The 55,819-nt window shown below is 71.0% G+C and carries 57 protein-coding genes (2 of these 57 cut by a window edge); 36 read left to right on the top strand and 21 right to left on the bottom strand.

Annotated features, from left to right (window positions below; translation table 11 throughout):
* The 4 genes in view from F4562_RS09390 to F4562_RS09375 are tightly spaced (at most 45 nt apart) and all read right to left on the bottom strand, a layout consistent with a single transcriptional unit that may run on beyond the window.
* A protein-coding gene (locus F4562_RS09390) for an FAD-dependent oxidoreductase (RefSeq protein WP_184542653.1) crosses the window boundary here: on the bottom strand, window positions 1–22 show its 5' end (the start). Its footprint begins 1,331 nt before the window's first position; the window shows 22 of its 1,353 coding nt (coding positions 1–22); its start codon is at window positions 20–22; its stop codon lies beyond the left edge, outside the window.
* Window positions 23–67: 45 nt separating this feature from the next.
* Window positions 68–1,669: an AMP-binding protein gene (locus F4562_RS09385; RefSeq protein ID WP_184542652.1), complete on the bottom strand. Its 1,602-nt coding sequence runs from the start codon at window positions 1,667–1,669 to the stop codon at window positions 68–70.
* A 20-nt stretch (window positions 1,670–1,689) separates the two neighbouring features.
* Window positions 1,690–2,799 (bottom strand): hypothetical protein, encoded by a 1,110-nt coding sequence (locus tag F4562_RS09380; RefSeq protein WP_246473393.1) that lies wholly within the window; start codon window positions 2,797–2,799, stop codon window positions 1,690–1,692.
* Complete coding sequence (locus F4562_RS09375) at window positions 2,796–3,863, bottom strand: LLM class flavin-dependent oxidoreductase (RefSeq protein ID WP_184542650.1); 1,068 nt, start codon at window positions 3,861–3,863, stop codon at window positions 2,796–2,798. The genes F4562_RS09380 and F4562_RS09375 overlap by 4 nt, the downstream gene beginning before the upstream one ends.
* Window positions 3,864–4,096: 233 nt before the next feature.
* On the opposite strand from F4562_RS09375, the gene F4562_RS09370 reads away from it, so the two are divergent.
* From F4562_RS09370 to F4562_RS09360, 3 genes are all read left to right on the top strand, one after another.
* Entirely contained in the window at window positions 4,097–4,555 is a 459-nt protein-coding gene (locus tag F4562_RS09370) for a hypothetical protein (protein ID WP_246473392.1), read from the top strand.
* Between the two features lie 346 nt (window positions 4,556–4,901).
* Window positions 4,902–5,468, top strand: coding sequence for a hypothetical protein (locus F4562_RS09365; RefSeq protein WP_184542648.1), 567 nt, complete (start codon window positions 4,902–4,904; stop codon window positions 5,466–5,468).
* 76 nt (window positions 5,469–5,544) lie between these two features.
* A complete protein-coding gene (locus F4562_RS09360) occupies window positions 5,545–7,287 on the top strand; it encodes a proline--tRNA ligase (protein WP_184542646.1) in 1,743 nt (580 codons plus the stop codon).
* Between the two features lie 161 nt (window positions 7,288–7,448).
* Here the strand turns inward: F4562_RS09360 and F4562_RS09355 are convergent, their stop codons facing one another.
* The 3 genes from F4562_RS09355 to F4562_RS09345 all read right to left on the bottom strand — a co-directional run bounded on the left by F4562_RS09355 (window position 7,449) and on the right by F4562_RS09345 (window position 8,794).
* Window positions 7,449–7,655 (bottom strand): DUF4236 domain-containing protein, encoded by a 207-nt coding sequence (locus F4562_RS09355; protein ID WP_184542644.1) that lies wholly within the window; start codon window positions 7,653–7,655, stop codon window positions 7,449–7,451.
* Window positions 7,656–7,838: 183 nt separating this feature from the next.
* The gene (locus F4562_RS09350; protein ID WP_184542642.1) at window positions 7,839–8,303 is read right to left on the bottom strand and encodes a ferritin-like domain-containing protein; all 465 of its coding nucleotides are present in this window, start codon (window positions 8,301–8,303) and stop codon (window positions 7,839–7,841) included.
* Window positions 8,300–8,794: a hypothetical protein gene (locus tag F4562_RS09345; RefSeq protein ID WP_184542640.1), complete on the bottom strand. Its 495-nt coding sequence runs from the start codon at window positions 8,792–8,794 to the stop codon at window positions 8,300–8,302. The genes F4562_RS09350 and F4562_RS09345 overlap by 4 nt, the downstream gene beginning before the upstream one ends.
* Before the next feature lie 193 nt (window positions 8,795–8,987).
* On the opposite strand from F4562_RS09345, the gene rimP reads away from it, so the two are divergent.
* The 14 genes from rimP (at window position 8,988) to F4562_RS09275 (ending at window position 23,863) form a co-directional block, all read left to right on the top strand.
* Entirely contained in the window at window positions 8,988–9,488 is a 501-nt protein-coding gene (gene rimP / locus F4562_RS09340) for a ribosome maturation factor RimP (RefSeq protein ID WP_184542638.1), read from the top strand.
* Between the two features lie 23 nt (window positions 9,489–9,511).
* On the top strand, window positions 9,512–10,507 hold the full coding sequence (gene nusA / locus F4562_RS09335) for a transcription termination factor NusA (protein WP_221207107.1): 996 nt from the start codon (window positions 9,512–9,514) through the stop codon (window positions 10,505–10,507).
* Window positions 10,491–10,793 carry a YlxR family protein gene (locus tag F4562_RS09330; protein WP_184542634.1) on the top strand — a complete coding sequence of 101 codons (303 nt, stop codon included), beginning with the start codon at window positions 10,491–10,493 and terminating at the stop codon, window positions 10,791–10,793. The genes nusA and F4562_RS09330 overlap by 17 nt, the downstream gene beginning before the upstream one ends.
* Before the next feature lie 143 nt (window positions 10,794–10,936).
* Window positions 10,937–14,059, top strand: a complete 3,123-nt coding sequence (infB, locus tag F4562_RS09325) for a translation initiation factor IF-2 (RefSeq protein WP_184542632.1) — start codon at window positions 10,937–10,939, stop codon at window positions 14,057–14,059.
* 124 nt (window positions 14,060–14,183) lie between these two features.
* Window positions 14,184–14,480, top strand: a complete 297-nt coding sequence (locus F4562_RS09320; RefSeq protein ID WP_184542630.1) for a DUF503 domain-containing protein — start codon at window positions 14,184–14,186, stop codon at window positions 14,478–14,480.
* 70 nt (window positions 14,481–14,550) lie between these two features.
* Window positions 14,551–15,030: a 30S ribosome-binding factor RbfA gene (gene rbfA, locus F4562_RS09315; RefSeq protein ID WP_184542628.1), complete on the top strand. Its 480-nt coding sequence runs from the start codon at window positions 14,551–14,553 to the stop codon at window positions 15,028–15,030.
* Window positions 15,027–16,025: a DHH family phosphoesterase gene (locus F4562_RS36260; RefSeq protein ID WP_184542626.1), complete on the top strand. Its 999-nt coding sequence runs from the start codon at window positions 15,027–15,029 to the stop codon at window positions 16,023–16,025. The genes rbfA and F4562_RS36260 overlap by 4 nt, the downstream gene beginning before the upstream one ends.
* 32 nt (window positions 16,026–16,057) lie before the next feature.
* Entirely contained in the window at window positions 16,058–16,957 is a 900-nt protein-coding gene (gene truB / locus F4562_RS09305; protein WP_184542624.1) for a tRNA pseudouridine(55) synthase TruB, read from the top strand.
* Between the two features lie 129 nt (window positions 16,958–17,086).
* A complete protein-coding gene (locus F4562_RS09300; RefSeq protein ID WP_184542622.1) occupies window positions 17,087–18,040 on the top strand; it encodes a bifunctional riboflavin kinase/FAD synthetase in 954 nt (317 codons plus the stop codon).
* Between the two features lie 211 nt (window positions 18,041–18,251).
* The gene (rpsO, locus tag F4562_RS09295) at window positions 18,252–18,521 is read left to right on the top strand and encodes a 30S ribosomal protein S15 (RefSeq protein ID WP_184542620.1); all 270 of its coding nucleotides are present in this window, start codon (window positions 18,252–18,254) and stop codon (window positions 18,519–18,521) included.
* 318 nt (window positions 18,522–18,839) lie between these two features.
* Window positions 18,840–21,140, top strand: a complete 2,301-nt coding sequence (locus tag F4562_RS09290; RefSeq protein ID WP_184542618.1) for a polyribonucleotide nucleotidyltransferase — start codon at window positions 18,840–18,842, stop codon at window positions 21,138–21,140.
* Complete coding sequence (locus tag F4562_RS09285; protein ID WP_184542820.1) at window positions 21,140–22,447, top strand: M16 family metallopeptidase; 1,308 nt, start codon at window positions 21,140–21,142, stop codon at window positions 22,445–22,447. Before F4562_RS09290 ends, F4562_RS09285 begins: the two co-directional genes overlap by 1 nt.
* A 121-nt stretch (window positions 22,448–22,568) precedes the next feature.
* On the top strand, window positions 22,569–23,306 hold the full coding sequence (dapB, locus tag F4562_RS09280) for a 4-hydroxy-tetrahydrodipicolinate reductase (RefSeq protein ID WP_184542616.1): 738 nt from the start codon (window positions 22,569–22,571) through the stop codon (window positions 23,304–23,306).
* Between the two features lie 65 nt (window positions 23,307–23,371).
* The gene (locus F4562_RS09275) at window positions 23,372–23,863 is read left to right on the top strand and encodes a GNAT family N-acetyltransferase (protein WP_184542614.1); all 492 of its coding nucleotides are present in this window, start codon (window positions 23,372–23,374) and stop codon (window positions 23,861–23,863) included.
* A 154-nt stretch (window positions 23,864–24,017) separates the two neighbouring features.
* On the opposite strand, the gene F4562_RS09270 is transcribed toward F4562_RS09275, so the two are convergent.
* Window positions 24,018–24,608, bottom strand: a complete 591-nt coding sequence (locus F4562_RS09270) for a TetR/AcrR family transcriptional regulator (RefSeq protein ID WP_184542612.1) — start codon at window positions 24,606–24,608, stop codon at window positions 24,018–24,020.
* A gap of 232 nt (window positions 24,609–24,840) precedes the next feature.
* On the opposite strand from F4562_RS09270, the gene F4562_RS09265 reads away from it, so the two are divergent.
* Together F4562_RS09265 and F4562_RS09260 are read left to right on the top strand one after the other, a co-directional pair.
* A complete protein-coding gene (locus F4562_RS09265; RefSeq protein ID WP_184542610.1) occupies window positions 24,841–24,990 on the top strand; it encodes a hypothetical protein in 150 nt (49 codons plus the stop codon).
* Window positions 24,987–27,278 carry a transglycosylase domain-containing protein gene (locus F4562_RS09260; protein WP_311734036.1) on the top strand — a complete coding sequence of 764 codons (2,292 nt, stop codon included), beginning with the start codon at window positions 24,987–24,989 and terminating at the stop codon, window positions 27,276–27,278. Before F4562_RS09265 ends, F4562_RS09260 begins: the two co-directional genes overlap by 4 nt.
* Before the next feature lie 576 nt (window positions 27,279–27,854).
* On the opposite strand, the gene F4562_RS09255 is transcribed toward F4562_RS09260, so the two are convergent.
* Window positions 27,855–28,820, bottom strand: a complete 966-nt coding sequence (locus tag F4562_RS09255; RefSeq protein WP_184542608.1) for an NAD(P)-dependent alcohol dehydrogenase — start codon at window positions 28,818–28,820, stop codon at window positions 27,855–27,857.
* A 59-nt stretch (window positions 28,821–28,879) separates the two neighbouring features.
* Here F4562_RS09255 and F4562_RS09250 point away from each other — a divergent pair, with 59 nt between their 5' ends.
* A complete protein-coding gene (locus F4562_RS09250; protein ID WP_311734035.1) occupies window positions 28,880–29,602 on the top strand; it encodes a TetR/AcrR family transcriptional regulator in 723 nt (240 codons plus the stop codon).
* 152 nt (window positions 29,603–29,754) lie between these two features.
* Window positions 29,755–29,889, top strand: a complete 135-nt coding sequence (locus tag F4562_RS35735) for a hypothetical protein (RefSeq protein WP_260315990.1) — start codon at window positions 29,755–29,757, stop codon at window positions 29,887–29,889.
* A gap of 300 nt (window positions 29,890–30,189) precedes the next feature.
* On the opposite strand, the gene F4562_RS09240 is transcribed toward F4562_RS35735, so the two are convergent.
* The 4 genes from F4562_RS09240 to F4562_RS09225 all read right to left on the bottom strand — a co-directional run bounded on the left by F4562_RS09240 (window position 30,190) and on the right by F4562_RS09225 (window position 34,080).
* A complete protein-coding gene (locus tag F4562_RS09240) occupies window positions 30,190–31,059 on the bottom strand; it encodes a 1,4-dihydroxy-2-naphthoate polyprenyltransferase (RefSeq protein WP_184542606.1) in 870 nt (289 codons plus the stop codon).
* 26 nt (window positions 31,060–31,085) lie between these two features.
* The gene (locus F4562_RS09235) at window positions 31,086–31,697 is read right to left on the bottom strand and encodes a GNAT family N-acetyltransferase (protein WP_184542604.1); all 612 of its coding nucleotides are present in this window, start codon (window positions 31,695–31,697) and stop codon (window positions 31,086–31,088) included.
* 132 nt (window positions 31,698–31,829) lie between these two features.
* Window positions 31,830–32,471, bottom strand: a complete 642-nt coding sequence (locus F4562_RS09230) for a CGNR zinc finger domain-containing protein (RefSeq protein ID WP_184542814.1) — start codon at window positions 32,469–32,471, stop codon at window positions 31,830–31,832.
* 211 nt (window positions 32,472–32,682) lie between these two features.
* Entirely contained in the window at window positions 32,683–34,080 is a 1,398-nt protein-coding gene (locus F4562_RS09225; RefSeq protein WP_184542602.1) for an aminotransferase-like domain-containing protein, read from the bottom strand.
* A gap of 79 nt (window positions 34,081–34,159) precedes the next feature.
* Here F4562_RS09225 and F4562_RS09220 point away from each other — a divergent pair, with 79 nt between their 5' ends.
* Window positions 34,160–35,128 carry a DMT family transporter gene (locus F4562_RS09220; protein WP_311734034.1) on the top strand — a complete coding sequence of 323 codons (969 nt, stop codon included), beginning with the start codon at window positions 34,160–34,162 and terminating at the stop codon, window positions 35,126–35,128.
* A 230-nt stretch (window positions 35,129–35,358) separates the two neighbouring features.
* A complete protein-coding gene (locus F4562_RS09215; protein WP_311734033.1) occupies window positions 35,359–35,835 on the top strand; it encodes a peroxiredoxin in 477 nt (158 codons plus the stop codon).
* 82 nt (window positions 35,836–35,917) lie between these two features.
* On the opposite strand, the gene F4562_RS09210 is transcribed toward F4562_RS09215, so the two are convergent.
* Entirely contained in the window at window positions 35,918–36,403 is a 486-nt protein-coding gene (locus tag F4562_RS09210) for a GntR family transcriptional regulator (protein ID WP_184542598.1), read from the bottom strand.
* Between the two features lie 57 nt (window positions 36,404–36,460).
* Window positions 36,461–36,943 carry a GntR family transcriptional regulator gene (locus F4562_RS09205; RefSeq protein WP_184542596.1) on the bottom strand — a complete coding sequence of 161 codons (483 nt, stop codon included), beginning with the start codon at window positions 36,941–36,943 and terminating at the stop codon, window positions 36,461–36,463.
* A gap of 148 nt (window positions 36,944–37,091) precedes the next feature.
* Between F4562_RS09205 and F4562_RS09200 the strand changes: the two genes are divergently transcribed.
* Window positions 37,092–37,379 carry a hypothetical protein gene (locus F4562_RS09200; protein ID WP_221207105.1) on the top strand — a complete coding sequence of 96 codons (288 nt, stop codon included), beginning with the start codon at window positions 37,092–37,094 and terminating at the stop codon, window positions 37,377–37,379.
* A gap of 288 nt (window positions 37,380–37,667) precedes the next feature.
* Here the strand turns inward: F4562_RS09200 and F4562_RS09195 are convergent, their stop codons facing one another.
* Window positions 37,668–38,354: a JAB domain-containing protein gene (locus tag F4562_RS09195; RefSeq protein ID WP_184542591.1), complete on the bottom strand. Its 687-nt coding sequence runs from the start codon at window positions 38,352–38,354 to the stop codon at window positions 37,668–37,670.
* A 111-nt stretch (window positions 38,355–38,465) separates the two neighbouring features.
* The gene (locus tag F4562_RS09190) at window positions 38,466–39,179 is read right to left on the bottom strand and encodes a GntR family transcriptional regulator (protein WP_184542589.1); all 714 of its coding nucleotides are present in this window, start codon (window positions 39,177–39,179) and stop codon (window positions 38,466–38,468) included.
* 441 nt (window positions 39,180–39,620) lie between these two features.
* Between F4562_RS09190 and dapA the strand changes: the two genes are divergently transcribed.
* Both dapA and F4562_RS09180 read left to right on the top strand, forming a co-directional pair.
* Complete coding sequence (dapA, locus tag F4562_RS09185) at window positions 39,621–40,547, top strand: 4-hydroxy-tetrahydrodipicolinate synthase (protein WP_184542588.1); 927 nt, start codon at window positions 39,621–39,623, stop codon at window positions 40,545–40,547.
* Between the two features lie 164 nt (window positions 40,548–40,711).
* Complete coding sequence (locus F4562_RS09180; RefSeq protein WP_184542586.1) at window positions 40,712–42,397, top strand: ribonuclease J; 1,686 nt, start codon at window positions 40,712–40,714, stop codon at window positions 42,395–42,397.
* 127 nt (window positions 42,398–42,524) lie between these two features.
* Here the strand turns inward: F4562_RS09180 and F4562_RS09175 are convergent, their stop codons facing one another.
* Window positions 42,525–43,187 carry a hypothetical protein gene (locus F4562_RS09175; protein WP_184542584.1) on the bottom strand — a complete coding sequence of 221 codons (663 nt, stop codon included), beginning with the start codon at window positions 43,185–43,187 and terminating at the stop codon, window positions 42,525–42,527.
* 133 nt (window positions 43,188–43,320) lie between these two features.
* Window positions 43,321–43,980: a hypothetical protein gene (locus tag F4562_RS09170; RefSeq protein ID WP_184542582.1), complete on the bottom strand. Its 660-nt coding sequence runs from the start codon at window positions 43,978–43,980 to the stop codon at window positions 43,321–43,323.
* A gap of 171 nt (window positions 43,981–44,151) precedes the next feature.
* Here F4562_RS09170 and kduI point away from each other — a divergent pair, with 171 nt between their 5' ends.
* The 4 genes from kduI (at window position 44,152) to F4562_RS09150 (ending at window position 46,809) form a co-directional block, all read left to right on the top strand.
* Complete coding sequence (kduI, locus tag F4562_RS09165) at window positions 44,152–44,964, top strand: 5-dehydro-4-deoxy-D-glucuronate isomerase (RefSeq protein WP_184542580.1); 813 nt, start codon at window positions 44,152–44,154, stop codon at window positions 44,962–44,964.
* Window positions 44,964–45,701, top strand: a complete 738-nt coding sequence (locus F4562_RS09160) for an SDR family oxidoreductase (RefSeq protein ID WP_184542578.1) — start codon at window positions 44,964–44,966, stop codon at window positions 45,699–45,701. Before kduI ends, F4562_RS09160 begins: the two co-directional genes overlap by 1 nt.
* 17 nt (window positions 45,702–45,718) lie before the next feature.
* Window positions 45,719–46,483, top strand: coding sequence for an IclR family transcriptional regulator (locus tag F4562_RS09155; RefSeq protein ID WP_184542576.1), 765 nt, complete (start codon window positions 45,719–45,721; stop codon window positions 46,481–46,483).
* A 113-nt stretch (window positions 46,484–46,596) separates the two neighbouring features.
* Window positions 46,597–46,809: a tautomerase family protein gene (locus F4562_RS09150; RefSeq protein ID WP_221207104.1), complete on the top strand. Its 213-nt coding sequence runs from the start codon at window positions 46,597–46,599 to the stop codon at window positions 46,807–46,809.
* A gap of 98 nt (window positions 46,810–46,907) precedes the next feature.
* Here the strand turns inward: F4562_RS09150 and F4562_RS09145 are convergent, their stop codons facing one another.
* Window positions 46,908–48,410, bottom strand: coding sequence for a sodium:solute symporter family protein (locus F4562_RS09145; protein ID WP_184542571.1), 1,503 nt, complete (start codon window positions 48,408–48,410; stop codon window positions 46,908–46,910).
* A gap of 229 nt (window positions 48,411–48,639) precedes the next feature.
* Between F4562_RS09145 and F4562_RS09140 the strand changes: the two genes are divergently transcribed.
* The 6 genes from F4562_RS09140 (at window position 48,640) to F4562_RS09115 (ending at window position 55,174) form a co-directional block, all read left to right on the top strand.
* Window positions 48,640–51,171 (top strand): DNA translocase FtsK, encoded by a 2,532-nt coding sequence (locus tag F4562_RS09140; protein ID WP_184542569.1) that lies wholly within the window; start codon window positions 48,640–48,642, stop codon window positions 51,169–51,171.
* Between the two features lie 81 nt (window positions 51,172–51,252).
* Window positions 51,253–52,011 (top strand): helix-turn-helix domain-containing protein, encoded by a 759-nt coding sequence (locus F4562_RS09135; RefSeq protein ID WP_184542567.1) that lies wholly within the window; start codon window positions 51,253–51,255, stop codon window positions 52,009–52,011.
* 64 nt (window positions 52,012–52,075) lie between these two features.
* Entirely contained in the window at window positions 52,076–53,488 is a 1,413-nt protein-coding gene (gene rimO / locus F4562_RS09130) for a 30S ribosomal protein S12 methylthiotransferase RimO (protein ID WP_184542565.1), read from the top strand.
* Window positions 53,489–53,513: 25 nt separating this feature from the next.
* Window positions 53,514–54,119, top strand: a complete 606-nt coding sequence (gene pgsA / locus F4562_RS09125) for a CDP-diacylglycerol--glycerol-3-phosphate 3-phosphatidyltransferase (RefSeq protein WP_184542563.1) — start codon at window positions 53,514–53,516, stop codon at window positions 54,117–54,119.
* Entirely contained in the window at window positions 54,116–54,619 is a 504-nt protein-coding gene (locus tag F4562_RS09120; protein ID WP_184542561.1) for a CinA family protein, read from the top strand. Before pgsA ends, F4562_RS09120 begins: the two co-directional genes overlap by 4 nt.
* A 207-nt stretch (window positions 54,620–54,826) precedes the next feature.
* Window positions 54,827–55,174: a helix-turn-helix domain-containing protein gene (locus F4562_RS09115; protein WP_184542559.1), complete on the top strand. Its 348-nt coding sequence runs from the start codon at window positions 54,827–54,829 to the stop codon at window positions 55,172–55,174.
* Here the strand turns inward: F4562_RS09115 and F4562_RS09110 are convergent.
* Window positions 55,171–55,819, bottom strand: the 3' portion of a protein-coding gene (locus F4562_RS09110) for an Fpg/Nei family DNA glycosylase (RefSeq protein WP_184542557.1). Its footprint extends 143 nt past the window's final position; 649 of the gene's 792 nt are visible here — the last part of the coding sequence; its start codon lies beyond the right edge, outside the window — the gene reads right to left on this strand; the stop codon is at window positions 55,171–55,173. The two genes, F4562_RS09115 and F4562_RS09110, sit on opposite strands and share 4 nt — an antisense overlap.

Here is a 55,819-nt window from a genome sequence, read left to right as displayed (position 1 = left end):
TGTCAAGAAGGTGATTCTTCATCACGGCGCCCCACCCGGCCAGCCCCTATCCCCGCCCGGCCGACCCCTACCCGGCAGGCGTCCGGGCACGCAGGGCACGTTTGTCGATCTTCCCGTTGGCGTTGACGGGCAGCGCGTCCACCACGATCACCCGCCGGGGCACCTTGTAGTTCGACATGGTGGCGCGGGCCCAGGCGATGATCGCGTCCGGGTCGGCGGCGGTGCCCCGCCGCGGCACCACGAACGCCCAGCCGACCTCGCCCAGCCTCGGGTCCGGCACCCCGACCACCGCGACCTGGGCCAGCGAGCCCTCGCGCAGCAGCAGCCCCTCCACCTCGGCGGGGGAGACGTTGAACCCGCCGGTGATGAACAGCTCCTTCTTGCGGTCCACGATCGACAGGTCACCGCGCGGCCCGAGGGTGCCGATGTCGCCGGTGTGCAGCCAGCCGTCCCTGATCACCTCGGCCGTCCTGCCGGGCTCGCCCCAGTAGCCGCGCATGACGCCGTACCCGCGGACCAGGATCTCCCCGCGCTCTCCGGCGGGCAGGTCGCGGCCGTCCTCGCCGACGATCCTGACCTCCATTCCGGGCACCGGGCGGCCGGCGCTGGAGGCGATCACCTCGACGGGGTCGCCGGCCCTGGTCATGGAGACGACCGTGCCCTCCATCAGCCCGTACGCGTTGATCACCCGCTCCAGTCCGAGCCGATCCGTCAGCCTGCGGACCAGCTCCGGAGGCACGGAGGCGGCGCCGCAGATCGCCACGCGCAGCGCGTGCCCGTCGAGCTCCGCCTCCTCCAGCAGCCGGTGGAACAGCGTCGGGGGGCCGGCCAGGACCGTGACCCCCCGGTCGCGGATCAGGCCGGCCAGGGACTCGGCATCGAAGACCCGGACCGGCGTCATCGTGGCCCGGCGCATCACCGAGGCCAGCAGGCCGGCGTTGAGGCCGAAGCCGTGCGCGAACGGCGCGATCACCGGGTAGCGGTCGCCGGGGCCGAGCGTGACGATCTCCGCCCAGTCCCAGTACGCGCGCAGGACGGGCGAGTGCTCCAGCATCACGCCCTTGGGCGTCCCGGTCGTGCCCGAGGTCGAGATGATCTCGCACAGGTCGTCCGGCCGCACGGCCAGCGCGCGCTCCTCGGCCTCGGCGCGACCGACCCGCGAGGAGGCCGCCAGCAGCTGTGCGGGCCGCGACGCGCCGGGGTGGTCCACCCCCTGCGGCACGATCACGTGCCGCAGGTCCGGCAGGCCGGCGAAGGGCCGCCCCGGGGCCGGTCCGCCCGCCGCCCCGCCCAGCAGCCCGGCCAGGACCACGCCGTCGTGGCCGTGACCGGTGATCAGCACGCTCGTCCCGGTCGAGCGGAGCACCTCGGCGGCCTCGACGCCCTTGAACCGGGACGACAGCGGTACGAGCACCGCCCCGGCGTCCCAGACGCCGAACGCGCCGACCACCCAGTCGACGTCGTTCGGCCCCCAGACCGCCACCCGGTCGCCTGGCCGCACGCCCAGCGCGATCAGGCCCCGGGCGACGTCACCGGCCCGGGAGCGCAGGCCGGCGAGGCTCAGCCGTACCGGACCCTCGGTGCCCTCGGTCACCACGATGTCGCAGGGATGCCCGTCGGCCAGGTCCCGCAGCATCCGGGGAACGGTCCGCCAGTCCGGTACTTCCATGCCGTCGCGCCTTTCGGGGGTCAGCGGGCGGTAGCGGTGCGGTCCCTGCCCAGGTGGTGGCCGCGCGCGTCGTTCACCACGCCTGGGAAGCCGGTCTCCGAGACCTGCTCGGAGATCTCCACGGTGATCGTCACCGGGGTGACGGCCCTGAGCGACTGCTCGATGCGCGACCTCCACATGGGGTTGCCGACGAGGCTCCTCCGGTTGAACGTCACCGTCAGGGTCGCCGCGTCGAGAGTGCCCCGCCGGGAGAGGCCCAGCTCCCATCCGGAGACGCCGTCCACCCGCTCCAGCGCTCGCTGGATCCGCGCCAGCGACAGCCACACCCCGCGCACCAGCACGTGGTCGCCGACGGTGTGCCCGGGGGCCGGGATCGCGTCGCCGCCCGGGGTCCGGACCACCTGCCCGGTCCGCACCGCCGTCCCCGGCTCCGCGCCGGCCACGACGATCTCGGCCGGGCCCGCGGCGTACGGCGGGAGGAGCAGCTCGTCCTTCCCGAGCGGGGCCAGCCGCACCGAGCCGGGGGCGAGAAGGGTGAGCGGCGCCGACTCGGCGGACCGCCAGCCCAGCGGGACCCCGGTGAACGGTGAGGAGTACACCTCGGTCACCTTCGCCGCGAACTCCGCCGCCAGGTGCGGCATCGTCCGCCGCGAGGCGATCTCACCGGTCAGGACGATGTGCCGCAGGCCCAGGTCCAGCGGGTCGAGCAGGAACTCCAGGTGCAGGCGGGCCAGCAGGTCCATGGCGCCGGTCGGCGTGATCACCAGTGTGGTCGCCCCCAGCGTCTCCAGCGCGTGGTGGAGCCTGAGCCGGCCCCGCGGGCCGAGCGAGGCGCCCGCCTGGGCCACCTCGGCCGCGGCCCGTGCCCACCGGGGCCCGGCCAGCTCGCCGTCGCCGGACAGGGCCGCCACCACCCGGTCGCGCCCGTCCACGCCCGCCGCCCGCAGCGCGGCGGCGCAGGCGGCCACCGGCTCCGCCGGGTCGCCCTCGGGGACGACGCTTCCGCAGTCGGGGGAGACCAGCAGCAGGCCGGTCGCGGCGCGGCCCGCGCCGGCGAGGTCGTCCCTGGTCAGCCAGGCCGACGGCCACCCGCCCCGTTCCGGCCCCGGGGAGGGCGGGGAGGGGGTCAACCGGCCACTCCCGTCATGAACAGTCTCATCGACTCGCAGACGTGCTCGTGCGCCAGCCCGCCCACCTGCGCCTGGAGGATCAGGTCCGTGGCCCCCGCCTCGGCGACACGGGCCGCGGCCTTGCGTGAGCCCTCCACGTCGTCGATCACCACCATGTGGTGCTCGCGCAGGACGGCCATGGCCTCCTCGGGAGGCATCCCGGCGGCGAGCTGGCCCAGGACCTTGTGGGTGGCGTGCCGGGCGTCGTAGTAGCCGGGCGGGGTGACCAGGTTGACCTGGCGCCGGATGTACCACAGGACCGGGTCGGCGGCGATCTCGAAGGCCTGTTCCCGGCTGGGTGCGACGAACCACGGGATCATCAGCGCGACCCGGCGGCTGTCCGGGTCGAAGCCGTTGTCGGCCAGGCACCGCCGGTAGCCGGCGATGTCCTCGGCGACGTCGTCGATGCCCTTGAGCATCGTCATGCCGAGCAGGTTGTGACCGTGCCTGGCGGCGGCGAGGTAGCCCTCCAGCGAGGTGGAGGCCACCCACACGGGCGGGTGCGGCACCTGGACCGGCCGGGGGTAGACCGCGACGCCGGGGATCTCGAAGTACTCGTTGGAGCGGCTGACCGGCTCACCGTCGGCGTTCCAGATGGCCAGGGTGGCCTCCAGGGAGTCCTCCCAGATCTGCCGCGACCTCTCGAAGGGCCGCCGGAACGCCTGGTACTCCAGCGGGGAGGCGCCCCGGCCGGTGCCGAACTCCACCCGGCCGCCCGAGACGACGTCGAGGGTGGCGACGCGCTCGGCCGTGCGGACGGGCGACTGGAAGGGCAGCAGCACCACGCCCAGGCCGAGGCGGATCCGCTCGGTGCGCTGGGAGAGGGCGGCGAGCACCAGGTCGGGGGCGGAGGAGTGGGAGAAGCCCCGGGTGAAGTGGTGCTCGACGAACCAGGCGGTGTCGAAGCCCAGCCGGTCGCCGAGGACCACCTGGTCGATCACGTTGCGGAACGCCCGCTGTTCGACCTCGCGGGATCGGCCGCGGACCTCCAGCTCGTATCCCAGGCTGATCCGTAGGGACGCCATCCACGCCTCCGCTGTCTTCCGTCCGGTCCCCGAGAGGCTCCTATTTAACCAAGCGCTCGCTTGGCGAGATTACCAGCCGGGTGGGGCGGCAACAAGCCGACCGTCCGCGCCGGTACCGAACCAGGGCTTGCGGGGACAAGTCCGGCGGCTCACAGTTGGTTCTCGTGAGTTCAGGGGCGGAGAAGCGGCGAAAAGCGGGTGCGCGGCGCCCGAAGGATGGCACGCTCCCAGACATGAGGGGACCGCACCGGGCAGGCCGCCTCGGTCCGCCGGACGACGGCCAGCCGTCCTGCGGGCGCCGCTACGAGGCGTTCGGGCGGGTGATGGCCGCACTCGCCGGCGAGTCCGAGCTCATGGAGTCCTGCCACGACCTGACCTGGCGGCGCGGCACGGACCACAGCTGGCACATCCGGTGGCGCGACGGGCCCCGGGCGGCGGAGATCGCCGCGGTCCTGACCGCGCACGTGCCCGACTCCGCCTGTCCCGGGTCGTCGGTCGTTCCCGCCGGTCCCGTCACCGCCGGGACCGCCACCCTCGACGTCATGGGCGTGCTGTTCGTCCTGCGCTCGGTCGACCCGGTGAGCCGCGAGCGTTTCCGGGGCAGGCCGGGGCTGCGCCGCCTCGACGAGGCTCTCGACACCACCCGCCGGACCGCCCGCCGCCACCCCTGGGAGGTCCTCCTCGGCGGCTGACCCCGCCCGGAGCCGGGCCTCGGCCGCGGGCCCGCCCGTCGGGGTCACGGGGCCCGTCTGTGGTGCTCTGGGGCCCGCCCGCCGGGCCTGCGGGAGAGGGGGCGGACGGTCCCGGGGAAATTCCGTCGATCTCTGGCGGGATTCGCCGAAGCGCTCTCCGGAAGAGGTTCGGCCAAGCGCTCGCTTTCTCTAGAACATTTGCACCATTTTAGGCATTATCGCAGGTCAGATATACTCCACATGGCCACGAGCAATTGTGATCGGGGGATCAGTGGCTTTGGTGGAACCGAATTACGCATTCGACTTCGCGGCGGGAGACCGCCGGGACCGTGCGATTTTGCGGCACATGGTCCTGTCGCTCTTCGTGGGGATGGCACTGGGCGTCCTGGGGGCTCTGCTGGTCTACGGGCCGAGCCTGCCGCACGCCCTCTACGACCCGTACGCGTACGTCGTGCTGGCGATCGTCGTGGGATGGACCGCGGCCGGGTTCGGCTGGGCGGTCCTGTCCAGCACCCTGGCCACCTTCGGGTCGGTGATCTCGCTCATGGCCGCCTCGATCTTCGAGGTGGGCGCCGGGTTCCCCAGCCTCGGCACCGACGGCGCCGCGACGAACCTGATGATCTTCACGATCGCCTCGATAGGCGTGCTCTCCTACCTCGCCAAGCGCGAGGACCTGTGGGGCGACCTCGCGGCCGGCGCGGCGGCCGGGCTCGCCGTGCTCGACGGCCTCGACAAGTCGCTGCCGGGGGGGCCGGACCACGTGCCCGGATTCTGGCCGTGGGGGACCCTCACCGTGTCCGTGCTCGGGCTGGGCACGATCCTCACGCTCCGCCGCGGACGCCGCCGCATCTGTTCCGCGCTGGTCGCCCTGGCCATCGCGTCCTCGTATTTCGTGTTCGTCGCCGGACTGTGAGGGGCCGATGGCCGACAATCGGCTTGCGGGAGTCGATAGCCTGTAGAGCATCGTTCCCTGCTAGCGAGGAGTAGCCGTGCTGCTGCGCATGTCGTCGTTGTTTCTTCGAACGCTGAGGGACGACCCGGCAGACGCGGAAGTCCCGAGCCACAAGCTGCTCGTCCGCGCCGGTTACGTCCGCCGCGTCGCACCCGGGATCTACTCCTGGCTGCCGCTCGGCAAGACCGTGCTGGAGAACGTCACCCGCGTGGTCCGCGAGGAGATGGACCGCATGGGCGGGCAGGAGGTGCTCTTCCCCGCCCTGCTGCCGCGCGAGTACTACGAGGCGACCGGCCGCTGGACCGAGTACGGCGACACGCTCTTCCGCCTCAAGGACCGCAAGGGCGCCGACTACCTGCTCGGCCCGACCCACGAGGAACTGTTCACCGACATGGTGAAGGGGGAGTACTCCTCTTACAAGGATTACCCGGTCACCCTGTACCAGATCCAGACGAAATACCGCGACGAGGCCCGCCCCCGGGCGGGCATCCTGCGTGGTCGAGAGTTCGTCATGAAGGACTCCTACTCCTTCGACCTCGACGACGACGGGCTCAAGCGCTCCTACGAGCGGCACCGCGAGACCTACATCAGGATCTTCGACCGGCTCGGCATCTCCTACAAGATCTGCTTCGCCACCTCCGGCGCGATGGGCGGCTCCGCCTCCGAGGAGTTCCTGGCCCCCGCACCCACCGGCGAGGACACCTTCGTGGCCTGCCACCACTGCGGGTACGCCGCCAACGCCGAGGCCGTCGTCACCCCCGCCCCGGAGGCGGTCACCGGCGAGCGTCCCGCCATGCGGGTGCTCGACACCCCGGACACCCCGACCATCGAGACACTGGTCGCCCACGTCAACGAGCACCACGGACTCGGCGTCACCGCGGCCCAGACGCTCAAGAACGTCGTCGTCAAGGTGACCCTCCCCGGTTCGGACAAGGCCGAGACCCTGGTCGTCGGCGTGCCCGGAGACCGCGAGGTCGACTTCAAGCGCCTGGAGGCGTCGCTGGCGCCCGGCGAGCCCGCCATCTTCGAGGCCGAGGACTTCGCCAGGCACCCCGGCCTGGTCCGCGGCTACATCGGCCCCCAGGTGCTCAAGGAGCTCGGCATCCGCTATCTCGTCGACCCCCGCGTGGTCGACGGCACCGCGTGGGTGACCGGCGCCAACGAGCCCGGCAAGCACGCCGCCGACGTCGTCGCGGGCCGTGACTTCGTCCCCGACGGCACCATCGAGGCCGCCGAGGTCCGCGCCGGCGACGCCTGCCCGGTCTGCGGCTCCGCCCTGTCCATCGACCGCGGCATCGAGATCGGCCACATCTTCCAGCTCGGCCGCAAGTACGCCGACGCCGCCCGGCTCGACGCCCTCGGCCCCGACGGCAAGCCGATCCGCGTCACCATGGGCTCCTACGGGGTCGGCGTCTCCCGCGCGGTGGCCGTGCTGGCCGAGCAGCGGCACGACGAGCTGGGCCTGCTGTGGCCCCGTGAGATCGCTCCGGCCGACGTGCACATCGTGGGCACCGGCAAGGACGGTCAGATCGAGGCCGCGACCCGGATCGCCGAGGAGCTCCAGGCGCGTGGCCTGCGCGTCCTGCTCGACGACCGCCCCGCGGTCTCCCCCGGTGTGAAGTTCAAGGACGCGGAGCTGCTCGGCATGCCGACCATCCTGATCGTCGGCCGCGGCCTCGCCCAGGGCGTCGCCGAGCTGCGCGACCGCGCCACCGGCGTCAAGGAGGAGATCCCGCTCGCCGAGGCCGCCGACCGGGTGACGGCCGCCTGCCGGGCCTGACCCGCCGCGCCGGGAGGCCGCACGACGGCCGGCCGTGGGCGTAGGAAGGTGCGGCGGCCGGCCGTGGACGCGGAAAGGTCATGACGGGAGCGGCCCGTCCCCGACGGTGAATTCCGGGGGACGGGCCGCTCCTCGCCGTTCCAGGGGCCGCGCGGGCCGCGTCAGTAGTGGCCGCGGTACCGGGAACGCCTGCCGATCGCCTTGCCCACGTGGAAGCCGCCGGGCAGGTTGACGGTCACGTACTTGCGGCCGTCGGGGGTTCTGGAGACGTGGAAGCGGCGGTTGCCGAAGCTGTGGCCGACTCCTCGCGGAGACAGGTCGATGCGGAAGGGGCCGATCTTTATTGACTTCCGGTATCCCCAGCCCATGTTCTTCTCCCGAAAACTCGACGTGTCATGAAAACGAACGCCGTGAGGGAATGGTTCCGGATCGAGCCCGGCCGGCGCGGAAACCCCTCCCACGGCCCGGGGAGGACGCCGGGACGGGGTGGGCGCCGAGGACGCGGGCACGGCGCCGGGCCGGGGCGGTCGCCGGAGGCACCGGCGCGGGAGTCAGGACGGGGTGGTCGCAGACGTCGGCGTGGGGGCGGGCGTCGGCGTGGGCGCCGCCCGGGGCATGCCGGGGAAGGCGTCGATCTCCGGCCGCAGCTCGTACGCGCGGACGACGCACTCCTGCATGGCCAGCGCGGCCAGCTCGCGCACGGCGGCGTCCGCGGAGGCCGTCAGCTCCAGGTAGGCGGCGGTCACCCCGCGCTCGACCAGCACGGCCAGCTCGACCGCCTGGGTCTCGCCCGTCGGCGTGACCGGCAGCCGGTAGACCGCCGTCGGTTCGGCGGGTGTGCCGCCCGCAGCGATGATCATCTCGCGGAGCCGGTCGCGGCGGGCGCGGTGGGCGTTGAACGCGGCCGTCGCCGTGACACGCAACCGGCCCGTGGTCCTGGCCGCGATCACCCCGTACGCGTAGACGGCCGCGTGCTCGGCGGCCAGAGCCGTGTCGAGCCCGCCGGCGGCGCTCACAGCGACCTCGACAGGGCCAGCGCGTGCGCGGCCTCACAGGCGCCGATGGAGGCGATCAGCTGGGCCAGCGCGGGGGAGACCCCAGCCAGCTGGCGCGGGCGCAGCGCCGCGGCCTTACGCTCCAGGTCCCGCAGGGTGCGCACCGTCGGCCTGCGGTTCCGGGACGGTGACGGGGTGGGCACCGCGGAGGCCGGCGCGGCCCCGGAGGGTGCGGGGGCGGTCGCGGCGTCCGGCGGCAGGCGGCGGCGGAGCTCGGCCAGGTGGGCCTCGTGCCGCTGCCTGAAGGGTGTGAGGCGGTCGGAGCCGGCCGAGGCGTACAGGGCGACGGTCCGCTCCTTGGCCGCGATCAGCTCCCTGACGAGGAGGGTCTCCGGGTCGGGCGGCTTGGCGGCGAGGCGCACCGGCTTCTCCTCGGCGCACCCCGCCAGCGTCACGGTGGTCACCCCGAGTGCGCCGCCCCGCAACAGGGCACGCCGGGAGACGGAACGCACGGACGACCTCCGGTCATGTGTCGGGCAGCTGGCGCATCTAGCATCGTACGGGGTTGGCATAATCGCACTCACCACGCTTCTCGGGCGGCGTCGCCACACCGAGTGGCGCCGTTTCTACGCCCTGGTGTGGATAGGCTGGTTATCCGCTTGGGCGAGGTCCGCCCGGCTGAGATCGTGACAATGGGAGGCCGGCATGGGCAACGCCACATCCCGCGACCGCCTGATGAAGCTTCTGGAACCCGTCGTCGGAGCCGAAGGGCTCGACTTGGAGGACGTCACGGTCACCCCCGCGGGTAAGCGGCGCCTGCTGCGCGTCGTCGTCGACCGTGACGGCGGGGTGAGCCTGGACGACGTCGCCCAGGTCAGCCACGCCGTGTCCGCCAGACTGGACGCCGACGACGCCATGGGCAACGCCCCGTACGTGCTGGAGGTCTCCTCCCCCGGGGTCGACCGGCCGCTCACCGAGCCGCGCCACTGGCGCCGCGCAGTGCGGAGGCTGGTCAAGGCCGACCTACGGGACGGCACGACAGTGGAGGGACGGATCGCCGCCACCGACGACGCGGGCGTGGAGCTGGACGTCGACGGCACGCGGCGCCGTATCGAATATCAGGACCTGACCCGAGGACGGGTGCAGGTGGAGTTCCGCCGGTTCGATGACGCCGAAGACGACGGCGAAGACGGCGACGAGGGCTAAGGGGGAGCCTTGTGGACATCGACATGAGCGTCCTGCGTAGCCTGGAGCGGGAGAAGGACATCTCCTTCGACCTGGTCGTCAAGGCGATCGAGGACGCACTGCTGATCGCGTACTTCCGGAGTGAGGGTGCGGCGCCCAAGGCGCGGGCCGAGCTCGACCGCACCTCCGGGCACGTGACCATCTTCGCCGCCGAGATCGACGCCGAGAGCGGGGAGGTGCTCAGGGAGTTCGACGACACCCCGGGCAACTTCAGCCGCATCGCCGCGACCACCGCCAAGCAGGTCATCCTGCAGCAGCTCCGCGACGCCGAGGACGAGATCAACTTCGGCGAGTTCGCCAGCCGCGAGGGCGAGCTGGTGGCGGGCGTCATCCAGCAGGGCAAGGACCCCCGGGTGGTCCTGGTCGACCTGGGCAAGATCGAGGCCGTGCTGCCGCACAGTGAGCAGGTCCCCGGGGAGGAGTACGTCCACGGCGACCGCATCCGCTGTTACGTGGTCCAGGTCAAGAAGGGGCACAAGGGTCCCTCGGTGACCCTGTCGCGCACCCACCCCGGGCTGGTCAAGAAGCTGTTCGCGCTGGAGGTCCCGGAGATCGCCGACGGCACCGTCGAGATCGCCGCGGTCGCCCGCGAGGCCGGTCACCGCACCAAGCTCGCGGTCCGCTCGCGCCGGCCCGGCGTGAACGCCAAGGGTGCCTGCATCGGCCCGATGGGCTCGCGGGTGCGCAACGTGATGAACGAGCTGCACGGTGAGAAGATCGACATCATCGACTGGTCGGAGAATCCCGCGGAGTTCGTGGGGAATGCCCTGTCGCCCGCGCGCGTTTCCCACGTAGAGGTGATCGACTACGAAGGCCGCGCCGCGCGCGTGACCGTGCCGGACTACCAGCTCTCCCTGGCCATCGGCAAGGAGGGGCAGAACGCCCGGCTGGCCGCTCGCCTCACCGGTTGGCGCATCGACATCCGTCCGGACACCCAACCGGGGGATGCGACCGGTTCCGTAGATGCGCCCACGCGGTAAGCTGGAATATGGTGGCCAGGCTGCCCCACAAAGAACCTGCGTGGGGTGCCGGGTTCGCACGGTTTCCTCCGAGCTGCTCCGTCTGGTGATGGTCGAGGGCGTTATCGTCCCCGACCTGCGGCGACGGCTCCAGGGGCGTGGTGCTTCACTGCATCCCACCCTGAGCTGTCTCCACCTCGCAGAGCGTCGCCGGGCGTTTCCGCGCGCTTTCCGCGTCGCGGGACCGCTCGACCTGTCGCTCGTGCGGGGTCATCTGGAAGGGCTATCGGCCGAAAGGATCGGGTGAAGTGGTTACCGACTGTCATGTAGGACGCCGAATTGATGGGCTGGTCAGATAGCTATGAGCGCCTGATGAGCATGCGGCGATGAGTACGTCAACGTAACGACGGTCCGGTGGCACCGCCTCCCGGGCCGAGACAAGGGAGTGCAGTGGCGAAGGTCCGGGTATACGAGCTCGCCAAGGAGTTCGGTGTGGAGAGCAAGGTCGTCATGGCCAAGCTCCAGGAGATGGGCGAGTTCGTGCGTTCGGCGTCCTCGACTATCGAAGCGCCGGTGGTCCGCAGGCTCACGGAAGCTTTGGGCGGCCCCACCAAGGGTTCGTCCGACAGGGGCAGAGGCCCCAGGCCGCCGCAGGCGGCCCCTCGGCCGGAAGGCCAAGCAGGCAACGGCGCTTCGACGCCGACCTCCATCCCCAAACCGGGCCCCAGGCCCGGCCCGCGTCCGGGTCCCGTCCCGGCGCGTCCCGCAGCGCCTGCGCCGCAGGCCCCGCCGGCCGCGGCCCAGCCGCCGCAGCCCCAGCAGCCGCCGCAGCCTCAGCCGCCGCGGCAGCCCTCGCCGGTCCAGCCGCCCAGGTTCGAGGCTCCTCGCACCGACGCCGGCCGCCCGGCCGCCGGTCCCAAGCCGGGCCCCAGGCCCGGTCCGCGTCCCGGCCCGGCCCCGCGTCCCGACGCGCGTCCGGCCGGCGGCGCCGGAGCCCCCTCGGGCCAGCGTCCCGGCGCGGGTGCCCCCGGTGCGGGTGCTCCCAAGCCCGGTCCGCGTCCCGGCCCCCGTGGCCCGCGTCCCGGCAACAACCCGTTCTCGTCGAACGCCAGCGGCATGGGCCAGTCCCGTCCGCCGCGTCCGGGCGGTCCCGGCCGCGACGGCGGCCCCGGCGACCGTGGCGACCGCGGTCCGCGTCCCGGCCCCCGGGAAGACCGTCCCGGCCGCGACCAGGGTCGTGACAGCGCCGGTCCCCGTCCGCCGGCCGGTCGCTCCGGCGCGCCCGGCGCCGCCGGTCCGCGTCCCGGCCCGCCTTCGGGCGGCCCGCGTCCCGGTGGCGGTCCCGGCGGTCCCGGCGGTCCCCGTCCCGGTGGCCCGCGTCCCAGCCCGATGATGATGCCGCAGGGCCGTCCCTCCGCTCCCGGTGGCGGCGGTCCGCGTCCTGGTGGCGGCGCGGGTCGTCCCGGTGGCGGCGCGGGTCGTCCCGGCGGCGGTGCCGGTCGTCCCGGCGGCGGCGGTTTCGCCGGCCGTCCGGGTGGCGGCGGCGGTGCCGGTCGTCCCGGCACCGGCACCGGCGCTCCCGGTGGCGGCGGCGGCGGTTTCGCCGGTCGTCCCGGCGGCGGCGGCGGACGTGGCCGCGGCGGCGGCACCGCGGGTGCCTTCGGCCGTCCCGGCGGGCGGCCGACCCGTGGTCGCAAGTCCAAGCGCCAGCGGCGCCAGGAGTTCGACAACATGCAGGCGCCGTCGATCGGCGGCGTGCAGGTTCCCCGCGGCAACGGCCAGACGATCCGCCTGTCGCGCGGCGCCTCGCTGTCCGACTTCGCCGACAAGATCGGCGCGAACCCGGCGTCCCTGGTGCAGGTCATGCTGCACCTGGGCGAGATGGTGACCGCCACCCAGTCGGTCAACGAGGAGACCCTCCAGCTCCTGGCCGCCGAGCTCGACTACAACCTCCTCGTGGTCAGCCCCGAGGAGGAGGACCGCGAGCTCCTGGAGTCCTTCGACATCGAGTTCGGTGAGGACGAGGGCGACGAGGGCGACCTGGTCGCGCGGCCGCCGGTGGTGACCGTCATGGGTCACGTCGACCACGGTAAGACCAAGCTGCTCGACGCCATCCGTCAGACCAACGTGGTGGCCCGCGAGGCCGGTGGCATCACCCAGCACATCGGTGCCTACCAGATCGCCACCGACCACGAGGGCGAGGAGCGCCGGATCACCTTCATCGACACCCCGGGTCACGAGGCGTTCACCGCCATGCGTGCCCGCGGTGCCAAGGTGACCGACATCGCCATCCTGGTGGTCGCGGCGGACGACGGCGTGAAGCCGCAGACGATCGAGGCGCTGAACCACGCCCAGGCGGCCGACGTGCCGATCGTGGTCGCGGTCAACAAGGTCGACAAGGAGGGCGCCGACCCGAGCAAGGTCCGGGCCCAGCTGACCGAGTACGGCCTGGTCGCCGAGGAGTACGGCGGCACCACGATGTTCGTCGACATCTCCGCGAAGAACGGCACCGGCATCGACAGCCTGCTCGAGGCCATCCTGCTCACCGCGGACGCCGAGCTCGACCTGCGGGCGAACCCGACGATGGACGCCCAGGGCGTCGCCATCGAGGCCCACCTCGACAAGGGCCGCGGCCCGGTGGCGACCGTGCTGGTCCAGCGCGGCACGCTCCGCGTCGGCGACTCCATCGTCTGTGGCGAGGCCTTCGGCCGCGTCCGGGCGATGCTGGACGACAACGGCGACTCGATCGAGGAAGCCGACCCGTCGCGTCCGGTGCTGGTCCTCGGTCTGACCGCGGTGCCCGGTGCCGGTGACAACTTCATCGTGGTCACCGACGACCGGATGGCGCGTCAGATCGCCCAGCAGCGGGCGGCCCGCAAGCGCATCGCCGACATGGCCAAGTCCGGCCGCCGGCGCACCCTCGAAGAGCTCTTCAGCGAGATGGAGAAGGGCCAGGTCGACGAGCTCAAGCTCATCATCAAGGGTGACGTCTCCGGCTCGGTCGAGGCTCTGGAGGACGCGCTGCTCAAGATCGACGTCGGTGACGAGGTGCGCCTGCGGGTGCTCCACCGCGCCGTCGGTGCGATCACCGAGTACGACGTCAACCTGGCGGTCGCCGACGACAACGCCGTCATCATCGGCTTCAACGTGCGTCCCGAGGTCCGGGCGCGCGACCTGGCCGAGCGCGAGGGCGTCGACATCCGCTACTACTCGGTCATCTACCAGGCGATCGAGGAGATCGAGGCGGCCCTCAAGGGCATGCTCAAGCCGGAGTTCGAAGAGGTCCAGATGGGCACCGCCGAAGTCCGCGAGGTCTTCAAGGTGCCGAAGATCGGCAACATCGCCGGTGCGCTGGTCCGCTCGGGCACGATCGTCCGCAACAGCAAGGCCCGTCTCATCCGCGGCGGCGTCGTCATCTCCGACAACCTCACCGTGTCCTCGCTGCGCCGTTTCAAGGACGACGCGACCGAGGTCCGGGAGGGCTTCGAGTGCGGTATCGGTGTCGGTTACAACGACATCAAGATCGATGACGTCATCGAGACCTTCGAGATGCGGGAGAAGCCGCGCGTCTGATGCCCCCGGCGAACGCGGTGGCCCGTTCCGCCGATCGCGTCCCACCCCTGGCGGGTGGGACGCGACCGGCGGGCGGCCCCGCACCCTCCCGTGGCACGGTGACACCCGTGGCGAGTGACCCACCATGTATGTAGGTGCTCTGACATTGGACATCCTGCTCGGCGACGTCCGTTCGCTGAAGCAGAAACGCTCGGTGGTGCGGCCCATAGTCGCCGAGGTGCAGCGGAGGTTCCCGGCCGTGGCCGTCGCCGAGACCGGCCACCTCGACCTGCACCGTCGCGCTGAGATCGGGATCGCGGTCGTCTCGGCCACCGCCGCCAACTGCGGCGAGGTGATGGACGACTGCGAACGCCTGGTCGCCTTCCACCCGGAGATCGAGCTGCTGTCGGCCAGGCAGCGGCTCTACAACGACGAGGACTAGATTCGGGAACGGCCGGACGCGCAAGCACGCCGCAGCGCCCGGCCGTGCCCGTGAGAAGGGGGGAGCCAAGATGGACGCCGCACGCGCACGCAAGATCGCCGACCGGATCCGCCAGGTCGTGGCCGAGATGCTGGAACGCCGGATCAAGGATCCCAGGCTCGGGTTCGTGACCGTCACGGACGCGCGGATCACCAACGACCTGAGCGACGCCACGGTGTTCTACACCGTGTTCGGCTCCGAGGCCGAGCGGGCCGATTCCGCCGCCGCGCTGGAGAGCGCCAAGGGGCTCATCCGCTCGGAGGTGGGCCGGCAGACCGGTCTGCGCCACACCCCGACGCTGACGTTCACCCACGACCCGATCCCCGAGAGCGCCCGTCACCTCAACGACCTGTTCGCCGAGGCCAGGGCGAGGGACGCCGAGATCGCCAAGCGTGCCGAGAGCGCGCGGCACGCCGGTGACGCCGACCCGTACCGCAAGCCGGAGGATCGCGGCGAGGCCGGGGACGACGAGGACGAACCTTCGGAACGAGCGGGATACCCGGCGACGTGACGTCCGACCCGCGTAACGGCGGCCCGGTCTCCGCACGCGACTGGGACAGGGCCGTCGAGCTCATCTCGTCCGCCGACGAGATCGCACTCGCCTGCCACGTCTCGCCCGACGGCGACGCGCTCGGTTCGGCGCTCGCGGTCGGGCTCGCGCTGCGCGCGGCGGGCAAGCGGGTCGCGGTCTCCTTCGGAGAGCGTCGCTTCCGGGTGCCCCGGCTGCTGCGTTTCCTGCCCGGCCAGGAGTTGCTGGCCGAGCCCGCCGACTATCCCGCGGCCCCGGAGGTCATGGTCACCTTCGATGTGCCGACCGTGGAGCGCCTCGGCACGCTCACCGACACCACGTACAAGGCGCGTGAGCTGATCGTGGTGGACCACCACCCGTCCAACACCGGGTTCGGCACGGTCAACCTGGTCGACCCGGGGGCGGCGGCCACCGCCGTGCTCGCCGAGGAGCTGATCGACCGGCTCGGTCTGCCGGTCGACAAGGCCATCGCGACCTGTCTCTACGTCGGTCTCGTCACCGACACCGGCTCGTTCAAGCACTCCTCGACCACCCCGCAGGCGCACGCCATGGCCGCCCGGCTGGTGGCCACCGGGCTCAACCCCGAGGAGATCGCCCGCGAGCTCTGGGACCGGTCCCCGTTCGGTTACCTCAAGGTGCTCGGCGCCGTCCTCGGCAGGGTGCGGCTGGAGCCGGAGGTGGGCGGCGGACTGGTCTGGACGTACGTCACCCGGGCCGACCGGGCCGCGCACGGGCTGCCCTACGACGAGATCGAGGGGATCATCGACGTGGTCCGGCGTACCGACGAGGCGGACGTCACCGCCGTCCTCAAGGAGGACGACGACGGGCTCTGGCAGGTATCCACCCGCTCCAAGGGCGGGGTGGACGTCTCGCGCGTCTGCGCCGTGCTGGGCGGCGGCGGCCACGCCAAGGCCGCGGGTTTCACCTCCCGTCTGCCCCTGGAGGAGACGATCGCGAGTCTCCGGGCACTTCTGTAGACCTTCGAGCGCTCCCGCGGAAGGACCCCGAATTGAGTACGGCTCGCGCCAAGCGCACCCCGCCGCCCAGCGGCCTGATCATCGTCGACAAGCCCGCGGGGTGGACCTCGCACGACGTCGTCGCCAAGCTCCGCGGCATCGCGGGCACCCGCCGGGTCGGGCACGCGGGCACCCTGGACCCCATGGCCACCGGTGTGCTGGTGGTCGGGGTGGAGAAGGCCACCCGGCTGCTGGGCCACCTGGCGCTCACCGAGAAGGGTTACGACGCCACGATCCGGCTCGGCGAGTCCACCAACACCGACGACGCCGAGGGCGAGCTCGTCGCGTCGGCGTCGGCCGCCGGTGTCTGCGACGAGGACGTGGCCAAGGGCGTCGCGGCCCTGACCGGGGCGATCATGCAGATCCCGCCGCAGATCAGCGCCATCAAGATCAACGGTGAGCGGGCCTACAAACGGGCCAGGGCGGGGGAGGAGGTCGAGCTCCAGGCGCGGCCGGTGACGGTGTGGGCCTTCGAGGTCACGGACGTGCGCCGGCACGGCGACGTCGTCGACGTGGACGCCTCGGTCCGCTGCTCCAGCGGCACCTACATCCGTTCGCTCGCCCGCGACCTGGGCACCGGCCTGGGCGTCGGAGGTCACCTGACGGCCCTGCGCCGCACCCGGGTGGGCCCCTACGACCTGTCCGGCGCGCGCACCCTGGAGCAGCTCGCCGCGGACTGCGCGATCCTCCCGATGGCCGACGCGGTCGCCGCGGCCTTCCCACGCCGCGACGTGACCGCCGAGGAGGCGGACACCGTCGCGCACGGCGGCCGGCTGCCCGCGCTGGGCCTGAACGGCCCGGTGGGCGTGTTCGGGCCGGACGGCACGTTGCTCGCCCTCATGGAGGAGCAGGGCAGGAGCGCCAGGTCACTGGCCGTCTTCGCACCCTCCTGATCCGGCCGCGCGCGTCGTTTCCCCAGGTCGGCGGATGTGACGCCGCCGAAGGGGCTCCCCGATTCGGGGTAGGGCCACCGAGCATGGCAGGCTTTAGGGGTCGATCCACTACGAGGGGAAGAGGCTGCGGTGCGAGGCTGGCACGGATTGGACGACGTGCCCGAAGACTGGGGCAGGTCCGTCGTCACGATCGGCGTCTTCGACGGTGTTCACCGCGGTCACCAGCAGATGGTGGCCCGTGCCGTGAACATGGCCGCGGATCTCGGGGTGCCCTCGGTGGTGGTGACCTTCGACCCTCACCCGGAGGAGGTCGTACGGCCCGGCACGCACCCGCCCCGGCTGACGACGGCCCGGCACCGGACCGAGCTGCTCGCCGCGCTCGGCGTCGACGCGGTGTGCGTGCTCCCCTTCACGCTGGAGTTCTCCTGGATGACCCCGGACGAGTTCGTGCAGACCGTGCTCGTCGACCGGCTGCACGCCGCCGGGGTGGTGGTGGGGGAGAACTTCCGCTTCGGCCACAAGGCCGCCGGCGACGTGGAGACGCTGCGCACACTCGGTGAGAAGTACGACTTCGTGGCGGAGGCGGTCCCGCTGGTCACCGACGGGGAGACGATCTCCTCCACTCTCATCCGCGAGCAGATCGCCGCCGGTGACATGGAGGCGGTCACCGCGACGCTCGGCCGCCCGCACCGGGTGGAGGGCGTGGTGGTCCGCGGTTACCAGCGTGGGCGGCAGCTCGGCTTCCCGACGGCGAACCTGGAGTCTCCGGAGTTCACCGCGATCCCCGCCGACGGTGTCTACGCGGGCTGGCTGCAGGGCGTGCCGACCGGCAACCTGCCGGCCGCCTACGGTGGCGAGCGCTGGCCCGCGGCGATCTCGGTCGGCACCAACCCGACCTTCGAGGGCGTGCCCCGCACCGTGGAGGCGTACGCCCTCGACCGTGACGACCTCGATCTCTACGGCGCCCACGTGGCCGTCGATTTCGGCCCCCGCCTCCGTGGCAACACCAGGTTCGACTCGATCGAGGCGCTGGTCGCGCAGATCCACGCGGACGTCGAGCAGGTCCGGCGGCTGACGGCCTGATCCATCGGCCGGTGCACCGCGGGGCCCTGAGGTTCCGCGGCGCTGCCGCGCGATGTGCGGACGGGTGAGCGCCGGTGGTAGCCTGGCATGTCAGCTCTGTGGCCGGTGGTCCTGTGATCCCCGGGTGCGGATCTCGCCACGGCGACTGTAGGCACGCATGGTCGCTCGGGCTCTGGAAATCACGCGTGCCCGTAGAAGTCCAAGGAGAGATGTGTCGCTCGACACCGCCGCAAAGAAGCAGATCATCGGTGAGTACGCCAAGGGTGAGACCGACACCGGTTCCCCCGAGGTGCAGGTCGCGCTGCTGAGCAAGCGCATCAGCGAGCTCACCGAGCACCTGAAGCTGCACAAGCACGACCACCACAGCCGCCGTGGCCTGCTGCTTCTCGTCGGCCGCCGTCGCCGGCTGCTGAAGTACCTGCAGAACAAGGACATCGAGCGCTACCGTTCGCTCATCGAGCGGCTCGGCCTGCGCCGATAGATTGTGGGGGAGCGGCGTTCGCGCCGCTCCCTTCTCTCATATGGTCGGGTTTCGGCGCGTCGCGCCGTGTGAAAGCCCGTCCGATGGGCAAACTGAATAGCCGAGAAAGTGCCCCGCGTCCACGAGCAAGCGCGCCCCACGGCGTCAGAGGGCCGGTCCTCGGTAGTGGCCCCCGGTCATCATGGCGTAAGCCATACGGAACCGGGCGCTTCAATCGAAGACCGGCGCTGCACCACGGGGAGCCGGCGACAAGGACGACCCAGGTGCGCACGGTGCGTCTGGGCGGACGCGGGCGACCGAAGTACAAGGAGGTCCCCCGTGGAGGGTGTCCACAGCAGCGAAGCCGTCATCGACAACGGCTCATTCGGCACGCGTACCGTCCGGTTCGAGACCGGTCGTCTCGCGCGTCAGGCGGCGGGTTCCGCCGTCGTCTACCTCGACGACGACACGATGGTCCTGTCCGCGACCACCGCGTCCAAGTCTCCCAAGGAGAACCTCGACTTCTTCCCGCTCACGGTCGACGTCGAGGAGCGGATGTACGCCGCGGGCCGCATCCCCGGCTCCTTCTTCCGGCGTGAGGGCCGTCCCTCCGAGGACGCCATCCTCACCTGCCGCCTGATCGACCGGCCGCTGCGCCCGTCGTTCGTCAAGGGTCTGCGCAACGAGGTCCAGGTCGTCGCCACCGTCATGGCGCTCCATCCCGAGCACCTGTACGACGTGGTCGCCATCAACGCCGCGTCCCTGTCCACCCAGCTGGCCGGGCTGCCCTTCTCCGGCCCGATCGGCGGCGTGCGCGTCGCGCTGATCGAGGGTCAGTGGGTCGCCTTCCCGACCCACGCCGAGCTGGCCAGGGCCACCTTCGACATGGTGGTGGCCGGCCGCGTGCTGGACGACGGCGACGTCGCGATCATGATGGTCGAGGCGGAGTCCACCCGTGACACGCTCAAGCTCGTCGCGGAAGGCGCCGTGGCGCCCACCGAGGAGACCGTGGGCCAGGGCCTGGAGGCGGCCAAGCCGTTCATCAAGGTGCTGTGCGACGCGCAGTCCAAGATCGCCAAGGTCGCCGCCAAGGAGACCGCCGAGTACCCGGTCTTCCTCGACTACCAGGACGACGTCCTGGACGCCGTCACCAACGCGGTCAAGAGCGAGCTCGCCGCCGCGCTGACCATCGCCGGCAAGCAGGAGCGCGAGGCCGAGCTCGACCGGATCAAGGCGCTGGTCGTCGAGAAGGTCGCCCCCGACTTCGAGGGACGCGAGAAGGAGGTCGGCCCGGCGTTCCGGTCGCTGACCAAGAAGCTCATGCGCGAGCGCGTCATCGCCGAGGGCGTCCGCATCGACGGCCGCGGCGTCAAGGACATCCGGCAGCTGAACGCCGAGGTCCACGTCGTGCCCCGGGTGCACGGCTCCGCCCTGTTCGAGCGCGGCGAGACCCAGATCCTGGGCATCACCACGCTGAACATGCTCCGCATGGAGCAGATGATCGACACGCTCAACCCCGAGCGCACCAAGCGCTACATGCACAACTACAACTTCCCGCCGTACTCCACCGGTGAGACCGGCCGGGTGGGCTCGCCCAAGCGCCGCGAGATCGGTCACGGCGCGCTGGCCGAGCGGGCGCTCATCCCGGTCCTGCCCAGCCGCGAGGAGTTCCCCTACGCGATCCGCCAGGTCTCCGAGGCGCTCGGTTCCAACGGCTCGACCTCCATGGGGTCGGTCTGCGCCTCGACGATGTCGCTGCTGGACGCCGGTGTCCCGCTGAAGGGCATCGTGGCCGGCATCGCGATGGGTCTGATCAACGAGGGCGACCAGTACGTCACGCTGACCGACATCCTCGGTGCCGAGGACGCCATGGGCGACATGGACTTCAAGGTCGCCGGCACCAAGGACGTCATCACCGCGCTCCAGCTCGACACCAAGCTCGACGGCATCCCCGCCTCCGTGCTGGCCGCCGCGCTGAAGCAGGCCAAGGGTGCCCGGCTGGCCATCATCGACGTGATGCAGGAGGCCATCGACTCCCCGGCGGAGATGAACGCGACGGCTCCGCGCATCATCACGATCAAGATCCCGGTTGACAAGATCGGTGAGGTCATCGGCCCGAAGGGCAAGATGATCAACCAGATCCAGGACGACACCGGCGCCGAGATCACCCTCGAGGACGACGGCACCATCTACATCGGTGCCACCGACGGCCCGTCCGCCGAGGCGGCCAGGTCGGCGATCAACGCCATCGCGAACCCGCACATGCCGGAGGTCGGCGAGCGCTACCTGGGCACGGTCGTCAAGATCGCCGCCTTCGGTGCCTTCATCTCCCTCATGCCGGGCAAGGACGGTCTGCTGCACGTCTCCCAGATCCGCAAGCTGCACGGCGGCAAGCGCATCGAGAACGTCGAGGACGTCATGAACGTCGGGGAGAAGATCCAGGTCGAGATCGCCGAGATCGACTCGCGGGGCAAGCTCTCCCTGGTGCCCGTCGAGGTCGTCGAGAAGGAGGCCGCGGCCAAGGCCGAGGCCGGCGACGCGGAGGAGCAGCCCGAGGCCCCCGCCGAGGAGCGTCCCCGCGAGGAGCGGCCCCGCCGCACCCGCGTTCGCAGCCGTGGAGGGGAAGACCGCAACTCGTGATCACCACCACTCTGCATCCCGGCAAGGACGGCGCCGGGGTGGTGCGGCGCACCGTCCTCCCCGGTGGGCTCCGGGTGGTGACCGAGTCCATGCCGACCGTGCGTTCCGTCGCGGTCGGCATGTGGGTCGGCATCGGTTCCAGGGACGAGGCCCCCGAGCACATGGGGGCCTCCCACTTCCTGGAGCACCTGCTGTTCAAGGGCACGCCCACACGGGACGCGCTGGAGATCTCCGCGGCCGTCGAGGGTATCGGCGGTGAGATCAACGCTTTCACCGCCAAGGAGTACACCTGTTACTACGCGCGGGTCCTCGACGAGGACCTGCGAGTGGCGATCGACGTGCTCGCCGACGTGGTGACCTCCTCCGTCATCGACCCCGACGACGTCGAGGCGGAGCGTGGCGTGATCCTGGAGGAGATCGCCATGCACGACGACGATCCCTCGGACGTGGTGCACGAGCAGTTCTCCGCCGAACTGTACGGCGACACCCCCATCGGCCGGCCGATCCTCGGCACGGTCGAGTCGATCACCGCGATCACCCGCGACCGGATCGCCGAGTACTACCGGCGCTACTACCTGCCCACCCACACGGTGGTGTCGGTGGCGGGCAACGTCACCCACGAGCAGGTCGTGGCCATGGTGACCGAGGCGTACGAGCGGGCCGGGGCGTTGGGCGGCGACGCCGCCCCGTTGCCTCCGCGCCTGTCCGGGCCGGGCGTTCCGGCCCGCTCCGGCGCGCGGGTGCTGCACCGGCCGACCGAACAGGCCAACCTGGTCCTCGGCACCACCGCGCTGACCCGCACCGACGAGCGCCGGTTCGCGCTCGGCGTGCTCAACGCGGCGCTCGGCGGCGGTATGTCCTCCCGGCTGTTCCAGGAGATCAGGGAGAAGCGGGGCCTGGCCTACTCGGCCTACTCCTTCACCTCCGCGCACGCCGACACCGGCCAGTTCGGGATCTACGTCGGCTGCCTGCCGTCGAAGATCGACGATGTGCTGAAGATCTGCCGCGAGGAGCTGCTCCGGGTGGTCGCCGACGGCATCACCGAGGAGGAGATCGTCCGGGGCAAGGGCCAGATGCGCGGCGGCCTGGTGCTGGGCCTGGAGGACACCGGCTCCCGGATGTCGCGGATCGGCAAGGGTGAGCTGGTCTTCGACGAGCTGCTCTCGGTCGACGACATCCTGGCCAGGATCGACGCGGTGACCCCGGAGGAGATCTCCGAGGTCGCCCGCGACGTCCTCCGGCGCCCGATGTCCCTGGCGGTCATCGGCCCCTACGAAGACCGGGACTTCACCACGTTCCTGGCTTAGCGGCGCACGGCCGGGTCCCGGCCGTGCCCGCTCCCCCGGGCGGAAGGGCGGAAGCCTCGCCCGGGGGCGAGCCGGGCGGTCCGGCACGGCCCGGCCACGACGGACGGTATACCCTGGGCCCGTGATCAGGGTTGGAGTTCTCGGCGCCCGAGGGCGTGTCGGTATCGAAGTGTGCAAGGCCGTCGAAGCGGCCGGTGACCTGGATCTGGTCGCGGCCGTCGACAAGGACGACCCGATCGAGCGGCTGGAAGGCGCCGAGGTGGTGGTCGACTTCACCCACCCCGACGTCGTCATGGGCAACCTCGAATGGTGCATCTCCCACGGTGTGCACCCGGTGGTCGGCACCACGGGCTTCGACGCCGCGCGCCTGGCGTCGGTCCGGGGCTGGCTGGACGCGAACCCCGGGGTGAACGCGCTGATCGCCCCGAACTTCGGCATCGCCGCCGTGCTCATGATGCACTTCGCCCAGCAGGCCGCCCGCTACTTCGAGTCGGTCGAGATCGTCGAGCTGCACCATCCCAACAAGGCCGACGCGCCTTCCGGCACCGCACGGCGTACGGCCGAGCTGATCGCCGAGGCGCGACGCAAGGCGGGCTCCGCGCCGATGCCCGACGCGACCAGCTCCCAGCTCGACGGGGCCCGCGGCGCCGAGGTCGAGGGGGTCCACGTGCACGCGGTACGCCTGGCCGGGCTCATCGCCCACCAGGAGGTCCTGCTGGGCGGGGACGGTGAGATCCTCACCATCCGCCACGACACCATGAACCGCTCGTCGTTCACGCCCGGCGTGCTGCTGGGTGTGCGCCGTGTCCGTGAGCTGCCTGGTCTGACCGTCGGCCTGGAGCACCTTCTCGACCTCTAGCGTCCACGGCTGCATTCGGATGACTCGGATGAGTCGGGCAGGTCGCTGCTGTATCGTCCGGTCCCATGACGACTACCGGGGTCCGCTGGGCGGAGGCGGAGGAACTGGCCGGGCTGGCGGCGGTGGAGACCGCGGCCGACGGGGTCTTCGCCCAGGTGGGCATCGTCTTCCCCGCGGGCACGACGATGATCGAGGAAGTCGACGATCCGTCGCGTGTTCTCGTCGCGGGGGTTCCGCCGGTCGGGTTCGCCCTGCTCGGCCGGGTCGACGGGCAGGTCCACCTCGACCAGCTCGCCGTCCACCCCGGGCACGGGCGACGGGGGGTCGGCGGGCGCCTGCTGGAGGCCGTCTGCGACCACGCGGCGGCGGTCGGCTCGGCGGCCGTGACGCTGACCACCTTCCGCGACGTGCTCTGGAACGGGCCCTGGTACGCCGAGCGCGGTTTCACCGTTCTCACTCCCGCCGAGTGGGGGCCGGAGATGGCCGAACTGGTCCGCCACGAGCGGGAGCTGGGCATCGAGCTCGCTCCGCGCGTCGTGATGCGCCGCCGTCTCTGACCTCGCGTCCGTCTTCGCCGTCGACCGGTCGCCGGTTGCGCCGGGCCGGGCGAGGTCGCGATGGCCCGGGTGGGATGGAGCGCCTTGGGTGGAGCGGCGGACCGGGTGAGGCGCCGCCTCACCCGAGGCGGCGGTGGCCCGGTCGCGCGGGGGTTCACGAACGGTCCGCGGTGCCGGCCTCCACCGGGCTCATGGCCCCGGACACAAGCGCCTCGACGAGCCAGGAGAAGCTCTCGTCGACGGAGACGTCCAACGCGAACATCCCGGCCGCCTCCAGCGCGCAGAAACCCTGGACGGCGCTGCGGATCCCCCGGGCGGCGTGTACGCGGGAGGACTCGGCGAACGCACCGGTGGCCAGGACGTCGGCGGCGACCGCCGCCGCCTCGTCGGCGGCACGGCGGACCTCGTCGCCGCCGTGGCCGTCGATGGCGAGACCGGTGGCCGCGTAGAGGGCGGGGTGGTCGCGGGCGTAGTCACGCTGGGCGTGGGCCAGGGCACGCAGGGCGTCGGCTCCGGAGCGGCCGGTGGCGGCGCGGCGGCAGCGTTCGGCGATGTCGAGGTGTCCCCTGGCGCAGAGCGCGGCTCGTAGCTCACGCAGGCCACCGGGCAGGTGGACGTACAGGCTGGGGGCGGCCACGCCCAGATGGCGGGCCAACGCGCTGATGGACAGGGCGTCGAGGCCGTGCCGGTCGGCGTAGGCGATCGCAGCGTCGATCGTCGCCTGCCGGGTGAGTCCCTTGCGCATCATTCATCCCTTGCCTATGGGCTGTAGGGCTAATCCTAATACTTGTAGGATTCGCTGCTCCAGGTGAACGTTTGGTTGAATGGCGCCTTCGGGGCGAGCATGGCGATCGCCGTCACTCGGTTCGGGCCGTGCGGGCTGCCCGCCCTTCCTGGCAAATGTCGCAAAAGTACGCGTCGGTCTTAATTTGCCTATAGGCTTAAGGATATATCCTAATGGTAGTAGGAGGGGATTGATGGACGCGCCCGTCGCACCTCTGCCCGCCGCCGGGCTGTCGCCCGGCGGGCCGGCTCGGCTTGCGGGCCGGTCGGCGGCCGGCCTCATCGCGAAGAGCGACCACGTTCGTGCGGTCGTCGTGGATTCCGCCGCCGGTGTGGCCGAATGAACATCTTCAGCGAGTCGAACCCGGCTGAGGAGGGCCACCCCGCCGGGCAGGAGGGGAAACGCGCGCGTCGTCCCCTGGTCCGGGTGTCGGCCGGGTCGGGCGTCATGCGCCTGGCCGTGATGGGGGTCGTCGGGGGGATGCTGGTGGCGGGGCTCGCCCTGCCCGCCGTGGGTGGGGCGGGGGCGATGGTCGTCACCGCGTCGGACCAGCTGAACCTCAGACCGGAGGCTCTGGAGGAGCCGCCGCTGGCGGAGAAGACGACGGTGCTGGACGCCCGGGGTCGGCAGATCGCGCAGTTCTACGAGGAGTACCGCGAGGTCGTGCCGCTCGACAGGGTCTCCGAGGTGATGAAGACGGCGATCATCTCGATCGAGGACTACCGCTTCTACGAGCACGGCCCGATCGACATCGAGGGCACCATCCGGGCCTTCGCCAAGAACCTCTCCTCGGGCGGGGTGGCCCAGGGCGGCTCCAGCATCACCCAGCAGTACGTCAAGCAGGTGCTGCTGAACACCGCCGTCACCCGGGAGGAGAAGGAGAAGGCGCTGGAGGCCAGCTACGCGCGCAAGCTCAACGAGCTGCGCTACGCGATGGCGGTGGAGGAGAAATACACCAAGGACGAGATCCTGGAGAAGTATCTGAACATCGCCTATTTCGGGGCCGGAGCCAACGGTATCGAGGCCGCGGCCAAGCGGTTCTTCGGGGTGCCGGCCGCGGAGCTGGACCTGGCGCAGGCGGCGACACTGGCCGCGGCGGTGCAGTTGCCGATCAACACCGACCCCGAGGGCGGCAGGAAGAACCGGCAGCGGCTGCTGGAGCGGCGCAACGTGGTGCTGGACCGGATGGCGGAGCTCGGCAAGATCTCCCAGCAGGAGGCCGACCAGGCCAAAGCCCGGAAGCTGGGCTACAAGGGCACCCCGCTGCCCGGCGGGTGCACGGCCAGCCCGTATCCCTACTTCTGCATGTACGTGCGCAGCGAGATCCTGCGTAATCCGGCGTTCGGCAAGACCGAGAAGGCCCGTACCCGCTTCCTCAACCGCGGCGGTCTGACGATCAAGACGACGCTGGACCCCCGGATGCAGGCGGCGGCCGAGCGGGCCATCAAGAAGTGGGTGTACGCCTCCGACAACCCGGTCGCCTCCCAGGCCCTGATCCAGCCGGGCACCGGGGCGATCAAGGCGATGGCGGCCAGCCGGAAGTACGGCACCTCCAAGGCCCGCAACGAGATGTCGTACAACGTCGTGGCGGACGCGGCGCACGGCGGAGGGGTGGGGTTCCAGCCCGGCTCGACGTTCAAGACGTTCACGTTGATCACGGCGCTGAAGAAGGGCATGAAGATCAACGATGGTCTCACCGCCGGCGCCGGCTACCGTGCGCCGGGGTATGCGTCGTTCAAGAACTGCAAGGGCGAGAACATCGGCGACCCGACGCACACCGTCACCAACGATGAGGGCAATCCCGGTTTCAAGACGCTGCAGACCGGCACCTGGGGGTCGGTCAACACCTTCTTCCTGGAGTTGGAGCAGCGGGTCGGCCTGTGTGACACCGTGCAGACCGCCAAGTCGCTGGGGATCAAGCGCGCCGACGGGCTGCCGCTGCAGGAGTACGAGACCTTCACCCTCGGCATCAACGAGATGGACCCGGTGACCGTGGCCAACGCCTACGCCGCGATCGGAGCGCGCGGGAAGTACTGCGCGCCGATGGCCATCACCCAGATCGTCGACCGCAACGGCAAGGTGACCGACTACCGGCCCAAGTGCCGGCAGGCGCTGGATCCGGAGGTCGCCGACGCCACGGCGCACATCCTGGCCGGGGTGTTCACCAAGGGCACGATGCGGGCGGTGGGCGGGCTGCCCGGCCGCGACGCCGCGGGCAAGACCGGTACCACCGACAACCAGGCCACCGCCTGGTTCGCCGGGTTCACCCCCGACCTGGCTGGCGCGGTGAGCATCGGCGACCCGCGCGGCTCGCAGAATCACAAGCTCAACGGCGTCACCATCGGCGGCAGGTACTACGGTTCGGTCTTCGGGGCCACCATCCCCGGGCCGATCTGGAAGGACACCATGCTGGCCGCGCTGAAGGGGGTGAAGGCCACGCCCTTCACCCCGATCAACGCCGCGCGCTTCGGCGGCTGCGGGCAGGGCTGCGCACCCGTGCGTCCGCCGCGGAGCGACGAGGGGGGCGACGACGGCGACCGTGGGGACAACAGGGGCAACGGCCGTGGCGGCAACAGAGGAAACGGCCGGGGCGGTGACAACAACGTGATCCAGGGGCCGCAGGACCGATAGCCCCTCGGGACCGCGTGCTGCGGGGAGACGCCGGGCCGGAGATCCGCATCGCCGATCTCCGGCCCGGCACGCGACTCCTCGACTTCACCACCGCTACAAAAATCTCAGCGACGAGGAAGAAGCCTCACCGATTCCGAGATCTCCTCAACCACCGGAGCGACGTGCTCTACATGGAAAACGCCCTGGTCCTGAGCCGAATGACCTGGAGAGGCACTCGGGAACCCAGAGGTTATTCCTTAGTATGGGTGCGGTAGAAACGCACCGCACTGGGTCGCAGACCTGACAGAACCCAAACTCTTTCCGGTCACCCAGCGGCACCAGCCGAGGTAAACGCCTCCATCCTCGTCCTCTGCCGATTCGGTCCCGTGGACTGTTCGGCAGTAGAGCGCCGAAACCCGCCCTCTCCGAGAGGCATAACAGGCCGCATCGGACCCTCACGAACCCCGGGGGCCCGGCCGCGGACCGCTTGCGAAAAACCAGGCCAGGGTCATATCCGCCCGGTTTTTCGCGAGTACTACGGGGACCCCTCGTAGCGGCCATCAACGAGTGGCTGTGATCGGCACCTCCACGGGGGTCCTACGCGACCCTGACCACGTACTTGCCCCGGACGCCGCCCGCCTCCAGCGCCCAGTGGGCCGCTGCGGTCTCCTCCAGGGGGAAGACCGTGTCCACCGCGGGGCTCAGCTTGCCCTCGACCACATGACGGGCGAGATCGTCCAAGTGCCCCTGCGTGGGGTTGCCGCTGAAGAAGCGCACCCGGCCACGTCCGTGGATCGCGCTGGCCGCGAGGTAGCCGAGCGATGCCGCGGGCCGTTCCAGGTCGAAGGCGATGGTGACCATGCGCCCGCCAGGATTCAGTAGGCGCCGGAAGGTCCGCAGGTCGGTCCCCGCGGTGTCCAGGACCACGTCGAAGCGGCCCAGTTCCGCCGGGCGGACGCCCCGGTGGTCGACGGCCTTGTGCGCGCCGAGCCCGCGGACGAAGTCGAGGTTGGCTGCACGGGCGAGGGCCGTGACCTCGGCGCCGTACGCCCGTCCGAGCTGGACGGCGGCGTTGCCGACGCCGCCCGCCGCGCCCCGGACGAGGAGTCGTTCGCCGGAGCGCAGCCCGGCTTTGTCCCGTAGGGCGGTGACGGCCGTGGTGGCCACCGGCAGCGCGGCAGCGTCCACCAGATCCAGCCCGTCAGGGACCAGGCCGATCCGCTCGGCAGGCACGGTCACGTACTCGGCGGCGCTGCCGAACCCGGAGGTGCGGCCCAAGACCCCCCATACGCGGTCGCCGCCCGCGAGCCGTGTGACTCCGGCCCCCAATGCGGCGACCTCGCCGGTGAAGTCCAAGCCGACACGCTGGGGGAATTTCCGGCCGGTCACGAGGCGGACGCGGCCGGCTCGGGCTGCCAGTTCTCCGCCGTTGACGCTGAACGCGTGCACCTTCACCAGTACCTCGCCGGCGGCCGGCTCGGGGCGTGGCACGCGGCCCAGGTACAGCACATCGGGGCCGCCGTAGCGGTCGTAGAGCACAGCTTTCATCATGCGGTCGTTCATCGTTCTGCCTTTGCCGCCGGTCGTCGTACAAGGAACCAACACCGACGGTAGGCTCCTAAGTGGATGCAATCGTCCGTTTTGACCCGAAGCGAGAGGCAGTGATGGTGGAATCCTCTCGGATCGCAGCCCAAGGCGGGCTGCGGGCCGACGCCCGGCGCAATCGGGAGCGCGTCCTCGCCGCCGCCCGCGTGGTCTTCGCGGAGTACGGGATCGACGCCCCGATGGCGACCGTGGCGCGTCGGGCCGGAGTTGGCGTGGCGACGCTGTATCGGCATTTCCCGACCCGGGACGCCCTGGTGCGGGGCGCGTTCGCGCAGCAGATGGACACCTGTGTGCGAGCGCTCACCGAGGCTCTGGCCGCCCCTGACCCGTGGCAGGGATTCCAGCAGTTGATCGAGACGGTCTGCGCTCTGCAACGGGAGGAACGCGGGTTCCCGGCCGCGTTCGTCGCGGCCTTCCCGGAAAGCACGTCGCAACACGCGCAGTCTCGGCAACGAGCCGAGCGGGGCTTCGCAACCCTGGTACGCAGGGCTCAGGCGTCGGGCGCTCTGCGGGCCGATTTTCACCCTTCCGATCTCGCCGTGGTCCTGTTGGCACACTGTGGTCTGGTGACCGCCCTACCGGGCGACGATGCAGCGTCCCGGCGCCTGGTGGCCTACCTGCTCCAGTCGTTCCGCGCCGACACGGCCAACGAGCCGCTGCCTGCGCCGACTGGACTGACACTGCGCAGTCTCCCGCTTGCAGCTGACAGTTCCCAGCGGCAGCGAGCCCCCAGAGCCTGAAGGGCATCGCGGCCGGCGAGCACACCGAGCGCTCCCTGATTCTCGATCTGGCCCTGGCCCTGTCCGAGGACCAGCGCCGCGACATCGTCCGCAAGACCAAGGACGGCCTGGAGGCGGCCCGCCGCCGCGGCCGGGTCGGCGGCCGCCGACCCGTGGTCGACGACGACAAACGCGCCGCCATCCTCGCCCGCCGCCAGCGCGGGGAATCCATCCGCACCATCGCCGCCGGCGTCAAGGTCTCCGTCGGCGTCGTCCACAAGACCCTCGCAGACGCCAAGGATTCGTAGACCGCCCCGGCAGCCACCCGGACCGGAACGGCGAGTGGCGGTAAGTCGCGCCCCGACGCCTCGCTAACGCCACTGACCGTTCCATTGCTGCTCGACCCCCGATCCCGGTCCGCGGCGGAGGTGAGCACTTCCGTTCCGCCGCGGTCCTGCCGGAGGGGTGTCCTCCGATGCTGTGCGACACCGGGACGAACACCGGCCCGGCCGAGGGTTTCCTTTGATGCGCTGCGATACCGGGACGAACCTCCACCGGAAGCGGAGCGCCAGACCGAAACGGTCCAGCGTCGGACGGGCTCCCGGGCGTCAGAGCGCCAGGCCGACGGTGAACAGCAGGCCGTACACGAGTTGGAAGCGGCCCGTCTGCTGGAGTGTGGCGATGAGGGCGGGGCCGGTGGCGCCGCCCATGACGGCCGTGACGGGCGCGACGGCGAGCGGGGCTGAGAGCAGGGCCAGCGCGGCGAACGGCTGCCACGGCACGACGGCCAGGGCGACGGCGAGCGGCACCGTCAGGCAGAGGACGTACAGCAGCCGCGTGCGGCGCTCACCCAGCACCACGGCCAGGGTGCGTTTGCCCGCCGGGCCGTCGGTCACGATGTCACGCAGGTTGTTGATCACCAGCATCGCGCACGCCAGCAGGCCCACGGGGACCGCCGCCGCGACCGCGAGCCAGGGGAGCCATTCGAGCTGGACATACGTGGTGCCCGCCACGGCGACCAGCCCGAAGAACACGAACACCGAGATCTCACCGAGAGCGCGGTAACCGTACGGCGTGGAGCCGCCGGTGTAGAACCAGGCCGCGGCGATGGACACCGCGCCGACCAGCAGCAGCCACCACGCCCGGGTGGCCACCACCAGCACCAGGCCCGCCACCGCGGCGGCCAGGAAACAGGACAGGGCGGCGGTGAGAACCTGGCGGGGCGGTGCGGCACTCGAGCCGACCAGGCGCATCGGGCCGACCCGGTCGTCGTCGGTGCCGCGCACTCCGTCGCTGTAGTCATTGGAGTAGTTGACGCCCACCTGGAGGGCGAGCGCCACGAAGAGCGCCAGCAGGGCCCTCCACCAGACCGCCCCGCCGTATCCGATCGCCACCCCGGTGCCGACGGCGACGGGGACGACGGCGGCAGGGAGGGTGCGCGGACGCGCTCCGGCGATCCACTGGCTCGGGGTGGCCATGGTGTTGCGGTGTTTCCTCTCCGGGACTAGCTGATGTCGGTCGCCAGGCGGACCATCCGCACCGTGCGGCCCATGTCGATGACCCGCTCGGCCCCGTCGTCACCCCACCCGGCCGACTCCAGGAAGCCGAGAAGCGGGTAGTTGTCGGCGAAGGCCCAGGTCACGACCGTACGGTAGCCGTCTTCACGCAGGTAGTCGACCGTGGCGTTCAGCAGCCGGCTGCCGTGGCCCCGCCGGACGTGGTCGGGGTCGATCAGGAACGTGAGCATCTCGCCGGTGGTGGTCGGGTCGAGGTCGGGGTCTTCCGCCGGAGCGTGCGAGGCCAGGCCCACCACCTTCTCCGCACCTTGCATCGCCGCCATGGCCTCGATGCCGCCCGGGCCGAGCGCGGGGAAGGCATCGGTGTCGAGGACGACCTGCTCGACGGCGACGAGCACCCGGTGCCGGGAGCTGGGCGGGGAGGTTATCGCGTCCTCCCACTGGAGCCGCCACATTCTCTCGGCCGCCGGGCCGGTCATCTGGTCCAGCGGTCCTTCGGGAAGGAAATCCCGGTAGCCGTATCTCCACGCGCGGATCTGGGTGCTCGTCACCGCGGCGACATCCTCGTGCCGAGCCGCCCGCACGCCTACGTCTGCCATCTCGGCCCGCTCCTTATCTGCCGTCTGCCGTCGCCTCGGAACGCGCTGTCTCGCGGATCTCGTGCCACGCGAGCGGGCATCAGGCGGGTGGATCCGTGAGGCAGGCCCTTACACCGTATCGGGGAATCCGACTCAGAGACGACGCGAACCCGTCTCCGCCTGCCGTCGAGCCCGATATGCCCGTGTCTTCGTCCGGTTGCCGCAGACTCTCATGGAGCACCACGACCGCGAACGGTTCTTCGACGAGTCGACGAACGCCCATTGGCAGGTGCTCTCGGTGCACACCTTCAGCCGCGGCCAGACGCCGTCGGCGCGGGTGCTCACGACGGCGGCGACGATCCCGGCCAGCCCTCCGCGCACCCCGTCCTCGACGGGCTCCAGCACCGGTCCGCCGGGGGTCAGCGCGACCCGCAAGGGAAGCGCGGCGAACACCCGCGCCGCCTCCGGAACCTCGGGTGGAGCCGCGTGTCCGCCGTGCGCTCCGTTCCCGCCGGGCCCCGCGTCGTCCGGGTCGCGATCGCCCGCCGCGGGGTCGCCCTGGTCGCGTATGCCCGGACCGCGGTTGTCGTGGTTGTGGCGGAGTGCCGAGCGGAGGCTCTCGCGAAGCGCGACGGCCGTCGTCAGGTCGCCCTCGCCGGCCGTTTCACCCGGCCCGATCAGACCTCGTCCGCCGAGCCACGCGACCAGCGCGGCCGGGGTGGGGATCGTGTCGGTGCCGCTCTCGACGTCGTAGGTGTTCACGAAGTCGATCACCAGGTCCGAGGGGTTGTCCATGTTCTCGCTCACCTCTTCGCAACCACTGTATGCCATTAGGAGGTTGTATTCAGCTCGACACCTTCATAGTGTTTTCAGTGGTGTCTCCAAGGGGTCGACATGTGCTACCTGGCCTGTCTCGCGATCCGGGAAAGCCGGAAACGCGGGCCGGATCAGGGGAAAGGTCATGATCGTGTTCAGCGCGCCGGGCGCTGTCCGAGCGCGGCGGAGGTCAGGATCCGTCCAGGGCCGTCGCGAGGCGGCGGACGCCCTCGACCAGCTCCGCCACGTGGATCGGAGCCGAGTGGGTCACCCGGATGCGCGGCCCCGGAGGTTCGGCCGGGTAGTAGATGCGTCCGGGGCTCACCAGGACGCCCGCCAGCCGAGCGGCCTCCACCACGGCGTCCTCGTCCCGGTCGGCCGGGAGCCGTAACCACATGTGCAGGCCGCCCCGGGGAATGAGATGGATCTCGGCGGCGGGCACCCGGGCGGTCAGGGCGGCGGCGAGCGCGTCTCTGCGGACGGTCAGCTCGGTGCCCAACGTGGCCAGGTGGCGCCGCCAGGCGGAGGAGCTGATGAACTCCAGCGCCGCCTCCTGCAGCGGTCTGGCGACGAAGGACGACTCCACGACCTGGCTCGCCCGCAGCCGTCGCGCGACCGGGCCCCGGGCGACGACCCCGGCGATCCGCATGCTGGGAGACAGGGCCTTGGTCAACGAGTTGATGTGCACGACCGTGCCGTGGCCGTCCAGCGAGATCATCGGGGGCGGCGCGGGGGCTGCGGTGAAGTAGCGGGCGTAGTCGTCCTCGATCACGAACGCCCCCGCGGCGCGGGCGATCGCCAGCACCTGTCGGCGCCGTTCGAGGCTGAGGGTCGCCCCGGTGGGGTTGTGCAGGGTCGGCTGGCAGTAGAAGACCCGGGCGCCGGTGACGGCGAACGCCTCCGCCAGGAGCTCCGGCCGCACTCCGTCACGGTCCACCGGCACCGCCGTCGCCCGGAGCCCGGCGGCGCGTGCCGAGGCCAGCGCGCCCGGGTAGGTGGGGGTCTCGACGAGTATGGGGGTGCCCGGGGCGGCGATCGCACGGAAGGTGTGGGTGAGCGCGGCCTGCCCACCGTTGACGACCAGCGCGTCCGCCGGGGTGACGTCGCCGCCGAGCTCCTGCGCGAACCACCTGCGCAGTTCGGGGAGACCGGTCAGCGGCGGCGCCGCCCACGCGTCGGGGCGGCGCAGTGCCCGGGAGGCGGCGCCCGACAACGCCTTCGACGGCCGCAGGGCCGGATTGAGATAGCCCCCCGTGAGCGGGATGACCCCGTCGGGCGGGGGCGTCAGCAGGCCGATCATCTCGGTGTCGTCCACCACCCGGTCGCCGAGCGCCACCGTCTGCCAGGACAGGTCGGCCGCGTCGTCGCGCCGCGTGACCGCGGGGGCGACGTACGCCCCGCTGCCCGGCTTCGTGATCACCAGTCCTTCGGCGGCGAGTTGCCCGAGCGCCCGGGAGACGGTCACCGGGCTCACGTTGTGCGTCCGGACCAGCTCGCGGCTTGACGGCAGCCTGTCGCCGGGACGCAGCCGCCGCGTCTCCTCACGCAGGATGGCGGCCAACCGGACGATACTGCTATCGTCATTCATGAGAGATAAGAATAGCGCTATCGCTCCGGATCGAGTAGCGGTCGCGGACGGCGAGACTCCGTCCGCCGGACGCGGGCCCGTGATCTCTCCGGGCGGGCGGACGGCGAACCCTGCGGGCACCGCGTGGCGGGGCACGCTCCTGGCAGGGCTCGGAGTGCTGGCGTTCTCGGGCTCGTTCCCCGCGACGATCTTCGCGATGGAGGGCTTCGACCCCTACCTCGTGGCGTTCGGGCGGGCCGTGATCGCCGCGGTCGCGGCGGTGGCGTTCCTGCTCGTGGCCAGAGCGCCGCTGCTGCCGCCCAGATCCCAGCTCCGGTCGTATCTCGCCATCGGGGCCGGGGTGGCGCTCGGTTTCCCCCTTCTCAGCGGCGTGGCGCTCGACGCCGGGGCGAGCGCCGCACACTCCGCCGTGGTGATCGGGTTGCTGCCCGCGGCCACCGCGGTCTGCGCCGTGGCGCGGGCGGGGGAGCGGCCCCGGCCGCTGTTCTGGGTGGCCTGCGGGCTCGGCGCGATGTCGATCACGATCTTCACCCTCGGTGCGGGCGACGGCCACATCACCGGAGCCGACCTGCTGCTCGTCGGCGCATTGCTGTCGGCCGCCGTCGGATACACCGAGGGCGGGCGCCTGGCCCGTGAGACCCCCGGGTGGCGGGTGATCTCCTACGCCCTGGTCGTCGTCGCCCCGCTGACCGTGCCGGTCACCGCGGTACTGGCGCTGACCACCGGCATGCGGCCGGACGCCGTGTCGCTGGCCGGGTTCGCCTACGCCGGCCTGGTCTCGATGTTCCTCGGCTTCATCCCCTGGTACGCGGGCATGGCCATCGGCGGGATCGCGCGCGCCGGGCAGACCCAGCTCGTCCAGCCGTTGCTGACGCTGCTGTGGGCCTGGCTCCTGCTCGGCGAGAGGTTCGGCCCGGCCACGGTCGTCGCGGCACTGGTCGTCCTCGCGTGCGTCGCCCTGACGCAGCGGACGCGCTCGGCGGTTCCGGCGGGACGCCTCCGCTCCGGCACGCCGGAGCGGCGTGTCTCCTCCGGCACGCCGACGTAGCGGTCTCCGGAACCCCGACATGTGCATACTTGCGGAGCTCCGGTACGACGATCGTGCTCTGGAATCCTTCATCACCTAACAGAAATGTCGCAACCTGGTCATTCTGGAGTTTTGCTCCGGCAGGTGAGTCGGTCGACAATGGGGGCCGGAACGCCGACCTCCTCCGCCACCCGGTCGCGAAGGCCCGGTACGGCCGGTGGAGGCCCTCCAGTGACGTTGGGAGACATGTCGTGGGTGTGAGCCTGGCGGTGGGAGACGTGGTCGGGGACTTCGAGCTTCTCGACGAGACGGGGACGCCGCGGCGGCTCACCGACTTCCTGGCCAAAGGACCGGTGGTGCTGTTCTTCTACCCGGCCGCCATGACGTCCGGGTGTACGGCGGAGAGCTGCCACTTTCGGAACCTGGCCGCCGACTTCGCCGAGGTCGGCGCGAGCAGGATCGGGATCAGCCGCGACAGGGTCGAGCGCCAGGCAAGGTTCGCCGAGTCCAACCAGTTGGGCTTCCCGCTGCTGTCCGACCCGGACGGCACCGTCGCCCGCCGCTTCGGCGCCCGTCGCGCCATCGCGGTGGGGCCGTTCCTCACCCGCCGGATGACCTTCGTCATCGACGTGGACCGCAGCATCCTGGCCGTGATCCACAGCGAGAGCGCGATGGAGGCCCACGCCGACCGAGCCCTGGAGGTCCTCCGCTCCCGTCCCTACCCCTGACCCGGACGCGAGGGCCGCCGCCCACCGGGACGCCCGGTCATGTGCCCGCCGGCCGCGGTGCTCGTCCTCCTGCCGCCCGGCCTCAGTCGGGGGGATCGGGCCACCTCTCGGGTGGCGACACGTAGGTGCCGCGACGGCCGGCGGTGACGACCCAGCCCTGCTCGCGAAGGAACGCGACCGAGTTGCGCACGGTCACCCGGGCGACCCCGTAGCGCTCCATGAGCGTTTTCTCGTCGGGAATCCGGCGACCGGCCCTGAGCGCGCCACGCCGGATCATCCCGGCGATCTCCATGGCGATCTCCTCGTACAACGGGGTCGTCCGCCGGTGCAGCCGGGTTCCCGCCGGGCCGACGAAGGTGCCCTTGCCGTGGACGGTGTGCACCAGCCCCCGCTCCCGGAGCTCGCGGGTCACACGGCGGGCCGTGGTGCGCGCGATGCCGTAGCCGGCCTCGAGCTCCGCCTCGCTGGGGACGGCCTCCCCGGGACCGAGATCGCCGTCGTCGATGTGACGCTGCACGAGGTCGGCGACCTGCTTGTACAGGGGCACGGGGCCGTCTCGATCGAGCACGCTCCCACGCTAGACATCCGGGAACCGGTTCCACCGGCGAATCCGCGAACGGCGCCGTCACCTCCCGGGCCACTCCTCCTCGGCGGAGACGTAACTGCCGCGTTGCGGCACCGTGTAGATCCAGCCCTGCTCGCGGAGAACGCCGACCGCGCGCCGCACGGTCTCCCTCGCCACGTCGTACTGCTGCATCAGCGTCGTCTCACTGGGGATGGGACGGCGCGGGCGTAGATCGCCGCCGCGGATGCGTTCGGCGACGTCTTCCGCGATCTGCTGGTACATGGGGATCCTGCGCGGCCGGCGGACTCCCCCGTCGGGTGGGCCGACGAACGTCCCCTCACCCTGCACGGTGTAGACGAGCCCTTCGTCACGAAGGATCTGCATCGCCTTCCTGGCGGTCGTGCGGGCGACGCCGAACTCGCTGCGGATGTCCGCCTCGCTCGGGACAGCGTGCCCCGAGGGGAGGGCCGCCTCCGTGATCCGCTGCCGGATGATCTCCGCGATCTGCAGGTAGAGGTGAGTGTCTCCGTCGTGATCGAGCACATTCGGAATATAGGCGAACGAGCACGTACATGCTCATATCGGAACATCCGCAAAGGCGAAACGCGACGGATGATTAGACGAGGAGATACAACTAGACGTATGATGCTCGTGTGGACGGGCGAGAGACAGGGGCGTCGTGGTGGCCGGGGTGTCGTTCGAGCGACATCACAGCCGCCACGTCGCCCCGCCGCAGATCAGGTACGAACGCGTCGACTGGCGGCCGCAGCGGCCGAGGTCCGACCGGGTGCGGGTGCAGGAGTACACCTGTGACTGCGGGAGCGTCTTCTACGAGCTCTGCCAGTCGGGCGGGCTGCTGTTCGTCCGCAGGACGGAGACGAGGGCCAACGGGGCGACGGTCGTGCACGAGTCGCCCTGGGAGATCGCGAAACAGGCGCGGGAGCTGTGGTTCCGGCTACTGATGGGTGCGGCCCGTTGACAGGCCCATGCCGAGCGGAGGGCGGACCGTCCCGCTCGGCTTCTCGAAGCCCCCGGCCTTCCTGAGAGGGGTAAGACGTCAGGGAGGCCGGGCGGCGGTCCCGCACCGGCGGAGGGGCCGGTGCGGGACCGCCGGCAAACGGCCCGGCAGGCGTCCCTTCCCACACCTGCCTGCCGGGCTCGTCTCCTCCGGGTGGCACCGGGATGTCCGGGAGGTCATCCGGTCGTGACGAGGAGGCGGGAGGGGCGTGCGATGCGGCGGGCACGGTGAAGGCCGGGGCCCGGATGCTCATCCGCGGTGGCGGACACTCTCGGACCGGTCGCAGGGGACGCGCCGCCAGGCCGTGTCGGTGACGACCAGGTGGTCGAGGAAGCGCAGGCCGAGGGTCTCGGCGGCGTCGTGGAGGCGGGCGGTCACCTCCAGGTCGGCCGCGCTGGGGGTGAGGGAACCGCTGGGATGGTTGTGGGCCAGACCGAACGAGGAACCGCCTGCGGCGAGGACGGTGCTCATGATCTCTCGGACCGGGGCCGGGGCGTGGTCGCTGCCGCCCTCGCCGACGATCGTCCTGCGGATCACCACGCCGCTCGGGCCACAGACCACCGCGACCACGCGTTCGTGACTCAGGCCGCGCAGGAGTGGGGCGGCCACCGCGGCCAGGTCGTCGGAGCAGGTCACGCGGCGGCGCTCCGGCTCCGACTGGGCCTGCCGCACCAGCTGGAAGGCCGCGACGACCCGTGCGGCCTTGGCCGGGCCGATGCCCGGGACCGACATCAGCCGATGGGCGTCGGAGCGGGCCAGCCCACGCAGGTCACCGCAGTGGGCGATCAGATGGGAGGCCAGTTCCATCGCGTTGGTGCCGCGGCTGCCGGAGCCGATGAGCAGGGCGAGGAGTTCTCGGTCGGCCAGGGAGGTGGCGCCGCCGGACAGCAGACGCTCACGGGGCTGGTCGTTGGGGGGCAGGTCCTTGACGCGCAATCGGCACCTCCGGCTCAGGAAACCAGGTCGGTTGTACCAGGAGGCGCCGACATTCCGGCGGGGTGTTCCGGACCGCCGCCCCGCTCCGGTCTCCGAAGCGGTCCGCCGAGGTCAGGCATGCAGGGGGTGGGTGTAGACGAGGCGGAAGCGGTCGCCGGGGATGACGATGTCACTGGTCTCCACCGGGCGGTCGCCGGCCCAGTGGGTGCGCTCGACGTGGAGGACGTGCACACCCGCGGGCAGGGCGAGGACGTCGCTCTCGGCGGGCTGTGGGACGCGGGTATAGACCTGCTCCACGATCTCGGTCACCGTGGCGCCGGCCATGGGCGGGCGGGGGCCGGGGCCGCGTGCCCCGTCCTCGTGCGCGGACTCGACGGGTTCGTAGGAGGTGGCGAGCTGCACCGGCCTGCCTTCGCCGCGCAGGACGTACCGGGTGCGGATGACCGGGGCGAATTCGTCCAGCCGGAGACGCCGGGCGATGTCGGGGGTGGCCTCCGCGGTATCGGTCCGGCGGTCCCAGCCCGGACGGCCCCCCTGGGGATGGGCGTCGGCCCCGAAGGGGAGACGGTCGTACGGGCGCCAGCGGTGCAGAGGGACCAGCGCCGGCCGGTCTCGCACGTAGTGGCCCGAGCCGACCCGGCCGACGATCAGTCCTTCGGCGGCGAGCACGCGGAGCGCGTGCCGGGCGGCGGTCTCGCCCACGCCGTACTTCCTGGTGAGCCGAGCGCGGGAGGGGATGAGGGCGCCGGGCGGAAGGGAACCGTCGACGATCTGACGGCGGATGTCGGCGACGACGCGCAGGTAGACAGGATCGGAACTGGCCACGTGTCCATCCCTGGGTTCGACGGGCGTTGCCCCATCCTGGCGTATTCGATGCACAACGCACGGTAACGGCGGCGATTTGGAACCCCAACTTTGCCGTCACTTCGGTGCGCGACGGAAAAATATCGCCGAGAGCGTGTAACGCCCGCGTAAGCACCCCCGATTGAACGGTAGAGGTCGTCGATGTGTGTACCCCCGAGCACATATCGACGGCCTCTTCCTCATTCTCCGCAGGTTCCGCGGACGCCGGGGAAGCCTGCGGCCGGCCCGTCCCGTCCCCCGGGTACGGCGCAGGGCGGGCATTCACCATGGCGGTATATATCCCCGTGTACGGTGTGCAGCGGGCACCTCGGGGGGATATTCGCTCCGGGGCACATCGGTGGACGGAGGTTAGGCGGGGTGGCGGAGTCCGCCGGTTCCACGGATCCAGGTAGCGTTCCCTCTATGGCAGCGCCAACTGGAACCTCCGACGCCCCCTTCGGCCGCATGCTGACCGCCATGGTCACGCCCTTCACCCGTGACGGATCGGTCGACTACGAGAGCGCGCAGCGCCTGGCCACCCACCTGGTGGACGACCAGCGCAACGACGGCCTGGTCGTGAGCGGCACGACAGGGGAGTCGCCGACGACGACCGACGACGAGAAGGAGCGCCTGCTGCGCGCCGTCGTCGAGGCGGTCGGCGACCGCGCCGCGATCGTGGCCGGGGCGGGAACCAACGACACCCACCACAGCCTCGGGCTGGCCCGCGCCGCCGAGCGCGCCGGGGCCCACGGTCTCCTGCTGGTGACGCCCTACTACAGCAAGCCGTCGCAGGAGGGGATCTACCGGCACTTCACGGCCGTGGCCGACGCCACGGGGCTGCCGGTCATGCTCTACGACATCCCCGGCCGCAGCGGCGTGCCGATCGGGAGCGAGACCCTGGTGCGGCTCGCCCGGCACGAGCGGATCGTCGCGGTGAAGGACGCCAAGGCCGACCTGTTCGCCGGTTCCCAGGTGATGGCGGCCACCGGCCTGGCCTACTACTCCGGTGACGACGCCCTCAACCTGCCGTGGCTCTCGGTCGGGGCCGCGGGATGCGTCAGCGTGGTCGGCCACGTCGTGGGCACCGAGATCGCCGCGATGATCGAGCTGTACCGAACCGGGGACGTCGCGGGTGCCCTCGCCGTCCACCGCAGGCTGCTCCCGGTGATCTCCGGGATCATGATGCAGGCCGGCGGCGTGGTCATGGCGAAGGCGGCGCTGTCCCTGGTCGGGTGGCCCGCGGGGCCGGTACGGCTGCCCCTGGCGGAGGCCACGGACGCGGAAGTGGCGCGACTGCGCGAAGACTTGATCGCCGGCGGCGTGAAGCTGTCCGACGGAGTTGTGGCATGACGGAGAACACGGTGGCCGATACCGGCCGCATTCGGGAGGAACGAGAGTTTGCGCGACAGAAGATACAGCGGCCCCCTGCGGGTCCGAGTGCTCGGCGAAGGGGTGGCCCTGCCGTCCGTGGGGGCCGCCGGCGCCGGTGAGACAGGTAAGAGAGGTGTGACCGGATGAGTCACCCCCATCCCGAACTGGGGCCGCCGCCCGCGCTTCCCGAGGGTGCGCTGCGCATCGTCGCGCTGGGCGGCCTGGGTGAGATCGGCCGCAACATGGCCGTGTTCGAGTACGACGGCCGGCTGCTGATCGTCGACTGCGGGGTGCTGTTCCCCGACCTCGAACAGCCGGGCGTCGACCTGATCCTGCCCGACTTCGAGTACATCCGCGACCGCCTCGACGACATCGAGGCCGTGGTGCTGACCCACGGGCACGAGGACCACATCGGCGCCGTGCCGTACCTGCTGCGTGAGCGGCGCGACATCCCGATCGCGGGGTCCAGGCTGACCCTGGCGCTCATCGAGGCCAAGCTCACCGAGCACCGCATCCAGCCGGTCAAGCGCGAGGTGGTGGAGGGCGAGCGGCACAGCTTCGGGCCGTTCGACTGCGAGTTCCTCGCCGTCAACCACTCCATCCCGGACGCGCTGGCGGTCGCGATCCGCACACCCGCGGGCATCGTGCTGCACACCGGCGACTTCCGGATGGACCAGCTGCCCAGCGACGGGCGCCTGACCGACCTGGGGGGCTTCGCCCGGCTCGGCGCCGAGGGCGTCGACCTGCTGATGTCCGACTCGACCAACGCCGAGGTGCCCGGGTTCGTCACCAGCGAGCGGGAGATCGGGCCGGTCATCGACGAGGTGATCCGCACCGCGGAGAACCGGGTGATCGTGGCGAGCTTCGCCTCCCACATCCACCGCGTGCAGCAGGTCATGGACTCCGCCGCCAAGCACGGCCGCAAGGTCGCCCTGGTCGGCCGTTCGATGGTGCGCAACATGGGCGTCGCCCGTGAGCTGGGTTACCTGCGGGTCTCCCCGAACCTCATCGTCGACTCCCGGGACATCGAGGACCTGCCGCCGCGGGACGTGGTGCTGATCTGCACCGGTTCGCAGGGGGAGCCGATGGCCGCGCTGTCGCGCATGGCCAACCGCGACCACTCGATCAGGATCGCCGAGGGCGACACGGTGCTGCTGGCCTCCTCGCTGGTGCCCGGCAACGAGACCGCCGTCAACAAGGTGATCAACGGCCTGAGCCGCTGGGGTGCGCGGGTGGTGCACAAGGGCAACGCCAAGGTGCACGTCTCCGGGCACGCCGCCGCAGGCGAGTTGCTGTACGTGCTGAACATGACCCGCCCGTCCAACTTCATGCCGGTGCACGGGGAGTGGCGCCATCTGCGGGCGCACGCCAAGCTCGCCGCGCTGACCGGGGTGCCCGAGGACCACATCGTGATCGCCGAGGACGGCGTCGTGGTGGACCTGGTCGACGGCCGGGCGCGGATCGTGGGTGCGGTGCCCGCCGGTTACGTCTACGTGGACGGCACCTCGGTGGGCGACATCACCGACTTCGCGCTGAAGGACCGGCGGATCCTGGGCGAGGAGGGGTTCGTCTCCATCGTCATCGTGATCGACACCGCCACCGGCAAGCTGGCCGCCCCGCCGGAGATCCACGCCCGAGGCTCGGGCATCGACGCCACGGGCTTCGAGGAGGTCCTGCCGCAGGTCGAGCGTGCCCTGCAGGAGAACGCGGCCGACGGGGTGGTCGACATCCAGCAGGCCCGCCGGGTGGTCCGCCGGACCGTCGGGCGGTGGGTGAGCGACAGCTACCGCCGCCGGCCGATGATCATCCCGGTGGTCGTCGAGGTCTGACCCCGCGTCCCGTGCGGCGATCGCGTCCCGGCCGCCGCACGGGTCCGCGCCGTCGCGCGGGCCGGTCCCCACTGCCGTGCGGGCCGGTCACCGCATCCCGAACGGCCCCCCTCCGCGGGGAGCGCGATCAGCAGACGCCGGGCAGGGAGCAGACCTTGCCGGCCATCTTCCTGGCATCCCTCAGCTGCTCGGTGAAGTCGCGGTCGTACACCTTCTCGGCGGAGTCGCCGGAGAGGAGGTAGACGGCCACGGCCCGGCCCTTGCGCATGACCACGGCCCGCTGGCCCTGCAGGCTGGGTTTCCCGGTGCTGGGGTGGTCGCCGCCCTGGATCGCCACCCGCACGGCCTGGTCCCCCGCCTTGACCGGCTGCGTCGTGGTCTTGAAGGGCACGGAGTGGGATGTGAACTTCGCGCACTTGCGGGCCTGCTTGAGCAGGCCGGCGAACGCGCTGCGCGCGGCGCTCTCCGAGCGGTAGACCACCAGCTGCTCGCCCCGGTAGAAGAGGGGGGCGTTGAAGCCGACCGTCCGCGCGCTCACCTGACCGCCGCGCATGTGCTTGCTCAGGTCACACGGGGAGAATCCGGGGTTCTTGCCCAACTTGTTGCTGATCGTCCATTTCTCTTCGGTCGGGTCGTCCACCGGCTTGCGGGCCTCGGACTCATACAACAGGAAGTCCTTGGGGAACTGCCCGGCGGCCTGTCCCGTCTCGGCGAGGGCGGTGCCGCCGGCGAGCGCGGTCGCGAGCGTCGCGCCCGCCACCGCTGCCGCCGTCGTCACGCGCAGCGCCATCCGTCGTCCAGTTCCGGTCATCGTGAGCCTTTCCGCTTCGTCGATCCTTCTCCCCGCCCGGTGAGACGCGGGTGCTCCGGTGAAAGTTCGCGCGGCCTCCGGCGCCGGAGGCCGCGTCGCCGTCGTCATGCGGTCAGCAGACGCCGGGCAGCGAGCAGACCTTGCCCGCCATCCTCCGGGCGTCCACCAGTTGCTCGGAGAAGTGGTCGCTCTTCACCGAGTGGTACTCGGCCCCGTGGAGGTAGAGCGCCAGGGCACGGCCCTTGCGCACGACGACGGCCCGCTGGCCGCCGACGACGGGACGCCCGTTCTTGTCGTAGGCCTGGATGGTCAGCCGCGCGGCCTGGTCGCCGATGCCGACCGCCTGCGCCGAGGCCTTGAAGACCAGGGAGCCGGACTTGTCGACCTTGCATCGGTTGACCTGTGCGAGCAGGCCGGACATGGCGGAGCGTGCGGCGCCGGCGGTGCGGTAGAGAACCAGTTGCTCGGCCCGGTGGACCTCGGAGAAGGAGTACTCGATCGTCCGGGCGCTCACCCGGCCGCCGTCCGAGGGGCTGTTCAGGGTGCACGGGTTGAACGCGAGGTTGCTGCTCAGCTTGTTGCTGATCGTCCACTTCTCCCCGAGAGAGGGGTCGACCGGCTTGCGGGCCTCCGCCTCGTACAGCAGGAAGCCGCGGGGGATCTGCCCCGACGTCTGTCCCGTCTCGGCGAGGGCGACGCCCCCGGTGAAGGCGGTCGTGAGGGCCGCCCCCGTCGCCGCCACGAACAGTGCGGTCCGCCTTGTCCCGGTCATCGAAGTCCTTCTCCGTTCGTCGTGTCGTCTCCCCGTACGCCATGAGATGCGGGGGCGGCGCGGAAAGTTCGCGGAACGCGGTGACGGGTGCGCGGAGAGAGGTGCCGTTATATGCTCGTACTGTTCTATGTAGCAGCTTTTAATTCCATGTAGTAGAACAAAGGAGGATCGATGGAGGTACGGCACGCCACGGCACCCGACCAGATACCCGGGGCGACCACCGACTGGCTGCGCCGCCGGTTCCTGGCGGAGCGGCTCTTCGTGCCCGGGGAGGTCCGTCTGCTCTACTCCCACGAGGACCGGATCGTGATCGGCGGCGCGCAGCCGGAGGACACGCCGCTGAGGCTGCACAGCCCCGACCCGCTCAGGTCCGACTACTTCCTCCAGCGCCGTGAGCTGGGCGTGGTCAACGTGGGCGAGGCGGGCACGGTGACCGTCGACGGCGTGTCGTACGGGCTGGCGCCCAGGGAGTGCCTCTACGCCGGTCGCGAGTCGCGCGAGGTGACTTTCGAGGGCGGTCCGTTCTACCTGGTCTCCACCCCCGCGCACGCGACCCTGCCGACCGCGCGGGCGACGCTGGAGGACGCCGAGCCGGTGCGGCTGGGCGGCCGGGACGGGTCCAACGAACGCACGATCTACAAGTACATCCACGCCAAAGGCGTCCAGAGCTGTCAGCTCGTGCTGGGCGTGACCGTGCTGGAGCCCGGCAGCATGTGGAACACCATGCCCTGCCACACCCATGAGCGCCGGACCGAGGTCTACCTCTACTTCGACCTGCCGCCGGGGGAGCGGGTGATCCACCTGATGGGGCGGCCCGACGAGACCCGCAACCTGGTGGTCGCCGACCGGCAGGCGGTGATCTCGCCGTCCTGGTCGGTGCACTGCGGCTTCGGCACCCGGAGCTACTCCTTCGTCTGGGCCATGGGCGGGGAGAACCAGGCGTTCGAGGACATGGAGCAGGTCGCGATCGGCGAGATGCGCTGATGTTCTCCCTGGAGGGCAAGACCGCGCTCGTCACCGGCGCGCGCACCGGGATCGGGCGGGCCCTGGCGGTGGGCCTGGCCGCGGCCGGGGCCGATTTGGTCCTGCACGGCCGTGACGACGACCTGGACGAGGTCGAGGCCGAGGTACGCGAGATCGGCCGGCGGGTCTCGCGGTGGATCCTCGACCTGTCGGACCCGGGACGCGTCCCCGAGGCCGCCGGGCGGCTGGAGCCGATCGACGTGCTGGTCAACAACGCGGGGATCATCCGCAGGGCTCCAGCCGCCGAACACCCCTACGACTCCTTCCGCGAGGTCCTCGACGTCAACCTGGACGCGGTCTTCCTGCTCAGCCAGGCCGTCGGGACGCGCATGCTGGCCCGCGGCTCCGGGAAGATCATCATGATCGCCTCCATGCTGTCCTTCCAGGGCGGCGTCAACGTCCCCGGCTACACCGCCTCCAAGCACGCCGTGGCCGGGCTCACCAGGGCTCTGGCCTGCGAGTGGGCGGGCTCCGGGGTGCAGGTCAACGCCATCGCCCCCGGCTACATCAGGACGAACAACACCGAACGCCTGTGGGACGACCCCGCGCGGGAGGCCGAGATCCGGGCACGCATCCCGGCGGGCCGCTGGGGTGCTCCGGCGGACCTCGTGGGAGCGGCCGTCTTCCTGGCGTCCGCTGCCTCCGACTACGTCAACGGGCACGTGCTGGCGGTGGATGGAGGCTGGTTGGCGCGCTGACCAGTAGGCTCACGGTCGTGGTCAGGGAAGGCAGCTCCATCGACAAGGCGCTGGCGGTGCTGGAGGCGATAGCCGAGCACCATCGCGTAACCGACATCGCCGCCGCGACGGGGGTGTCGAAATCGACCGTCCATCGCATCCTCCAGTCGCTCGTCGAGTGGGGGTTCGCGCGGGCGGACGGCAGCGGGGGTTACGAGCCCGGCCCCCGCATCCTCACACTGGCGGGGCGGGTCATGAACCGCTTCGACCCGGCCCGCCAGGCGTCCGTGGCGCTGAACGCCCTGCACGAGCGGATCGGCTACACCACGCACTTCGCGATCCGCAGCGGCGACGAAGCCGTCTACGTCGACAAGCTGGAGGGCCGGCGGCCGTACCAGATGCCCTCGCGCGTCGGCATGAGCCTGCGCCTGCACTGCACCGCGATCGGCAAGGCGATCCTCGCCCAGCTGGGCGAGGACGAGGTCCGCGCCATCTGTGCCCGCACGGGCATGCCCGCCGCCACGCCCGGCACCCTGACGACGCCGGACGGGCTCGTGGCCCATCTGGCCGAGGTGCGCGCCCGCGGCTACGCGCTGGACGACGAGGAGAACCTCCCCGGCATCCTGTGCGTGGCGGCCCCGGTCTTCGACCACACCGGTCAGGTGCTCGGCGGCATCTCCATCTCCGCCCTGGCGATGGACATGAGCCGCGAGGACGTCGAGCGGTTCGCCCCCGAGGTGGTCGCGGCGGCCAAGGAGGTCTCCCGCGCTCTCGGCGCTCCCGAACCGGTCCTGCGCGGCTGACGGGCGGGGGCCGTCAGCCCGCCGCTCCGGCCGGCGGCCCGTTACACCACTTCTGAGTCCGCGATGGCTGCTCGGCGCATATTGTTTCATGTAGCGGAATCTGGTGTCATGTTATGCAACACAATGATCCGGAGGTCGTCATGCCGAACATCACCGTCGAGCTGCTGTCGGGTCGGACCCTCGACCAGCGCCGCGAATTCGTGGCCGCGCTGACCGACGCGGCGGTGGACATCCTGAAGGCGCGCCGCGAGGCGGTGCGCATCGTCTTCACGGAGATCGAGAAGTCCGACGTCGCCAACGGTGGCGTCCTGGAGTCCGACAAGTAGTACGAGGCCGCCACGTCCGAGGCTCCCGGCGGGAGCGGACGTGGCGGCCTCGCGGCGGTCCTGCGGCAACGCCGTGGTGCCGCCATGGCGGCCCGGTGTCAGCCGCTCGCACCCGCCCGCTCCGGCGCGGTGTCGGCGTCGGTGTCCAGGGAGTCGACCAACGCGTCGCGATCGGCGCGGTTCTCCGGCTTCAGCAGCCCGATCGCCACGTAGAGGACCAGTGACGTCACCAGCGGCACGCCGACCACCATCGCGGTGTCCTTGGCCTCGACGATCCACTTCACGTACGCCCAGACGCCCAGGCCCGCGGCCCAGGAGACGATCGCCGCGGTCGGGCCGCTCCGCCGGAACCACGGCAGCATGCCCAGCATCAGCGGGATCGAGATCGGTCCCATCGTCGCCGCGACCAGGTCGACCACGATCTTCAGTACGACGCCCTGACCCTCGGTCGAGATGGCGATCACCATGCTGATCAGTACGAAGACGAACGTGGTCACCCGGGCGAAGGTCAGTTCGGCCCGGGCGGACAGTTCGCGCACCCGGCGGACGATCACCGGGGCGATGTCCCGGGTGATGACCGAGGAGATCACGTTGGCGTCGGAGGCGACCATGGCCATGGTGTGCGAGAAGAAGCCCGCCAGCACCAGGCCGATCACACCCGGCGGCAGCAGGGTCTGCGCCAGCCGTACATAGGCCTCTTCGGCGTTGGCCAGGCCGGGCACGATGAGCGGCGCGGCGAACATCGGGATGAACAGGATCAGCGGCCAGATGAGCCACAGCGCGCTCGACAGCAGCGCCGAGCGCTTGGCCTCCGAGCCCGAGGAGGCGGCCATGTAGCGCTGGGCGAGGTTCCACATTCCGCCGTTGTACTCGAAGGTCTTGATGAAGAGCAGGGCGAGGAAGAACGTCGTCGTGTAGGGCCCGTTGAAGGGGTCGCCGTGCCCTTCGGGAAGCTTGTCCCACATCGTCCACAGGGTGGCGACGCCGTCCAGGTGCGCCATGATCGCGATGAACATGGCGACGCCCGCGACACCCTGGATGACGAACTGCCCGAAGTCGGTGAGCACGTCCGCCCACAGGCCCCCGGCCGTGATGTAGATCAGCGTGACGGCTCCGGTGACCAGGATTCCCCACCGGATCGGGATCCCCGCGAAGCCCCGGAGCAGGATCGCGATCGCCACCCACTTGGCCGCGATGTCCACCACCTTCAGCAGCGCGCCGCTGTAGGCCAGCACCTGCTGGGTCGGCAGGTTGTAACGCCTGGCGAGGTACTCCAGGGGGGAGACCACGCCGTGCTTCGACCGGAGCCGGTTCCACCGGGCCGCCCAGAGGAAGGCCCCGACACCGACGCCGAGGCCGATGGTCAGCGCCCACCAGACGTACATGGCCAGCCCGTACTGGTAGGCGACGGCCGCGAACGCCACGAACATGATCGCGCTGTAACCCGACATGTGGTGGGAGATGCCGGATAACCACCAGGGGATGCGGCCGCCGGCGGTGAAGAAGTCGACCACATTCTTGATGCGGCTCTTCGACCACACGCCGATGGCGACCATGACAAGGAAGTACGCCCCAAGGACGAGCCAGTCGAGTGCGGACATGTGTCTCCTCCCAACGCTCTGTTGGTGAGGAGGTTCTATTACATGGAACGCAATGTCAATACATAGAATGGAATGCGCTTTCCTTGGGGGCCATTGGGGGATTTAAGGGTTTTGTCGGTTTTGCTGGAGTATCGCCATTAATGTGATGCTGATCACGGTAGGGAGGAGAGCGTCGCCGTTCCGGCGTGCCTCCCTGCGATTCACCACCCGTCTCGTTAGCCTCGTTAACATGGCCACCCGTACGTCTAAAGGCGCCTCAGGCAAGCCCTCCGGCAGAGGGCCCGCCGGCCGGCCCGGGTCCCCCTCGGCCCGCACGTCGCCCGCCCGGCGGGCCTCCACCGCGCGGCCGAAGGCCGCAGCCTCGGCCCGCAGGCCCGCCCCGGCGCGGCCCGATCCGATCGGCTGGGTCCTCATCATGATCGGCAAGCTGTTCATGGGGGTCTGGATGCTCCTCGCCGGGGGCATCGGCAGCGCGGCGCGGGCCCTGGGGCAGAACGCCCGCGAGCTCGACCCCGCGCACCGTCGCGACGGCCTCGGCCTCGCCGTGTTCGCCGGGGCGATCGTGCTGGCGGCCATGACCTGGCGGCAGAGCACCGGCACGGTCTCCGGTGTGGTCAACGCCGTCATGCGCGGTGTCTTCGGGTCGCTGACCTGGCTGGTCCCGATTCTGCTGGCCCTGCTGGCCTGGCGACTGCTGCGCCATCCGGACCAGAACGCCGACACCGGCCGGATGATGATCGGCTGGTCCGCCCTCGCCGTCGGCGTGCTCGGTGTCGTGCACGTCGTCCACAACACGCCGTACCCGTCGGGTGGCCCCTCGGACGGCATGGACAAGGTCTCGGCGGCGGGGGGGATGATCGGCTTCGTCGTCTCGGCGCCGCCGGCCAGCATCCTGCCCGCCTTCGTCACCATCCCGCTGCTACTGATCCTCTCCGGCTTCGGGGTGCTGGTGATCACCGCGACGCCGGTGCACCGGATCCCCGAACGGCTGGCGGAGATCCGGCACATGCTCTTCAACCGCGAGGCGCCGGCGCGGCCGCGCACCCCCAGGAAGCGGCCCGTCACGCGCAAGAAGCCGGCGGCCGACGGCTCCGAGCCGGGCGACACCGTCAAGCCGTACGACACCCCCGTGGTCGCCGGGTCGCAGGAGGACAAGCTCGCCGACCACGCGCCGGAGATCGTTCCCGGCCTGGTCACGGAGGAGGAGCCGCAGGCCGCCATGCCCGTGCCGGCCGAGCCGCCCGTGCCCACCCCGGCACCGCGCAAGGTCGAGCAGCTCGTGCTGTCACCGCAGGCCGGGCCCTACACCCTGCCCGACGCCCAGCTGCTGCGTCCCGGCAGCGCCCCCAAGCCGCAGACGAAGGCCAACACGGTCGTCGTCAACGCCCTCACCAGCGTGCTGGAGCAGTTCGCCATCGACGCCCAGGTGATCGGCTTCACCCGGGGACCGACGGTCACGCGCTACGAGATCGAGCTCGGCCCCGCGGTCAAGGTCGAGAAGGTCACCGCGCTCACCAAGAACATCGCCTACGCCGTCAAGTCCGCCGACGTCCGGATCCTGTCCCCCATCCCCGGCAAGTCGGCGATCGGCGTCGAGATCCCCAACACCGACAAGGATCTCGTCTCGCTGGGCGACATCCTGCGTTCCCAGGTCGCCCAGGCCGACCACCACCCGATGATCGTCGGGCTGGGCAAGGACGTCGAGGGACGCACGATCGTGGCCAACCTCGCCAAGATGCCGCACCTGCTCATCGCGGGCGCCACCGGTGCCGGAAAGTCGGTCTGCGTCAACGGTCTGATCTCCTCGATCCTGATGCGCGCCACACCGGACGAGGTGCGGATGGTCCTGGTCGACCCCAAGCGGGTCGAGCTGAGCGTGTACGAGGGCATCCCGCACCTCATCACGCCGATCATCACCAACCCCAAGAAGGCCGCCGAGGCCCTGGAATGGGTCGTCGGGGAGATGGACCGCCGCTACGACGACCTGGCCGCCAGCGGCTTCCGGCACGTCGACGACTTCAACAAGGCGGTGCGCTCGGGCAAGCTCGTGCCGCCCCCCGGCAGCGAACGGGTCTACCAGCCCTACCCCTACCTGCTGGTGATCGTCGACGAGCTCGCCGACCTGATGATGGTCGCCCCCCGCGACGTGGAAGACTCCATCGTCCGCATCACCCAGCTCGCCCGCGCCGCCGGGATCCACCTGGTCATCGCCACCCAGCGGCCCAGCGTGGACGTCGTCACCGGCCTGATCAAGGCCAACGTCCCCTCGCGGCTGGCGTTCGCCACCTCGTCGCTGTCCGACTCCCGGGTCATCCTCGACCAGCCGGGCGCCGAGAAGCTCGTCGGGCAGGGTGACGCGCTCTTCCTGCCGATGGGCGCCAGCAAGCCCATGCGCCTGCAGAACGCCTTCATCTCCGAGAAGGAGATCACCGAGATCGTCGCGCACTGCAAGGCCCAGATGGCGGCCGAGTACCGCGACGACGTCGCCGCCGTGTCGACCGCCAAGAAGGAGATCGACGAGGAGATCGGCGACGACCTCGACCTGCTCGTCCAGGCGGCCGAGCTGATCGTCACCACCCAGTTCGGCTCCACCTCGATGCTCCAGCGCAAGCTCCGGGTGGGCTTCGCCAAGGCGGGACGCCTGATGGACCTGCTGGAGAGCCGGAACGTGGTCGGCCCGAGCGAGGGGTCCAAGGCCAGGGAGGTCCTGGTCAAGCCCGACGAGCTTGCGGGGCTTCTGGCCGACTTGAGAGGAGAATGACGATCCCACTGCGCACTCTCCGCCCGATTACTGATTGAATGGGAGTCGCTACGCAACGTCGGGGGCTGGGGGGCGTGCGCTATGGACATAGGCGGCGATCTGGCGGAGGCGCGACGGTCGATGGGGCTGACCGTCGGGCAGTTGAGCGCGCGGACGCGCATCCGCGAGGTGATCATTCAGGCGATCGAGCGGAACGACTTCTCCGCCTGCGGCGGCGATTTCTACGCCCGCGGGCACATCCGCAACATCGCCAGGGTCGTCGGGCTCGATCCCGAGGCCCTGGTGCACCGTTACGACGAGGAGCACGGGGGCGTGCCGCTGCCGGTCCGCGCCGCGAGCATCTTCCAGGCCGACACGCCCATCAGGATCCGCGAGCGCCGCTCGCCCAACTGGACCATGGCCATGGCGGTCGCGCTGGTCATCGTCGTCGTGTTCGGCGTGGTCCGGACGATGGGCGGCGACGGCGACACGCCGACCGCCGACGTCGTCCCGGTGCCTCCGGCCGCGCCGTCGGCTCCGGCCGGTTCGGCGCCCGACTCCCCGCGCCGGACGACGCCGCTGGCCAAGAGCAAGCGCAGCGACGTGGTCGTCCTGAAGGTCCGGGCGGAGCGGTCCTCGTGGGTGGAAGCCGAGGACGCGAACGGACGCAGGCTCTTCGCCGGAGTCCTCGGAGCGGGCAAGACCACCGTCCTGCGGGCCAGGAAGATGAAAGTCACCTTCGCCGACGGAGGAGCGGTGACCCTGCAGATGAACGGCAAGAACATCGGTGCCCCCGGGCGTCCCGGGCAGGTGGTCAACCGCTCCTACGCGGTCTCCGCGGCCAAGGAGGGCCGGCGCTGAGGTCGCTCGAATAGGGGGGAGGTGCACCGGGTAGTGGCCAACTCCCGATACCGTAGTCATCACCATGTCATCCCGCCGAACCGCATCGCTGATCACACTTGGCTGCGCACGTAACGAGGTCGACTCCGAGGAGCTCGCCGCCCGTCTTGAGGCTGCCGGTTGGCAGCTGGGCGACGACGATCCCGACGTCATCGTCGTCAACACGTGCGGCTTCATCGACTCCGCGAAGAAGGACTCCATCGACACGCTGCTCGCCGCAGCCGACTCGGGCACCAAGGTGGTCGCCGCGGGCTGCATGGCCGAGCGGTACGGAGACCAGCTGGCCGACGCGCTGCCGGAGGCGGCGGCCGTCATCTCCTTCGACGACTACACCGAGATCGGCGCGCGTCTCGACGACGTGCTGGCGGGCAGGCCGCTCGTGCCGCACAGCCCCCGCGACCGCCGGACCCTGCTGCCCATCTCGCCGGTCGAGCGGGCCGCCGCGGCCCCCAAGGCCAGCATCCCGGGCCACGGGGAGCTGCCGGAGGGAGTGGCCCCGGCCAGCGGTCCCCGGCCGCTCCGCAAGCGCCTGGGCACCGGTCCGGTGGCCTCGCTGAAGCTGGCCTCCGGCTGCGACCGCCGCTGCACCTTCTGCGCGATTCCGGCCTTCCGCGGCGCGTACGTCTCGCGAGCCCCCGAAGAACTGCTCGCCGAGGCCGCCTGGCTGGCCGGGGAGGGCGTCAAGGAGCTCGTGCTCGTCAGCGAGAACTCCACCTCCTACGGCAAGGACCTGGGCGACCTGCGGGCGCTGGAGAAGCTGCTGCCCGCCCTCGCCGCGACCGAGGGCATCGAACGGGTGCGCGTCAGCTACCTCCAGCCCGCCGAGCTCCGCCCCGGGCTGCTGGAGGCGATCGCCGCGACCGAGGGCGTCGCCCCGTACTTCGACCTGTCCTTCCAGCACGCCAGCGGTTCGGTGCTGCGCCGGATGCGCCGCTTCGGCGATCCCCGCCGCTTCCTGGAGCTTTTGGGTTCCATCCGTGCCCTGGCCCCCGAGGCGGGCGTGCGCTCCAACTTCATCGTGGGGTTCCCCGGCGAGACCGAGGAGGAGTTCGCCGAGCTGACCGACTTCCTGCAGGAGGCCAGGCTCGACGTGGTCGGCGTCTTCGGCTACTCCGACGAGGAGGGCACCGAGGCGGCCTCCCTGCCGGGCAAGCTCGACCAGGAGACCGTCGACGCCCGGGTGGCCGCGCTCACCGAGCTGGTCGAGGAGCTGATGGCCCAGCGGGCCGAGGAGCGGATCGGCACCGAGATCGACGTCCTCATCGAGGAGGATCTGGGAGACGGCGGCTACGAGGGCCGTGCCGCCCACCAGGGGCCGGAGGTCGACGGTTGCGTAACGGTCCAGGGCATCGGCCTGGTCACCGGCCAGATCGTCCGCGCCGTCGTGGTCGACTCCGAGGGGGTCGACCTGATCGCGCGCATCAAGGCCGCACCGTGAGCGCGCCGCCGGGGCGGGAGATCGTATGACCGATACGCCAGACACCGGCACCGGTCCGACCACGGCATCCACGCGCCCCAAGGTGAGCACCTGGAACATCGCCAACGTCGTGACGGTGATACGTCTGGCGATGGTTCCTTTCTTCGCGGTCTGCCTTTTCGTGCCGGGCTCCGGCTGGCGGGTGACCGCGTTGGTGGTCTTCCTGGTGGCCTCGCTCACCGACCTGCTCGACGGCGAGCTGGCCCGCCGCTACGGCCTGATCACCGACTTCGGGAAGATCGCCGACCCGATCGCCGACAAGGCCCTGATCGGTGCCGCTCTGATCGGCTTCTCGGTGCTGGGGGAACTGCCCTGGTGGGTCACCGCCGTGATCCTCGGCCGGGAGCTGGGCGTCACCGCACTGCGGTTCGCGGTCATCCGGCACGGGGTCATCCCGGCCAGCTACGGCGGGAAGGTCAAGACCGTCCTGCAGATCGCCGCGATCGTCTCCTACATCTGGCCGGGAGTGCCCGGCCCGATCCGCTGGGTCATCATGGGGGCGGCCGTGGTGGTGACCGTCGGCACCGGCCTCGACTATGTGATCCGGGCGGTCAAGTTGCGGCAGGTCGCGAAGCGGGCGCGGGCACGATGAGCCACCGGCTTCTCCAGGCCACCCAGGTGCTCTCGCTCCTCGTCCGCCGGGGCGAGACGGTGGCGGTGGCCGAGTCGTTGACCGCGGGGTTGATCGGCGCCGCGCTCACCGGCCCTTCGGGGGCCTCGGCGGCCTTCCGGGGCGGGGTCCTGTCCTACGCCACGGAGCTCAAGCACCGGCTCCTGCACGTCCCGGCCGACCTGCTCGACCGGGAGGGCGCCGTCCACCCGGAGGTCGCCGCGGCCATGGCCGTCGGTGTCCGCCGTCTCGCCGATGCCACATACGGCCTGGCCGCGACGGGTGTCGCCGGGCCTGACCCGCAGGACGGCAAACCGGTGGGTACCGTCCATCTGGCCGTTAGCGGTCCGGGCGGGCGGGTATGGCACCGGGACCTGCGCCTTGCGGGGTCCCGTGAGGAGATCCGCGAGCAGACGGTGAATGAGGCCATAGACCTGTTGAGAGGTGTGCTTGAGGCGAACTTGGGGGAACATTCCGGGTGATTACCGCGTTACGTCCCCAGCGAACATGCTCACCATGGTCTGCCGCGGTGTCGGTGGATACAGGTACGGTGGAACTGTGAGTGAGGTAAAGGTCAAGTGATGATGACGGCGAGGAGTATGTACCAAGGGTCGCGTTCGAAGAACGGGCGGCACGAACCGATCGCGCGGAATGTCGTGAAGACGCCCGCGCCCGGGAGGGAGCGACAGATGGTCCTGCTGCGTCAGCTGCTGGGTGACGTTCTCCGGCGGCTGAGGGTGCGCCAGAGTCGCACCTTGCGTGAGGTTTCCACGCTGGCCAGGGTTTCCCTGGGTTACTTGTCCGAGGTGGAGCGGGGCCAGAAAGAGGCCTCGTCGGAGCTGCTCGCGTCGATCTGCAACGCCTTGGGCGTGCCGCTCTCGCAGGTGCTTCGTGAGGTTTCCGACCAGTTCGCGTTGGCAGAGCTCCAGCACGCGCCGGTGCTGGCCGGCGACGTTCCCGAGCGGGAGCGCCTGCCGATCCCCGAGACCGTGCCGGATTCCGTCTTCCCCGAGGTCAACGACATGGTGGCCGCCTAGCCCGCCGGTTCCTCCGGTTGGCAGTGACGGCACCAGACGATCAGCCGCTCCTGCGGCTGTGCTCCTATCTCACCACGACTGATGCGGTGCCCGCAGCGCAGGCAAGGCCGTCCGGCCCTGCCATATACCCACATGCCCCGTCCCGGGCGAAGGTCGCCGGTGGTAGTCCTGTCCGGGCGCTCCTTGTTCGCGTCCATCAGCCGCCGCGCCAGTGACACGATCGCTCCCAGATCTCCGATCGTCCCCACCCGCCGCCATGGCGACATCCCGGCGAGGAAAAGTATCTCGGCCCGGTAGATGGCGCCGATTCCCGCCAGATTGCGCTGGTCCAGCAGCGCGACCCCGATGCTGGTCTCCGGCTGCCGTGCCAGCCTCCGCACGGCCTCGGCCTCATCCCAGTCCGCTCCCAGCAGGTCGGGCCCGAGATGCCCGACCAGCCGCTCCTCGGAGTCCGTCGCGACCAGGTCGACCATGCCCAGCCGGATCCCCACCGCCTGCCACCGCGAGTTGGCCAGCACCAGGCGGATCACATCGCCCCGGGGCAGCGTGCGACCCGCCGGTGAGATCTGCCAGCTTCCTTCCATCCGCAGGTGCGTGTGGACCGTCAGGCCACCCTCGACCCGGGTGAGCAGGTGCTTTCCCCGG

This window comes from Streptosporangium becharense (assembly GCF_014204985.1).
GTDB lineage: Bacteria > Actinomycetota > Actinomycetes > Streptosporangiales > Streptosporangiaceae > Streptosporangium > Streptosporangium becharense.
The sequence above is the reverse complement of the archived record's forward strand: the minus strand, read 5'-3'. Positions and strand labels throughout refer to the sequence as shown.

Excerpts from the sequence above, each read along its gene's own strand:
- F4562_RS09150 (WP_221207104.1), top strand. The coding sequence starts at position 46,597 with ATGCAACACAATGATCCGGAGGTCGTCATGCCGAACATCACCGTCGAG.
- F4562_RS09180 (WP_184542586.1), top strand. The coding sequence starts at position 40,712 with ATGAGTCACCCCCATCCCGAACTGGGGCCGCCGCCCGCGCTTCCCGAG.
- pgsA (WP_184542563.1), top strand. The coding sequence starts at position 53,514 with ATGACCGATACGCCAGACACCGGCACCGGTCCGACCACGGCATCCACG.
- F4562_RS09370 (WP_246473392.1), top strand. The coding sequence starts at position 4,097 with ATGAGGGGACCGCACCGGGCAGGCCGCCTCGGTCCGCCGGACGACGGC.
- rimO (WP_184542565.1), top strand. The coding sequence starts at position 52,076 with ATGTCATCCCGCCGAACCGCATCGCTGATCACACTTGGCTGCGCACGT.
- F4562_RS09365 (WP_184542648.1), top strand. The coding sequence starts at position 4,902 with ATGGTCCTGTCGCTCTTCGTGGGGATGGCACTGGGCGTCCTGGGGGCT.
- kduI (WP_184542580.1), top strand. The coding sequence starts at position 44,152 with ATGGAGGTACGGCACGCCACGGCACCCGACCAGATACCCGGGGCGACC.
- F4562_RS09320 (WP_184542630.1), top strand. The coding sequence starts at position 14,184 with ATGTATGTAGGTGCTCTGACATTGGACATCCTGCTCGGCGACGTCCGT.
- F4562_RS09330 (WP_184542634.1), top strand. The coding sequence starts at position 10,491 with ATGCGCCCACGCGGTAAGCTGGAATATGGTGGCCAGGCTGCCCCACAA.
- F4562_RS09135 (WP_184542567.1), top strand. The coding sequence starts at position 51,253 with ATGGACATAGGCGGCGATCTGGCGGAGGCGCGACGGTCGATGGGGCTG.
- F4562_RS09265 (WP_184542610.1), top strand. The coding sequence starts at position 24,841 with ATGGACGCGCCCGTCGCACCTCTGCCCGCCGCCGGGCTGTCGCCCGGC.
- rbfA (WP_184542628.1), top strand. The coding sequence starts at position 14,551 with ATGGACGCCGCACGCGCACGCAAGATCGCCGACCGGATCCGCCAGGTC.
- nusA (WP_221207107.1), top strand. The coding sequence starts at position 9,512 with ATGAGCGTCCTGCGTAGCCTGGAGCGGGAGAAGGACATCTCCTTCGAC.
- F4562_RS09240 (WP_184542606.1), bottom strand. The coding sequence starts at position 31,059 with ATGGCCACCCCGAGCCAGTGGATCGCCGGAGCGCGTCCGCGCACCCTC.
- rimP (WP_184542638.1), top strand. The coding sequence starts at position 8,988 with ATGGGCAACGCCACATCCCGCGACCGCCTGATGAAGCTTCTGGAACCC.
- F4562_RS09140 (WP_184542569.1), top strand. The coding sequence starts at position 48,640 with ATGGCCACCCGTACGTCTAAAGGCGCCTCAGGCAAGCCCTCCGGCAGA.
- F4562_RS09120 (WP_184542561.1), top strand. The coding sequence starts at position 54,116 with ATGAGCCACCGGCTTCTCCAGGCCACCCAGGTGCTCTCGCTCCTCGTC.
- F4562_RS09385 (WP_184542652.1), bottom strand. The coding sequence starts at position 1,669 with ATGGAAGTACCGGACTGGCGGACCGTTCCCCGGATGCTGCGGGACCTG.
- F4562_RS09160 (WP_184542578.1), top strand. The coding sequence starts at position 44,964 with ATGTTCTCCCTGGAGGGCAAGACCGCGCTCGTCACCGGCGCGCGCACC.
- F4562_RS09275 (WP_184542614.1), top strand. The coding sequence starts at position 23,372 with ATGACGACTACCGGGGTCCGCTGGGCGGAGGCGGAGGAACTGGCCGGG.
- F4562_RS09145 (WP_184542571.1), bottom strand. The coding sequence starts at position 48,410 with ATGTCCGCACTCGACTGGCTCGTCCTTGGGGCGTACTTCCTTGTCATG.
- F4562_RS09175 (WP_184542584.1), bottom strand. The coding sequence starts at position 43,187 with ATGGCGCTGCGCGTGACGACGGCGGCAGCGGTGGCGGGCGCGACGCTC.
- F4562_RS09375 (WP_184542650.1), bottom strand. The coding sequence starts at position 3,863 with ATGGCGTCCCTACGGATCAGCCTGGGATACGAGCTGGAGGTCCGCGGC.
- F4562_RS09225 (WP_184542602.1), bottom strand. The coding sequence starts at position 34,080 with ATGAATGACGATAGCAGTATCGTCCGGTTGGCCGCCATCCTGCGTGAG.
- F4562_RS09235 (WP_184542604.1), bottom strand. The coding sequence starts at position 31,697 with ATGGCAGACGTAGGCGTGCGGGCGGCTCGGCACGAGGATGTCGCCGCG.
- dapA (WP_184542588.1), top strand. The coding sequence starts at position 39,621 with ATGGCAGCGCCAACTGGAACCTCCGACGCCCCCTTCGGCCGCATGCTG.
- F4562_RS09170 (WP_184542582.1), bottom strand. The coding sequence starts at position 43,980 with ATGACCGGGACAAGGCGGACCGCACTGTTCGTGGCGGCGACGGGGGCG.
- F4562_RS09270 (WP_184542612.1), bottom strand. The coding sequence starts at position 24,608 with ATGCGCAAGGGACTCACCCGGCAGGCGACGATCGACGCTGCGATCGCC.
- F4562_RS09260 (WP_311734036.1), top strand. The coding sequence starts at position 24,987 with ATGAACATCTTCAGCGAGTCGAACCCGGCTGAGGAGGGCCACCCCGCC.
- F4562_RS09255 (WP_184542608.1), bottom strand. The coding sequence starts at position 28,820 with ATGAACGACCGCATGATGAAAGCTGTGCTCTACGACCGCTACGGCGGC.
- F4562_RS09355 (WP_184542644.1), bottom strand. The coding sequence starts at position 7,655 with ATGGGCTGGGGATACCGGAAGTCAATAAAGATCGGCCCCTTCCGCATC.
- F4562_RS09115 (WP_184542559.1), top strand. The coding sequence starts at position 54,827 with ATGGTCCTGCTGCGTCAGCTGCTGGGTGACGTTCTCCGGCGGCTGAGG.
- F4562_RS09230 (WP_184542814.1), bottom strand. The coding sequence starts at position 32,471 with ATGGACAACCCCTCGGACCTGGTGATCGACTTCGTGAACACCTACGAC.